This is a genomic window from Streptomyces sp. DT190, from assembly GCF_049846985.1.
GTDB lineage: Bacteria > Actinomycetota > Actinomycetes > Streptomycetales > Streptomycetaceae > Streptomyces.
In genome coordinates this window covers 1-55307 of the sequence record NZ_JBNCNM010000026.1, presented here as the reverse complement: position 1 = coordinate 55307, position 55307 = coordinate 1, and the positions used below count along the sequence as shown (strand labels likewise).

Annotated in this window: 53 protein-coding genes and 2 pseudogenes (1 of these 55 running past the window's edge); 26 read left to right on the top strand and 29 right to left on the bottom strand. The window is 74.6% G+C overall.

Annotation, left to right across the window (positions count from 1 at the left end; translation table 11 throughout):
* Positions 1-580: the end of a molybdopterin-dependent oxidoreductase gene (locus tag ACPXCS_RS33160; protein WP_425950775.1), read on the top strand. Its footprint begins 659 nt before the window's first position; the window shows 580 of its 1239 coding nt (coding positions 660-1239); its start codon lies off the left edge, out of view; its stop codon occupies positions 578-580.
* Between the two features lie 316 nt (positions 581-896).
* On the opposite strand, the gene ACPXCS_RS33155 is transcribed toward ACPXCS_RS33160, so the two are convergent.
* The 3 genes from ACPXCS_RS33155 to ACPXCS_RS33145 are packed head-to-tail and all read right to left on the bottom strand — an operon-like array spanning position 897 to position 3015.
* Complete coding sequence (locus ACPXCS_RS33155) at positions 897-1688, bottom strand: class I SAM-dependent methyltransferase (protein ID WP_425950776.1); 792 nt, start codon at positions 1686-1688, stop codon at positions 897-899.
* Positions 1685-2323, bottom strand: coding sequence for a TIGR04282 family arsenosugar biosynthesis glycosyltransferase (locus ACPXCS_RS33150; RefSeq protein WP_425950777.1), 639 nt, complete (start codon positions 2321-2323; stop codon positions 1685-1687). Before ACPXCS_RS33150 ends, ACPXCS_RS33155 begins: the two co-directional genes overlap by 4 nt.
* A complete protein-coding gene (locus ACPXCS_RS33145) occupies positions 2320-3015 on the bottom strand; it encodes a glycosyltransferase family 2 protein (protein ID WP_425950778.1) in 696 nt (231 codons plus the stop codon). Before ACPXCS_RS33145 ends, ACPXCS_RS33150 begins: the two co-directional genes overlap by 4 nt.
* Positions 3016-3137: 122 nt before the next feature.
* Between ACPXCS_RS33145 and ACPXCS_RS33140 the strand changes: the two genes are divergently transcribed.
* Together ACPXCS_RS33140 and ACPXCS_RS33135 are read left to right on the top strand one after the other, a co-directional pair.
* Positions 3138-3869, top strand: a complete 732-nt coding sequence (locus ACPXCS_RS33140; protein ID WP_425950779.1) for a response regulator transcription factor — start codon at positions 3138-3140, stop codon at positions 3867-3869.
* Entirely contained in the window at positions 3866-4978 is a 1113-nt protein-coding gene (locus ACPXCS_RS33135) for a sensor histidine kinase (protein WP_425950780.1), read from the top strand. The genes ACPXCS_RS33140 and ACPXCS_RS33135 overlap by 4 nt, the downstream gene beginning before the upstream one ends.
* Positions 4979-5001: 23 nt before the next feature.
* On the opposite strand, the gene ACPXCS_RS33130 is transcribed toward ACPXCS_RS33135, so the two are convergent.
* A complete protein-coding gene (locus tag ACPXCS_RS33130; protein WP_425950781.1) occupies positions 5002-6003 on the bottom strand; it encodes an NAD-dependent epimerase/dehydratase family protein in 1002 nt (333 codons plus the stop codon).
* Positions 6004-6232: 229 nt separating this feature from the next.
* On the opposite strand from ACPXCS_RS33130, the gene ACPXCS_RS33125 reads away from it, so the two are divergent.
* Positions 6233-6796 carry a DM13 domain-containing protein gene (locus tag ACPXCS_RS33125; RefSeq protein WP_425950839.1) on the top strand — a complete coding sequence of 188 codons (564 nt, stop codon included), beginning with the start codon at positions 6233-6235 and terminating at the stop codon, positions 6794-6796.
* A 50-nt stretch (positions 6797-6846) separates the two neighbouring features.
* Here ACPXCS_RS33125 and ACPXCS_RS33120 read toward each other — a convergent pair whose 3' ends face one another.
* The 3 genes from ACPXCS_RS33120 to ACPXCS_RS33110 all read right to left on the bottom strand — a co-directional run bounded on the left by ACPXCS_RS33120 (position 6847) and on the right by ACPXCS_RS33110 (position 9154).
* Positions 6847-7221, bottom strand: coding sequence for a fluoride efflux transporter FluC (locus ACPXCS_RS33120; RefSeq protein WP_425950782.1), 375 nt, complete (start codon positions 7219-7221; stop codon positions 6847-6849).
* Positions 7218-7748 (bottom strand): fluoride efflux transporter FluC, encoded by a 531-nt coding sequence (locus ACPXCS_RS33115; protein ID WP_425950783.1) that lies wholly within the window; start codon positions 7746-7748, stop codon positions 7218-7220. The genes ACPXCS_RS33120 and ACPXCS_RS33115 overlap by 4 nt, the downstream gene beginning before the upstream one ends.
* A gap of 392 nt (positions 7749-8140) precedes the next feature.
* The gene (locus ACPXCS_RS33110; protein ID WP_425950784.1) at positions 8141-9154 is read right to left on the bottom strand and encodes a 2-hydroxyacid dehydrogenase; all 1014 of its coding nucleotides are present in this window, start codon (positions 9152-9154) and stop codon (positions 8141-8143) included.
* A 469-nt stretch (positions 9155-9623) separates the two neighbouring features.
* Here ACPXCS_RS33110 and ACPXCS_RS33105 point away from each other — a divergent pair, with 469 nt between their 5' ends.
* Complete coding sequence (locus tag ACPXCS_RS33105; RefSeq protein WP_425950785.1) at positions 9624-10511, top strand: universal stress protein; 888 nt, start codon at positions 9624-9626, stop codon at positions 10509-10511.
* A 229-nt stretch (positions 10512-10740) separates the two neighbouring features.
* On the opposite strand, the gene ACPXCS_RS33100 is transcribed toward ACPXCS_RS33105, so the two are convergent.
* Entirely contained in the window at positions 10741-11319 is a 579-nt protein-coding gene (locus tag ACPXCS_RS33100) for a hypothetical protein (RefSeq protein ID WP_425950786.1), read from the bottom strand.
* A gap of 157 nt (positions 11320-11476) precedes the next feature.
* On the opposite strand from ACPXCS_RS33100, the gene ACPXCS_RS33095 reads away from it, so the two are divergent.
* A complete protein-coding gene (locus tag ACPXCS_RS33095) occupies positions 11477-12058 on the top strand; it encodes a TetR/AcrR family transcriptional regulator (RefSeq protein ID WP_425950787.1) in 582 nt (193 codons plus the stop codon).
* A gap of 44 nt (positions 12059-12102) precedes the next feature.
* Here ACPXCS_RS33095 and ACPXCS_RS33090 read toward each other — a convergent pair whose 3' ends face one another.
* Positions 12103-12498: an STAS domain-containing protein gene (locus ACPXCS_RS33090; protein WP_425950788.1), complete on the bottom strand. Its 396-nt coding sequence runs from the start codon at positions 12496-12498 to the stop codon at positions 12103-12105.
* 429 nt (positions 12499-12927) lie between these two features.
* Between ACPXCS_RS33090 and ACPXCS_RS33085 the strand changes: the two genes are divergently transcribed.
* The 5 genes from ACPXCS_RS33085 (at position 12928) to ACPXCS_RS33065 (ending at position 19193) form a co-directional block, all read left to right on the top strand.
* The gene (locus ACPXCS_RS33085) at positions 12928-14001 is read left to right on the top strand and encodes a zinc-dependent alcohol dehydrogenase family protein (RefSeq protein WP_425950789.1); all 1074 of its coding nucleotides are present in this window, start codon (positions 12928-12930) and stop codon (positions 13999-14001) included.
* A gap of 31 nt (positions 14002-14032) precedes the next feature.
* Entirely contained in the window at positions 14033-14707 is a 675-nt protein-coding gene (locus ACPXCS_RS33080; protein ID WP_425950790.1) for a helix-turn-helix domain-containing protein, read from the top strand.
* 102 nt (positions 14708-14809) lie between these two features.
* Positions 14810-15409: an Rv1733c family protein gene (locus ACPXCS_RS33075; RefSeq protein ID WP_425950791.1), complete on the top strand. Its 600-nt coding sequence runs from the start codon at positions 14810-14812 to the stop codon at positions 15407-15409.
* Between the two features lie 477 nt (positions 15410-15886).
* Positions 15887-16768 carry a universal stress protein gene (locus tag ACPXCS_RS33070; protein WP_425950840.1) on the top strand — a complete coding sequence of 294 codons (882 nt, stop codon included), beginning with the start codon at positions 15887-15889 and terminating at the stop codon, positions 16766-16768.
* Between the two features lie 13 nt (positions 16769-16781).
* The gene (locus tag ACPXCS_RS33065) at positions 16782-19193 is read left to right on the top strand and encodes a glycoside hydrolase family 65 protein (protein WP_425950792.1); all 2412 of its coding nucleotides are present in this window, start codon (positions 16782-16784) and stop codon (positions 19191-19193) included.
* A 10-nt stretch (positions 19194-19203) separates the two neighbouring features.
* Here ACPXCS_RS33065 and ACPXCS_RS33060 read toward each other — a convergent pair whose 3' ends face one another.
* From ACPXCS_RS33060 to ctaD, 3 genes are all read right to left on the bottom strand, one after another.
* Entirely contained in the window at positions 19204-19914 is a 711-nt protein-coding gene (locus tag ACPXCS_RS33060; RefSeq protein WP_425971090.1) for an SDR family NAD(P)-dependent oxidoreductase, read from the bottom strand.
* A 75-nt stretch (positions 19915-19989) separates the two neighbouring features.
* Positions 19990-20364 carry a hypothetical protein gene (locus ACPXCS_RS33055; RefSeq protein WP_425950794.1) on the bottom strand — a complete coding sequence of 125 codons (375 nt, stop codon included), beginning with the start codon at positions 20362-20364 and terminating at the stop codon, positions 19990-19992.
* Positions 20361-21995 carry a cytochrome c oxidase subunit I gene (gene ctaD, locus ACPXCS_RS33050; protein WP_425950795.1) on the bottom strand — a complete coding sequence of 545 codons (1635 nt, stop codon included), beginning with the start codon at positions 21993-21995 and terminating at the stop codon, positions 20361-20363. The genes ACPXCS_RS33055 and ctaD overlap by 4 nt, the downstream gene beginning before the upstream one ends.
* A gap of 322 nt (positions 21996-22317) precedes the next feature.
* Here ctaD and ACPXCS_RS33045 point away from each other — a divergent pair, with 322 nt between their 5' ends.
* Positions 22318-23412, top strand: coding sequence for a carboxylate-amine ligase (locus ACPXCS_RS33045; RefSeq protein ID WP_425950796.1), 1095 nt, complete (start codon positions 22318-22320; stop codon positions 23410-23412).
* A 21-nt stretch (positions 23413-23433) separates the two neighbouring features.
* On the opposite strand, the gene ACPXCS_RS33040 is transcribed toward ACPXCS_RS33045, so the two are convergent.
* On the bottom strand, positions 23434-23784 hold the full coding sequence (locus tag ACPXCS_RS33040; protein WP_425950841.1) for a hypothetical protein: 351 nt from the start codon (positions 23782-23784) through the stop codon (positions 23434-23436).
* 284 nt (positions 23785-24068) lie between these two features.
* Between ACPXCS_RS33040 and ACPXCS_RS33035 the strand changes: the two genes are divergently transcribed.
* Complete coding sequence (locus tag ACPXCS_RS33035; RefSeq protein WP_425950797.1) at positions 24069-25322, top strand: PP2C family protein-serine/threonine phosphatase; 1254 nt, start codon at positions 24069-24071, stop codon at positions 25320-25322.
* On the opposite strand, the gene ACPXCS_RS33030 is transcribed toward ACPXCS_RS33035, so the two are convergent.
* On the bottom strand, positions 25298-25780 hold the full coding sequence (locus ACPXCS_RS33030) for a DUF6174 domain-containing protein (protein ID WP_425950798.1): 483 nt from the start codon (positions 25778-25780) through the stop codon (positions 25298-25300). The two genes, ACPXCS_RS33035 and ACPXCS_RS33030, sit on opposite strands and share 25 nt — an antisense overlap.
* A gap of 89 nt (positions 25781-25869) precedes the next feature.
* The gene (locus ACPXCS_RS33025; RefSeq protein ID WP_425950799.1) at positions 25870-27099 is read right to left on the bottom strand and encodes an acyl-CoA dehydrogenase family protein; all 1230 of its coding nucleotides are present in this window, start codon (positions 27097-27099) and stop codon (positions 25870-25872) included.
* A 349-nt stretch (positions 27100-27448) separates the two neighbouring features.
* Here ACPXCS_RS33025 and ACPXCS_RS33020 point away from each other — a divergent pair, with 349 nt between their 5' ends.
* The 3 genes from ACPXCS_RS33020 (at position 27449) to ACPXCS_RS33010 (ending at position 31034) form a co-directional block, all read left to right on the top strand.
* Positions 27449-28549 (top strand): winged helix DNA-binding domain-containing protein, encoded by a 1101-nt coding sequence (locus ACPXCS_RS33020; protein ID WP_425950800.1) that lies wholly within the window; start codon positions 27449-27451, stop codon positions 28547-28549.
* 107 nt (positions 28550-28656) lie between these two features.
* Positions 28657-30354: a RecQ family ATP-dependent DNA helicase gene (locus ACPXCS_RS33015; RefSeq protein ID WP_425950801.1), complete on the top strand. Its 1698-nt coding sequence runs from the start codon at positions 28657-28659 to the stop codon at positions 30352-30354.
* Positions 30355-30452: 98 nt separating this feature from the next.
* On the top strand, positions 30453-31034 hold the full coding sequence (locus ACPXCS_RS33010; RefSeq protein ID WP_425950802.1) for an Rv1733c family protein: 582 nt from the start codon (positions 30453-30455) through the stop codon (positions 31032-31034).
* 589 nt (positions 31035-31623) lie between these two features.
* Here ACPXCS_RS33010 and ACPXCS_RS33005 read toward each other — a convergent pair.
* From ACPXCS_RS33005 to ACPXCS_RS32955, 11 genes and pseudogenes are all read right to left on the bottom strand, one after another.
* Positions 31624-32871, bottom strand: coding sequence for a cation:proton antiporter (locus tag ACPXCS_RS33005; protein WP_425950803.1), 1248 nt, complete (start codon positions 32869-32871; stop codon positions 31624-31626).
* Positions 32872-32877: 6 nt separating this feature from the next.
* A complete protein-coding gene (locus ACPXCS_RS33000; protein WP_425950804.1) occupies positions 32878-33363 on the bottom strand; it encodes a cation:proton antiporter regulatory subunit in 486 nt (161 codons plus the stop codon).
* 132 nt (positions 33364-33495) lie between these two features.
* Positions 33496-33945: a hypothetical protein gene (locus tag ACPXCS_RS32995; RefSeq protein WP_425950805.1), complete on the bottom strand. Its 450-nt coding sequence runs from the start codon at positions 33943-33945 to the stop codon at positions 33496-33498.
* Positions 33946-34080: 135 nt separating this feature from the next.
* Complete coding sequence (locus tag ACPXCS_RS32990; RefSeq protein WP_425950806.1) at positions 34081-35745, bottom strand: purine-cytosine permease family protein; 1665 nt, start codon at positions 35743-35745, stop codon at positions 34081-34083.
* A gap of 126 nt (positions 35746-35871) precedes the next feature.
* On the bottom strand, positions 35872-37134 hold the full coding sequence (locus ACPXCS_RS32985; RefSeq protein WP_425950807.1) for a hypothetical protein: 1263 nt from the start codon (positions 37132-37134) through the stop codon (positions 35872-35874).
* A complete protein-coding gene (locus ACPXCS_RS32980) occupies positions 37131-38411 on the bottom strand; it encodes a glycosyltransferase (RefSeq protein ID WP_425950808.1) in 1281 nt (426 codons plus the stop codon). The genes ACPXCS_RS32985 and ACPXCS_RS32980 overlap by 4 nt, the downstream gene beginning before the upstream one ends.
* A gap of 144 nt (positions 38412-38555) precedes the next feature.
* Positions 38556-39086, bottom strand: coding sequence for a cellulase (locus ACPXCS_RS32975; RefSeq protein WP_425950809.1), 531 nt, complete (start codon positions 39084-39086; stop codon positions 38556-38558).
* 11 nt (positions 39087-39097) lie between these two features.
* A complete protein-coding gene (locus ACPXCS_RS32970) occupies positions 39098-39607 on the bottom strand; it encodes a SigE family RNA polymerase sigma factor (protein ID WP_425950810.1) in 510 nt (169 codons plus the stop codon).
* 179 nt (positions 39608-39786) lie between these two features.
* On the bottom strand, positions 39787-40140 hold the full coding sequence (locus tag ACPXCS_RS32965; RefSeq protein ID WP_425950811.1) for a hypothetical protein: 354 nt from the start codon (positions 40138-40140) through the stop codon (positions 39787-39789).
* Positions 40141-40205: 65 nt separating this feature from the next.
* Positions 40206-40571, bottom strand: coding sequence for a DUF6479 family protein (locus tag ACPXCS_RS32960; protein ID WP_425950812.1), 366 nt, complete (start codon positions 40569-40571; stop codon positions 40206-40208).
* Positions 40572-40608: 37 nt separating this feature from the next.
* A pseudogene (locus ACPXCS_RS32955) lies at positions 40609-40929 on the bottom strand (ChaB family protein); the annotation flags it as partial.
* A 99-nt stretch (positions 40930-41028) separates the two neighbouring features.
* Between ACPXCS_RS32955 and ACPXCS_RS32950 the strand changes: the two are divergent.
* The 6 genes and pseudogenes from ACPXCS_RS32950 (at position 41029) to ACPXCS_RS32925 (ending at position 46792) form a co-directional block, all read left to right on the top strand.
* The gene (locus tag ACPXCS_RS32950) at positions 41029-41403 is read left to right on the top strand and encodes a ferredoxin (protein WP_094051890.1); all 375 of its coding nucleotides are present in this window, start codon (positions 41029-41031) and stop codon (positions 41401-41403) included.
* A gap of 256 nt (positions 41404-41659) precedes the next feature.
* Positions 41660-42100, top strand: coding sequence for a pyridoxamine 5'-phosphate oxidase family protein (locus tag ACPXCS_RS32945; protein ID WP_425950813.1), 441 nt, complete (start codon positions 41660-41662; stop codon positions 42098-42100).
* Positions 42101-42140: 40 nt separating this feature from the next.
* Positions 42141-42664 (top strand): annotated as a pseudogene (locus tag ACPXCS_RS32940) (oxygenase MpaB family protein); the annotation flags it as partial.
* Positions 42616-44853, top strand: coding sequence for a tetratricopeptide repeat protein (locus tag ACPXCS_RS32935; RefSeq protein ID WP_425950814.1), 2238 nt, complete (start codon positions 42616-42618; stop codon positions 44851-44853). The pseudogene ACPXCS_RS32940 and the gene ACPXCS_RS32935, both read left to right, overlap by 49 nt.
* 72 nt (positions 44854-44925) lie before the next feature.
* Positions 44926-46503: a phytoene desaturase family protein gene (locus ACPXCS_RS32930; RefSeq protein WP_425950815.1), complete on the top strand. Its 1578-nt coding sequence runs from the start codon at positions 44926-44928 to the stop codon at positions 46501-46503.
* 97 nt (positions 46504-46600) lie between these two features.
* Entirely contained in the window at positions 46601-46792 is a 192-nt protein-coding gene (locus ACPXCS_RS32925) for a DUF2795 domain-containing protein (protein ID WP_425950816.1), read from the top strand.
* 24 nt (positions 46793-46816) lie between these two features.
* Here the strand turns inward: ACPXCS_RS32925 and ACPXCS_RS32920 are convergent, their stop codons facing one another.
* Positions 46817-48601 (bottom strand): serine hydrolase, encoded by a 1785-nt coding sequence (locus ACPXCS_RS32920; protein ID WP_425950817.1) that lies wholly within the window; start codon positions 48599-48601, stop codon positions 46817-46819.
* Positions 48602-48830: 229 nt separating this feature from the next.
* On the opposite strand from ACPXCS_RS32920, the gene ACPXCS_RS32915 reads away from it, so the two are divergent.
* Entirely contained in the window at positions 48831-50333 is a 1503-nt protein-coding gene (locus tag ACPXCS_RS32915) for an acyl-CoA synthetase (RefSeq protein ID WP_425950818.1), read from the top strand.
* A gap of 31 nt (positions 50334-50364) precedes the next feature.
* Here ACPXCS_RS32915 and ACPXCS_RS32910 read toward each other — a convergent pair whose 3' ends face one another.
* Positions 50365-52536: a sulfatase gene (locus tag ACPXCS_RS32910; protein WP_425950819.1), complete on the bottom strand. Its 2172-nt coding sequence runs from the start codon at positions 52534-52536 to the stop codon at positions 50365-50367.
* Between the two features lie 95 nt (positions 52537-52631).
* Positions 52632-52871, bottom strand: coding sequence for a hypothetical protein (locus ACPXCS_RS32905; RefSeq protein ID WP_425950843.1), 240 nt, complete (start codon positions 52869-52871; stop codon positions 52632-52634).
* Between the two features lie 149 nt (positions 52872-53020).
* Between ACPXCS_RS32905 and ACPXCS_RS32900 the strand changes: the two genes are divergently transcribed.
* The 3 genes from ACPXCS_RS32900 (at position 53021) to ACPXCS_RS32890 (ending at position 55181) form a co-directional block, all read left to right on the top strand.
* Positions 53021-53263, top strand: a complete 243-nt coding sequence (locus ACPXCS_RS32900; RefSeq protein WP_425950820.1) for a DUF397 domain-containing protein — start codon at positions 53021-53023, stop codon at positions 53261-53263.
* Between the two features lie 166 nt (positions 53264-53429).
* Positions 53430-54332: a universal stress protein gene (locus tag ACPXCS_RS32895; RefSeq protein ID WP_425950821.1), complete on the top strand. Its 903-nt coding sequence runs from the start codon at positions 53430-53432 to the stop codon at positions 54330-54332.
* A 351-nt stretch (positions 54333-54683) separates the two neighbouring features.
* On the top strand, positions 54684-55181 hold the full coding sequence (locus ACPXCS_RS32890) for a hypothetical protein (RefSeq protein WP_425950822.1): 498 nt from the start codon (positions 54684-54686) through the stop codon (positions 55179-55181).
* Positions 55182-55307 lie beyond the last annotated feature (126 nt).

Genomic DNA, 55307 nt, shown 5'->3' with positions numbered 1-55307 from the left:
CGGCTCGCTGCTGCTGTTCGCGACCACCGTGGGGCAGAACTTCGGCGGGGCGCTGCGCCGCACCGCCCTCCTGGCCCCGCACGGCGGCGGCGACCCCGGCAGCGGCCCGAACGGCTTCCAGATCAACAAGACCGCCGCCCACGCCGGGATCGTCCCGGCCGAGACCGGCCCGGACACCTGGCGGCTGGTGCTGACCGGCCGCACCGGAACCGTCCGCCTCAGCCGCGCCCAGCTCGCCGAACTGCCGCAGCACAGCGCCGCGTTGCCGATCGCCTGCGTGGAGGGCTGGTCCACCCCCGACCAGGGGTGGCGCGGGGTGCGGCTGCGCGACCTCGCGGCGCTCGTCGGCCACGACGACCCGACGGACCTGTTCGTCGAGTCGCTCCAGCGGCACGGCGCCTTCCGCAAGGCCGCCCTGCGCGCCAACCAGGTGTCCGACCCGCGTTCCCTGCTCGCCCTGTCCGTCAACGGCGAGGAGCTGTCCCCCGACCACGGCCACCCGGCCCGGATCATCGTCCCCGCGGCGCCCGGCGTGCTGAACACCAAGTGGGTGGCCCGGATGACCTTCGGAGACCTCTGATGCGCCGGCCCCGGATCCCCCTCGGAAGCCCGTTCCAGCTCCTGCTGCTCGTCTGCTCGTTCGCCCTCGCCGCCTACGCGGGCGTGCGCCTGCTGGCCGGCGACTGGTTCGGCGTCGCGCTGTGGGTGGTGGGCGCGGCCCTGCTGCACGACCTCGTGCTGCTGCCGCTGTACGCGGTGGCCGACCGAGCCGTCGTACGCGCTCTCGACGCGGTCGGCCACCGGGACCTGACGCTGTACGCGCGCGTCCCGGCGGCCCTGTCCGGCCTGCTGCTCCTGGTGTGGTTCCCGCTGATCAGCGGCATGGTCGAGGAACGCTACCGGTCCGCCACCGCTCTGCCCGCCGACGTGTTCCTCGGCCGCTGGCTGCTGATCACCGCGGTCCTCTTCGGCGGCTCGGCGCTGCTCGTGGCGCCGCGGCTGCGCAGGGCCGCGAACCGCCGTCCGCCGGCCGTCCACTGACCGGCCCGCTCCCAGCCCCGGGCGTGCCGCAGCAGGGCGCGGGTGCCGAGCCGCGCCCAGGGGAAGGGGGCGCCGGCGGTGGCCCGGGCGTCGGTGATGCGGACGCGCACGCGTTCGTCGACGTCGGCCGGGGCGGTCTCCGCGATCAGCAGGCCGCCCGGGCGCAGCAACCGGGCGACCCGCGCCAGCAGCGTGTGCGGATCGCCGCCGATGCCGAGGTTGCCGTCCATGAGCAGCACGGTGTCCCAGCGGCCCTCTCCGGGCAGCGGCTCGAAGACCGACCGCCGCAGCGCCCGGCCACCGAGCCGCACGGTGTGCTCGACGGCGGCCTCGCTGACGTCGATGCCCAGCACGGGCCTGCCCCGCGCGGCGAGTTCCGCCACCAGCCGCCCGGGTCCGCACCCCACGTCCAGCACCGTCCCCTCGCAGCGGTCCAGGACGTCCCGGTCGACCGCGTCGGCGCGGGCGCACCAGCGTTCCACCTCAAGCGGCAGCAGCCAGCCGTCGGCGCGCCGCAGGAACAGCGGGCCGTGACCGGCGCGCAGGGCCGCGTCGTAGGGGTCGGCTCCCGCCCACGGGGAGACGGGAACCGCGGGGGTGATCCCCGGGAGCCGGCCCGGCGCGGACGCGCCGGGCTGGGCGCTCATCGGGCGGCGCCCGGACCGGCGGCGGGCGGCGCGGCCACGCAGCCGGCCAGCCGCGCCGCGAAACGGCCGCCGGGCACGAGGGCCGCGACCGCGTGCGCGTCGGCCGCCGTGTCGACGTCCCGCAGACGCGGCAGATCGCGCACCCGCAGGCCGGCTTCGACCAGCCGCCGCCGCTGCACGGCCCCCGTCACGGCCGTGGACATGGGCACGCCCCGCAGCAGACCGGGGTCGGGCTCGGCCAGACCGAGGGCCCAGAAGCCGCCGTCCTCCGCCGGGCCGAACCAGGCGTCGACGCCGCCGAAGTCCACGGTGAGCAGCTCCGGCGTCACCTGCGGGGTGTCCATGCCGACGAGCAGGGCCGGGCCGGTGCAGCGCGCGAAGGCGTCCGCCAGCCGTTCGTCGAGACCGCCCGCGCACTGCGGGACGACGTCGAACCCGGGCGGCAGCCAGTCACCCGGCCGGCCGTCGAGGACGAGCAGCCGCCGCACGGCGGGAGCGGCGGCCACGGCGCGCAGGGTGTCCGCCAGGGCGGCCTCGGCCAGCTCGGCCGCCTGCCGCGGCGTGAACGGCGGGGTGAGCCGGGTCTTGACGCGGCCCGGGCGCGGTTCCTTGGCGATGACGAGCAGGGTGGTCAACGGACGGTTCCCCCTTCCCGCGCGGGCGGCTCCGCCAGCACGCGGCTCATGTCCCGGACGGCCTGCCACGTCCCGCGCCAGGTGCCCGTCACCTTGGAGGCGCCGGTGCGCGGCAGGTACGGCACGTCGTGCTCGGCGATCCGCCAGCCGGCGTCGGCCGCGCGGACGACCATCTGGAGCGGATAGCCGCTGCGCCGGTCGGTGAGACCGAGGGCGAGCAGCGGCTCGCGCCGGGCGGCCCGCAGCGGACCGAGGTCGTGCAGGCGCAGCCCGGTACGGCGGCGCAGCATCCGCGCGAGAGCGAGGTTCCCGGCACGGGCGTGCGCGGGCCACGCGCCACGGCTCCGCGGCCGCCGCCGCCCGAGCACCAGGTCGGCCCCGCCCTCGCGCACTTCGCGCACGAAGGGGACCAGGAGCGCCGGGTCGAGCGAGGCGTCGCAGTCGCAGAAGCACACCACCTCGGCGGTGGCGGCGGTCAGCCCCGCGTGGCAGGCGGCGCCGAAGCCGCGGCGGGGCTCGCACACGACGGTCGCGCCGAGCGCGCGGGCGACCTCCGCCGAGCCGTCGGTGGAACCGTTGTCGACGACGAGTGCGCGCCAGCCCGGCGGGATCCGGCCGAGCACCCAGGGCAGGGCCTCGGCCTCGTTCAGGCAGGGCAGCACCACGTCGACGTCCGAAGGTGTCGTCGTCACGGTCTCACCCTACGAACGCGAATCGGGCATAACGGACCATCGCTCCTTACGAAACCCGGACGTCACGGGCCGCGGGGCCCACCGGCACCCCACCGGCGGCGGCGCGGTGCCAGGCTGGAGGCATGCAACAGCCCTACGAGCCCGTGAGGGCGGACGAGGAGTCCCTGCGGATCCTCGTCGTGGACGACGACCCGACCGTCGCCGAGGTCGTCGCCGGATACCTGGACCGCGCCGGCTACGCCGTCGACCGCGCCGACGACGGCCCGACCGCCCTCAGCCGGGCCGCAGCGCACCGGCCGGACCTGGTCGTGCTCGACCTGATGCTGCCGGGCATGGACGGCCTGGAGGTGTGCCGGCGGATCCGCGGGCAGGGCTCCGTGCCGGTCATCATGCTCACCGCGCGCGGCGACGAGGACGACCGCATCCTGGGCCTGGAGGTCGGCGCCGACGACTACGTCACCAAGCCCTTCAGCCCCCGCGAACTCGTCCTGCGCGTGGAGTCGGTCCTGCGCCGCAGCAGGCCCGCCACCCCCGGGCAGCGGCTCGCGGCGGGCGGTCTGACCGTGGACCCCGGGGCCCGCCGCGCCGCCAAGAACGGCGCCGAACTCGCCCTCACCCTCAGGGAGTTCGACCTGCTGTCCTTCTTCCTGCGGCACCCGGGGCGGGCGTTCGGCCGCGAGGACCTGATGCGTGAGGTGTGGGGCTGGGACTTCGGCGACCTGTCGACCGTCACGGTCCACGTCCGCCGCCTGCGCGGCAAGGTCGAGGACGACCCCGCCCGGCCCCGCCTGATCCAGACCGTGTGGGGCGTCGGCTACCGCTTCGACCCGGCGGGCGGGGAGGACCGGCCATGAGCGACACGCTGCTGATCGCCCTGTACGCCTTCGCCGGCGCCGCCGTCACCGGGCTGGCCGGAGCGGGCGTGCTGCGCCTGATCCGGCGCCGCTCGCTGACCGCCTCGCTCGGTGTGGTCGCGGCGGTCGGGGTCGTCGCCATGCTCGCCGGCACGCTCGCCGTCGCCTGGGCGATGTTCCTCTCCCCGCACGACCTGACCGTCGTCACGACCGTGGTCGCGATGGCGGCCGTCGTCTCCCTGGCCACCGCGCTGCTGCTGGGCCGCTGGGTCGTCGCCCGCAGCCGCGCCCTGGCCGTGGCCGCCCGCTCCTTCGGCGACGGCGGCGACTTCACCGCGCCCGACGGCCCGGCCACCGCCGAACTGGAGTCGCTGAGCCGTGAACTGGCCGCCACCAGCGCCCGGCTCGCCGAGTCCCGGCGGCGGGAGCGCGCGCTGGAGACCTCGCGCCGCGAACTCGTCGCCTGGATCTCCCACGACCTGCGCACCCCGCTGGCCGGGCTGCGCGCCATGTCGGAGGCCCTGGAGGACGGCGTCGCCGCCGACCCCGACCGCTATCTGAAGCAGATGCGCACCGAGGTCGAACGCCTCAACGACATGGTCGGCGACCTCTTCGAGCTCTCCCGCATCCACGCCGGCACACTGCCCCTCAGCCCCACCCGCATGTCGCTGTACGACCTGGTCGGCGACGCGCTGGCCGGGGCCGACCCGCTCGCCCGGGAGCACGGGGTGCGGCTGGTCGGAGGCCGGATCGAACCGGTGCCGGTGGAGGTGGACGGCAAGGAGATGAGCCGCGTGCTGGGCAACCTGCTGGTCAACGCCATCCGCCGGACCCCGGCCGACGGCACGGTCGCGATCACCGCCGAGCGTTCCGCCGACGGCGTGGTGCTGTCGGTGACCGACGGCTGCGGCGGCATCCCCGAGGAGGACCTGCCGCGCGTCTTCGACACCGGCTGGCGCGGCACCCACGCCCGCACGCCCCCCGCGGGCGCCGGCCTCGGCCTGGCCATCGTCCGGGGGATCGTGGAGGCGCACCAGGGCCGGGCCACCGTGCGCAACATCCCCGGCGGCTGCCGCTTCGAGGTGGTGCTGCCCACCGCCGCTTCCTGATGCGGGCAGCACCCCACCGGTCTCTACGCCCCCCGCATCCCGGCCCGCGCGAACTCCGCCATGCCCGCCGCGAACCCGACCTCCGGCCGCCACCCGAGTTCCCGCCGCAGCCGCGAGGAGTCCGCGGTGATGTGCCGTACGTCGCCGAGCCGGAACTCGCCGGTGACGGCCGGCTCGGGCCCGCCGTGGGCGGCGGCCAGGGCCCGTGCCATCTCGCCCACGGTGTGCGGGTCGCCGCTGCCGGTGTTGTACGCCGTGAGCACGCCCGGGGCGGCCCGGGCCCGGAGCGCCACCGCGTTGGCCGCCGCCACGTCCCGGACGTGCACGAAGTCCCGCCGCTGCCGGCCGTCCTCGAAGACGCGCGGCGCCTCGCCCCGGGCGAGCGACGAGCGGAAGAAGGAGGCGACTCCGGCGTACGGGGTGTCGCGGGGCATCCTCGGCCCGTACACGTTGTGGTAGCGCAGCGACACGGCCGAACCGCCGGTGCTGCGCGCCCACGCGGCGGCCAGGTGCTCCTGGGTGAGCTTGGTCGTGGCGTACACGTTCCGGGGGTCGGCCGGGGCGTCCTCGCCGACCAGCCCGGGGGAGAGGCCCTCCCCGCACACCGGGCAGCCGGGCTCGAACCGCCCCGCCTCCAGGTCGGCGACGTCCCGCGGCCCGGGCCGTACGTCCCCGTGGCGCGGGCAGGTGTACCGCCCCTCGCCGTAGACCACCATCGACCCGGCCAGTACCAGGTGGGCGACGCCGGTCTCCGCCATGGCGGCGAGCAGCACGGCCGTTCCCAGGTCGTTGTGCGAGACGTACTCGGCCGCGTCGGCCACCCCGGCGCCGAGCCCGACCATCGCGGCCTGATGACACACGGCGTCCACCCCGGCGAGGGCCTCGCGCACGGCCCGCGGGTCCCGCACATCGGCGCCGGGGTCCTCCCGCACGTCGAACACGACCGCCTCGTCCCCCCGCTCCCGCAGGGCGTCGACCACATGGGACCCGATGAACCCGGCACCGCCGGTGACCAGTACACGCATACGGCCACGCTAGGGCGGCGCCGCCCTAGCGCCACGGGACCGCGCCCGCACGTCACGACTCCGTAAGACGGCGGCGGTCACGGCTCCGCGGGACGGCGGCGAGGACCCGGCCCCGCCGTCCCGCCGCGCGGGACCGGAGGTAAGGATTTCGTCATCCGCCGAACGGCCCGGTGCGCCCGTCCGGCCCGTTGAATGGGGCCCGATGACGGACTCTCAGGAGGTGGGCGGCATGGGACGGGTGTGGAGCACGCTGGTCAGGCCGTGGGCGATCGGGGTGCTGGCCGTGGCGGTCGCCGGGGCGGGCTTCGGCCTGTACTGGTTCCAGCCGTGGAAGCTCTGGCAGGACGAGACCGTGCAGGAGGCGCTGCCCGCCGACGCCGCCCGGCCGCCGGCGACGGCACCGCCGTCCGGAGCGTCCCCGGCCCCGGCCCCGGCCGGGCCCAAGACGCTGGCGAGCGGCGAGCTGATCAGCCACGAGCACACGACGTCCGGCACCGTGACGCTCCTGCGGCTTGCCGACGGCAGCCACGTCGTGCGCCTGACACGGCTCGACACCAGCAACGGCCCCGACCTGCGCGTGTGGCTGGCCGACGCGCCGGTGCGCGAAGGACGTGCCGGCTGGCACGTGTTCGACGACGGCGAGTACGTCAGCCTCGGCAGGCTCAAGGGCAACAAGGGCAGCCAGAACTACGCCGTGCCCGAGGGCGTCGACGTGAGCCGCTTCCGCAGCGTCAGCATCTGGTGCGACCGCTTCGACGTGTCGTTCGGGGCGGCGCCCCTCGCCCGCGCCTGACGCGGAGGCCGGGCCGGCGCAGCGGCCTCGGCGGTCCGCGCCGGCGCTTGCTACCCCAGCAGCGCCTGGGCCGCCGCGCCCCCGAGGAAGGCGGCGGCCAGTCCGGCCACGACGCTCACGACGACGTTGGCCGCGGCGTGCAGCCTCGCGCCCGTCTCGGCCAGGCGGACGGTCTCGAAGGAGAACGTGGAGTAGGTGCTCAGCGTCGCGCACAGCCCGGGCCCGACGAGGTGCTGCAGAGCGGACGGCACGGTCGTGGCGGTGGCGGCGCCGGTGAGGAAGCCGAGCACGGTACAGGCGGCGACGTTGACGGTGAGGGTCCCCCAGGGCAGCAGGCCGGTGTGCCGGGCCTGCACGGCGCGGTCGGTCAGGTAGCGCAGGGGCGCCCCGATGACGGCGCCGATCACGACCATCAGCCAGTTCACGCGCCGGTCCCCGTCCTCGCGGCCCGCGGCAGGGCGAGCCACCGGGTGACCCCCGCACCGGCCCAGACGGCGAACAGCGCGGCCGTGAGCGTGACGGCGAGATAGAGCAGCGCGGTCGCGGCGCGGTGGTCGACGAGGAGGCCGCGCGCGTCGACGGCGTAGGTGGAGAACGTGGTGTAGCCGCCGAGGACGCCCGTGCCGAGGAAGGGCCGGACGAGCGGGTGGGCCGTGGTGCGCTCGGTGATCAGCACCATCAGCACGCCCATGGCCGCGCTGCCGGTGACGTTGGTCCAGAACGTGGTCCACGGGAAGGCACCCGGCTCGGTCGGCCAGAGCAGGGTCGCCCCGTAGCGGGCGCAGGCGCCGATGGCGCCGCCGGCCATGACGACGGCGAGGATCTCGGCCTGGCGCCGCCGGGGACCGGGGGCCGTGCGCGGGGGCCAGGGGTCGACGGCCGTGTCGGGATCGACGGGCTCGGCCTGCCAGCCGGTCGGCGGCGTGGTGGGTTCGGGGCGGTCGGGATGCACGGCGTTCAGGCTCCTACCTGATCGGCTCGGACCGCGTGCGGGCACGCGGAAGGGTCAGGTAGGGACCGTTGGCGGCCGGCACGGCCGCGGTTGGGTACGGCGGGCCCCACCGCCGTACTGCCACCCGGCGCGGGGCGGCAGTGCGTCCAGACTACCGGCCGCCCCGAAACGCCCGGCGGGCGGCCTCCCCGCCGGTGCCCGGGGTCGCCGGAACAGCCGGCTCGGCCGTCTCGGCGTTGCGTACGGCCCGGCTCGCCTCCCGGGCGCGACGGCCGCACCCGCCCGGCTGTCTCGGCGTGTGTGTACGGCGCGCTCGGCTGCCTCGGCGTGTGCGTACGGCCCGCTCGGCCGTCCCCGCGTGCGCACACGTCCCGTGACCGTCGCCGTCCGGTTCACCGGCCGTCGGGGCCGACCAGGGTGTCGTCGCTCGTGCGGCCGGCGATGTGGTCCTCGACGTTGCGCGCGGTGGTCTCGGCGATCTGGCCGACCGCGTCCCGGGTGAAGTACGCCTGGTGGGAGGTGACCAGCACGTTGGGGAAGGTCATCAGCCGGGCCAGCCGTTCGTCGGTCATCACCTCCAGCGACTTGTCCAGGAAGAACACCCCGGCCTCCTCCTCGTACACGTCCAGGCCGACACCGGCGAGCCGGCCGGAGCGCAGGGTGGCCAGCAGGGCGTCCGTGTCGACCAGCCCGCCGCGGCTGGAGTTGACCAGGACGGAGTCGTCCTTCATCAGGGCCAGCATCGAGGCGTCCACCAGGTGATGCGTGTCCGTCACCAGCGGCACGTGCAGGCTCACCAGGTCGGACTCGGCGAAGAGCCGCTCGCGCGGGACGTACTCCATGCCGAGCGCCAGGCACTCGGGGTTCTCGGCGACGTCCCAGCCCAGCAGGCGCATGCCGAAGCCGTGCGCGATACGGGTGAACGCGGTGCCGATCTTGCCCGTCCCCACCACGCCCACGGTCCGGCCGTGCAGGTCGCGGCCCAGCAGCCCGTCCAGGCGGAAGTCGAACTCACGCGTGCGGTGCGCCGCCCGGACGACGCGGCGGCCCACGGCCAGGGCCAGCGCCCAGGCGAACTCGGCGACCGAGTACGGCGAGTAGGAGGACACCCGCGCGACGGTGAGGCCGAGTTCGCGGGCCGCGGCCAGGTCGATGTTGTTGTAGCCGGTGGCCCGCTGGGCGATCATCTCGACGCCCGCCTTGGACAGGCTCCGCAGCACCTCGGCGTCCAGGATGTCGTTCACGCTGCTGAGCACGATCCGGTGCCCCGCCGCCGTGGGGGCGGTGTCCCGGTCGAGGAACGGCTCCAGGCAGCGCAGCTCGTGCCGGTCGCCGAACCGCCGGTCGAAGGCCGCCCGCAGCAGGGGCCGCTCGTCGTGGAGGACTCCGTACGCGATGATCTTCACGTCATTCCGCTCCCGCCTCGGTGGCTCGTCCAGCAGCGACCCTAGGCGGGTTCCGGCGTTCCCGCCCGGGCCGGCCGGCCCCGGCCGCGAGGGCCGACCGTCCCGGGCGGCCCGGACAGCACCTGCCGCGAGCTGCGGACACGGATCGACGCGGGCGTGCGACGCCCGGGGACCGGGTGGTGAGGCGTGTGCGCTGGCGGGCCGTCGACGTCGGCGAGAGGCTGCTGGGGTGGGCCGGGACGGACTCCGGTGCCGGGACGTCCCGGTGCCGGGCCCGGGCGGTGCGGCCACGCGCGTGACCGGAGCCGGGCGTGAGGCGTCCCCGTCACCGTGCGCCCTGCCCGCACCGGCGGCCCGCCCGGAACGAGCGCCGTAGCGCCGGAGCGCCGGAGCGCCGGAGCGCCGGAGCGCCGGAGCGCCGGAGCGGCGGGGCTGCGGGCCGTGCGGCGCGCCAGGAAGGATGAGGACGATGGACCTGCCGATCGTCGTGGGCGTCGACGGCTCCGAGTCGAGCCTGCGGGCCGTGGACTGGGCGGCCGACGAGGCCGCGCTGCGCGAGGTCCCGCTGCACGTGCTGTACGCGTCCCTGTGGGAGCGCTACGAACAGGCCGTCTTCCCCACGGCTCCCGAGCGCTCCGAGCGGCTGCTCACCGACGTCCTCGTCGTGGCCGCGGCCAAACGCGCCCGCGAGCGGGTGCCCGGCGTGAAGGTCACCACCGAGGTCGTGCCGGCCGGGCCGGTGCCCGTACTGCGCCGGGCGGCGGGCAAGGCCTCGGCGCTCGTCGTCGGCAACCGCGGCCGCGGGGGCGCCGGCGAACTGCTGCTGGGGTCGGTCGGACTGGCCGTGGCCGGGCGCGCCGACGGCCCGGTGATCGTGGTGCGCGGCGACGCGGACGGGCAGGGCGGGGCCCGGCCGGTCGTCGTCGGAGTTCCGGACGAGGCGGCCGATGCGCGGGCGGTGCGTTTCGCCTTCCGGGAGGCCGCCCGGCGCCGGGTGCCGCTGGTGGCCGTGCGGGCCTGGCACCGGCCCGCTCCCGAAGCCACCGACATCCCCCTGCTCACGGGCGAGCCCACCGCCGCCTACCGGCAGCGCGCCGACCGGGAGCTGGAGGCCGGACTGCGCGGGCCGTCCGGGGAGCACCCGGGCGTCGAGGTGCACCGGCAGACCGTCGAGGGCCACGCCCGCACCGCGCTGCTCGACGCCTCGGCGGGCGCCGCTCTCCTCGTCATCGGCGCCCGCCATCCCCACGGACGCTTCGGCCTCCACATCGGCCGGGTCACCCACGGCGTCCTGCACCACGCGGCCTGCCCGGTGGCGGTGGTCCCCGAGCCGTGTGACCGCACCCGGCCTGTGTGACCGCGCCCGGCCGGTGTGACCCTACCGAGGCGGTGGGTCCATGCCGCTGCTGTGCGACCGCACCGGGCCGGTCCGTCCGTACCGGCCCGGTCCGTCCGTACCGGGCCGGTCCGTCCGTGCCGGGCCGGTGTGACCGTCCCCGTGCGGCCCCGGGCCCTCCCGCACCCGATCCGGCATCACGGCGAGCGCGGAACGCACCACCCCGGGCGGTGCGTTTCCGCGCTCGCGGTCACGCGGTGGTGCCGACCCGTCCCATGCGGAGCGCGGAGACCAGGAAGAAGACCCCGCCGAGGAAGGCGTAGCCCGCCAGGGCCCCCAGCGAGGCACCGTCCTGGCCGGCCTGCACGATGAAGGAACCTCCGGCCAGGGTGGACAGACCGCCGGAGGCGATCATCGGCCACTGCCCCCGCAGCCCGCGCCGCAGGACACCCACGACCAGCTGCACGAGCCCCGCCGTGATCGCCCAGGCGCCCCAGACGCGCAGCACGGCCGGGATGCCGGAGAGGGACGCGGCGACCAGCGCGGCGGCCGTGACGGTGCTGAGCACGATGTTGGCCTGCAGACCGCGCGAGGGCGCTCCGTTCGCCCGGGCGGACCTCAGGTCGGCGACGGCGCACCCCACGTCGAACAAGGGGTAGATCACCAGCAGGGCGGCGCTGAACGGCCCCAGGGTGTCCGCGGTGGTGAAGAGCAGGACGGCCCACACCGCGGCGAACGCGAAGCGCAGGAGGTACAGACGGCGCAGCGCCGCGGACGCGGCGGCGAGAGACGTGGATGCGGGGGCGGGAGCGAGGACGGTACGGGGCATGGCAGGACCTCTTCCTGTCGGTGTGGCTGCGCAGGGCTTCGGGAACGGCGGACCGGCTCCATGAGGGAGAACGTTCGGTCTCTTCTTGTATCCAAAGGGCTGCCCGCTCCGCTGTCAAGACCGAACGTTCTCCCTCATCCGCTGGTACCGTGGCGCCATGAGCGCGCGCACAACAGGCGGGAGCAGGTCCGAAGCCAGGTCACGGCTGCTCGACACGGCGACCCGGATCTTCTACGCCGAGGGCATTCATTCCGTCGGCGTGGACCGGATCATCGCGGAAGCCGAGGTCACGCGCGCGACCCTGTACCGGCACTTCAAGGGCAAGGACGAGCTGATCCTCGCCTACCTGGAGCGAGCCGACCAGGGCATCCGGGGACAGGTCGACGCCGTCCGGGCCCAGGGGCTGCCCGCGGCGGACACGGTCCGCGCCGTCGGCCGGTCGATCACCGAGGGCATCCGGTCGACCGGGTTCCGTGGCTGTGCCTTCCTGAACGCGGCGGCCGAGTACCCCGACCCGGCGCACCCGGTCCACCGGGCCGTGCTGGCTCACCGGCAGTGGTTCCTGGAGACCGTCACGGAGTTGCTGGCGCAGGCCGGCTGCACGCCTCCGGACGCGGCGGGCCGGCACTTCGTCATGCTGCGGGACGGCGCCATGGCGGCCGGCTGCCTGTTCGACCCCGACCTGATCTCCGAGACGTTCCTGAAGGGTGTCGAGGAGCTCCTGCGCGCGCGGTCGTGACCTCGCCCGCGGTCGCGGCCTGAGGCGGATCGGAGGCGACGCCCTCAGACGGCCTTGCCCTCGCCTGCGGTCTGCGCGCCGCCCGCGGTCTGCGCGCCGCCCGCGGTCACCGGTACGCCGGGCAGGACCTCGAAGACCCCGGTCAGGCCGGTGTGCCGGAACACGCGCCGCAGGAAGGCCCCGACGCCCACCAGGCGCAGCCGTCCGCTGCGCGCGAGCACGCGGTTCCGGGTCCGGCACAGGACGCTCAGCCCCGCGCAGTCGATGAAGGACACGGCACGCAGATCCAGCACCAGGTCGGGGCAGGGTTCGGCGGTCAGCGCGTCGAGCCGTTCCCGCAGGGCCGGCGCCGTGAGCAGGTCGATCTCGCCGTGCACCGTCACGACGCGTTCCGCGCTCCGCGCCGGCCGGGGTGCGCACCTGCCGGTGATCTCGGACATGGCCCTGAGCAAAGCGTGCCGGGCGGGGCGCGCGGTAGGGCCGATCGGCCCATGTCCGCCAGGGCCGGAAGAACCCCGTGCGGCAGGAGCGGCCCGGCCGCCGGCCGCACGAGGCCCGTCGGTCCGTGCCAGGGCCGTCCGGCCCAAGCGCGTCCCGCCGATCCGCGCGAAGCTGGAACTGCGGCAGAACCGGGCAGATCGCCCGCGCCACCGAGACGGCACCGCCGCCCAAGGCCCTGAAGGCCCCGAAGGCTCCGAAGCCACCGGGCGACCCAGCCACCGAAGTCATCGAAGCCACCGAAGTCACCGAAGCCACCGAAGCCACGCAGTCACCGAACCACCGCAGTCACTGCAGCCAGGACCGCCATGAACGCCGGAAACGGCACGAGCGGCAGGAAACGCCAGGAACGGCAGGAAGGTGGGAACGCCATGAAGGGCCACGTCTTCCACGGCCCCGGACAGTCCGCCTGGCAGGACGTCCCGGACCCGGGCATCAAGGAGGCGACCGACGCGATCGTACGGGTCGACGCGGTCACCATCTGCGGAACGGACCTGCACATCCTCAAGGGCGGTGTCCCCGAGGTGCGTCCCGGCACGGTGCTGGGCCACGAGGCGGTCGGCGAGATCGTGGACGTCGGCGATGACGTGCGCACGGTACGGCCGGGGGACCGGGTGCTGGTCTCCTGCATCACCGCCTGCGGCCGCTGCCGTTTCTGCCGCGAGGGCATGTACGGCCAGTGCCGGGGCGGCGGTGGCTGGATCCTCGGCCACCTGATCGACGGCACCCAGGCCGAGTACGTCCGCGTGCCGTACGCCGACCTCTCCCTGCACGCGCTGCCCGCCTCCCTCGACAGCAGGGACGCCGTGCTGCTGGCCGACATCTTCCCGACCGCCTACGAGGTCGGCGTGCTCAACGGGCACGTACGGCCCGGCGACACCGTCGCCGTCGTCGGGGCCGGCCCCGTCGGTCTCGCGGCCGTCGCCACGGCCCGGCTGTTCTCGCCCGAGCGGATCGTCGCCGTCGACCTGGCCGCCCCCCGGCTGGAGGCGGCCCGCCGGCTCGGCGCGGACGCGGTGGCGGACGCCCGGGAGGAACCCGAGCAGCTGATCGCGGACCTCACCGACGGGCTCGGCGCGGACGTGACCGTCGAGGCGGTCGGCGTCCCCGAGACCTTCGAGCTCTGCACGCGCATGGTGCGGCCCGGCGGGCACGTCGCCAACGTCGGCGTCCACGGCAGGCCCGCGACCCTGCACCTGGAAGACCTGTGGATCAGGAACGTCACCCTCACCACCGGCCTGGTGGACACCTACTCCACCCCCACCCTGCTCCGGATGGCGGCCGCGGGCCGGCTGCCCACCGGGCAGCTGGTCACGCACGACTTCCCCCTGGCCCGCATGGAGGAGGCGTACGACGTCTTCGCCCGGGCCGCCGACACCGGCGCGCTCAAGGTGGTGCTGGGCGAGGAGCGGCACGAGGACGTCGTCCCCTACCGGGCGGCCTGACGAGAGACACGACGAGAGAGAGGTGGCGGGCATGAACGAACGGGCCTCGTCGCATCCGGTGGGAAGCCGTACCCGGGGCGATCTCGGGCGGCGGATCACCCATCGGCGCACGGAACTCGGCCTGTCCCGCGAGGAGACGGCCACCCGCGCGGGCATGGCCCCGGCCTACCTCCAGTACCTGGAGGAGAGGCCGACGGCGGACCCCGGCGCGGGCACCCTGCTGCGGCTGGCAGGGGCACTGAGGACCACGGTGTGGCACCTGACCGGCGGCGACACCGAGCTGCCGCCCGGCCTCGGCCACGCCGCCCGGACCCCCGAGTTCACGGAGCTGACCGAGGCGGAATGCCGCTCCTTGCTCGCCACCCACGGAGTGGGGCGCCTCGCCGTACCGGCGGACACCGGGCCGCTCATCGTGCCGGTCAACTACCAGGTCGTCGAGGGCGCGATCGTCTTCCGCACCGCGCCCGGCACGACGCCCGCCGAGGCGGACGGCCACCAGGTCGCCTTCGAGGTGGACCGTATCGACGAGGCGTTCAGCGAGGGCTGGAGCGTGCTGGTGCGCGGCCCCGCGAGGGCGGTGACGGACCGGGAGGAGGCGGCCCGGCTCGACGAGCAGGCGCACACCACGCCCTGGGCGGGCGGCCCGCGCGACCTGTGGCTGCGCATCGAGCCGGTCGCCGTCACCGGGCGCCGGATCACGGTCTGAAGGACGTCCGTCCCGGCCTTTCACGGCAGGCCGAGCCCCACGGCAGGCACCGTCCGGCCGGGGCGGCGCAGACTGGAACCACGCCCGTGAGGGGGAAGCGCGATGACGCAGACGCCGGACAGGACCGCGACCCGGGTGCGGCTGTGGCGGTGGCGGAGCAACCCGCTGCGCCGGCGCAGCGACCGCGCCGAGGGCTGGATCCTGCTGGTCGGACGGCTACTCGCCGTGCTGTGCGCGGTGATCGCGGCTCTGCCGGCGGCCGGGGCCGTGGACGACACCCTCGCCGCGCAGCGCGCGCAGGCGCGGGAGGTGCCCGCCGTGCTGACCGAGCGGGCCCCGAGAACCCCGCCGGTGACGACCGACGGCTCGGGCGGCGACACGGTGTGGGCCCGGGTGCGCTGGACGGCACCGGACGGCTCTGCGCGCACCGGACGGACCGAGGTCCCACCCGACGCCGCGGCGGGAACACGGGTGACGGTGTGGACGGACGGCGCCGGCAGGCTGGTCGGGACGCCTCCCGGCCCGGCGGAGTCGCTGTTCCAGGCGGTCGGCACGGGCGTCCTCGCGGGCGCCGTCGCCGGGGCGGCCGTCTGGGGTTGCGGACGGCTCGCGCGCCTGCGGCTGGACCGGCTGCGACTGGACCGGTGGGACGCGGAGTGGGCCCGGGTCGGACCGCAGTGGACGAGACGGATCACCGGCTGAACGGGGACGCCCCACCGGGGACAGCTGGTTCGTCACCCCCGCGGAGGGCCGGGTCATGACGCGCGCGTCCTGCGCGAGCGTGGCGTTCGCGTGCACCGTGACGGCCGGGGCGCTCACCCGCTCCTGGTCCGTCATGCCGCCGGCCTCGGCCAGGTCCGCCGGGGCAGCCGCTCGGTGCGATCCGGGGCGGTGTCGCGCGAAACCGGCCCACGCCGGGCGGCGGGACGGCGTTCACAGCCGGTTCCGACGCCCCGCCGTGCCGAGCGGCGAGCGCGTGGTGCGCCCACGGCCTCCCCGTACCCCGGAGGCCGGGCCGCTGACTTCAGCCTGGGCCCGGCGCCCGCCGCACACCACGGGCCGAACGGCCCCCGTGGGGGACCGACCGCCCCTCGCGCGCCGCGGCCCGGGGGTGCGACGGTGGGAGAGGATCCGGAAACCTGGATCCGGGACCTGCCCGAGTGCGAGGCGGTGGGAACGATGACGACGGAACTGCCCTTTGTCGTGGGCGTCGACGGTTCGGACGGGAGCCTGCCGGCGGTCGACTGGGCGGTGGACGAGGCCGCCCGGCACGGTCTGCCGCTGCGGCTCGTCCACGGCTCCCTGTGGGAGCGGTACGAGGGAATCGCCCCGTCGCTCGGCCTGGCCCGCCCCTCGGGCCGGATGATGGCGGACCACATCGTCGCCTCCGCGGCGGAGCGCGCCGGGCGGCGCAACCCCGACGTGAAGGTCACCACGGACGTGCACCTCGCCGACGCGGCGGACGCCCTCCTGCACGAGGGCAACAACGCCACCGCCCTGGTCACCGGGTCGCGGGGCCGCGGCGAGCTGACGGGACTGCTGCTGGGCTCCGTCGGGCTGGCCGTCGCGGCCCGCGCGCACTGCCCGGTGATCGTGGTGCGCGGCGACCGCGCCGGCCTGGCCGGCAGCCACGAGCGGCTCCTGCTCGGCGCCGGGGACCCCGCCACCGGTGCGGAAGCGGTGCGCTTCGCCTTCCACGAGGCCGAGGCCCGCGGCTGCGTCCTGGACGCCGTACGGACCTGGCGCTGCCCCGCCCGTGAAGGGGGCGACGAGGCCGTGCTCGCCGAGGCGCCCGGGCGGGACCACGAGGAGCGGGCCCGCGCCGAACTCGACGCGCTGCTGCGCGAGGCCACCGCCGAGCACCCCGGCGTCCGGGTGCGCCGCACGACGGTCGAGGGCCCGGCGGGCAAGGTGCTCGTGCTCCGTTCGGCCGCGGCCGACCTGGTGATCGTCGGAGCCCGGCGCCGGCAGGGCCACTTCGGACTCCAGCTCGGCAGGGTGGCCCACACGCTGCTGCACCACGCCGAGTGCCCGGTGGCCGTCGTTCCGCAGCGCGTCTAGGAGGATACGGCCCGTGACGGACCGGATCTGGCAGTACGAGGGCTACCTGCCCGCCGAGGAGCGGCTGCGGGAGTCGCTGTGCACCCTGGGCAACGGCTGCTTCGCCACCCGCGGCGCGCTGCCCGAGTCCGCGGCCGACGACGTCCACTACCCGGGCACCTACGCGGCCGGCTGCTACAACCGGCTGGTCTCCGAGGTCGCCGGGCGCCGCGTCGAGAACGAGGACCTGGTCAACCTGCCCAACTGGCTGCCGCTGCGCTTCCGGCTCCCGGGCGGGCCGTGGCTCACCCCGGACACGGCGGCCGTCCTGGACCACCGCCAGACCCTCCACCTCGACGACGGCCTGCTGGAGCGCCGCACCCGGTACGCCCTCGGCGCGCACGGGGTGCTCACGGTGCGGCAGCAACGGCTGGTGCACATGGCCGATCCGCACCTCGCGGCGCTGCGCACCGAGTTCACCGCCGAGGGCCTCACCGGTGAGCTGGAGGTCGAGGCCGCGCTCGACGGCACGGTGACCAACGCGGGGGTGCCGCGCTACCGGGACCTGGACGGCCGCCACCTGACCCATGTGCACACCGGGAACGCCGGGCCGGACACGGTGTGGCTGCGCTGCCGGACCCGCACCTCGGACATCCGGATCGGCATGGCCGCCCGGCTCACCGCCGCGGAGCCCGTCGCCACGCCCGAGGAGCCCGCGCGCGCCGTGCAGCGCCTGACGCTGCCGCTGACCCCCGGCCGCACGGTCACCGTCGACAAGACCGTCGCCCTGCACACCTCGCGCGACCCGGCGATCAGCGACCCGCTGCGGGCCGCTCTGGACCGGGTGGGCGCGGCACCGGAGTTCGACCGCCTGCTCGTCTCCCACCGCATCGCCTGGGCCCAGCTGTGGCGCCGGGCCGAGATCGACGTGCCGGGGGAGCCCGGCCACATCCTGCGCCTGCACCTCTTCCACGTCCTGCAGACGCTCTCCCCGCACACCGCCGACCTGGACGTGGGCGTACCGGCCCGGGGGCTGCACGGCGAGGCCTACCGCGGCCACGTCTTCTGGGACGAGCTGTTCGTCCTGCCGTACCTCAACCTGCACTTCCCCGAGGTGTCCCGCGCCCTGCTGCGCTACCGCCACCGGCGTCTGGAGCGGGCCTGCGCGGCGGCCCGGGCCATCGGCCGGCGCGGCGCGCTGTACCCCTGGCAGAGCGGCAGCGACGGCCGCGAGGAGACCCAGCAGCTGCACCTCAACCCCCGCTCGGGCCGCTGGCTGCCCGACCACACCCATCTCCAGCACCACGTCGGCTCGGCGATCGCGTACAACGTGTGGCAGTACTGCGAGGCCGGCGGGGACGCCGAGTTCCTGCACACCAAGGGCGCCGAGATGCTGGTGCAGATCGCGCGTTTCTGGGCCGACTCGGCGACCTGGGACGCCGCCCTGGGACGGCACCGCATCCGCGGGGTCGTCGGCCCCGACGAGTACCACGAGGCCTATCCGGACGCCGAGCGCCCCGGCCTGGACGACAACGCCTACACCAACGTGATGGCGGCCTGGGTGCTCACCCGCGCCCTGGAGGTCCTGCGCACCCTGCCCGAACCCCGCCGCCGCGAACTCGTCGAGCGCATCGCCCTGGAGGCCGGCGAACCGGAGCGCTGGGAGGACGTCTCCCGCACCCTGCACGTGCCCTTCCACGACGGGGTCATCAGCCAGTTCGAGGGCTACGGCGACCTCGCGGAACTCGACTGGGAGGACTACCGCGAGCGCTACGGCGACATCCGCCGCCTGGACCGGATCCTGGAGGCCGAGGGCGACACCGTCAACCGCTACAAGGCCTCCAAGCAGGCCGACGTGCTGATGCTCGGCTACCTCTTCTCCCCGGCCGAGCTGCAGAAGCTGTTCGGGCGGCTGGGGTACGGGCTGGAGGAGGCGACCTGGCGGCGCACCGTCGACCACTACCTGGCCCGCACCAGCCACGGCTCCACCCTCAGCGGCCTGGTGCACGGCTGGGTCCTGGCCCGGTGCCGGCGGGCCGAGGCGTGGACGTTCTGCCAGGAGGCCCTGCGCGGTGACATCGCCGACCTCCAGGGCGGCACCACCGGCGAGGGCATCCACCTGGGCGCCATGGCCGGCACCCTCGACCTCGTCCAGCGCGGACTGACCGGCCTGGAGACCAGGTCCGGCGCCCTGTGGCTGGACCCGGTGCCGCTGCCGGAGCTGTCGTCGTACCGATTCTCCATCGCCTACCAGGGCCACTGGGGCATCCGCCTGCGGCTGACGAGCGGACAGCTGGAGGTCGCCGTACCACCGTCCGACCTCCCCCCGATCGACGTGGAACTCCCCGACCGGGCCATCGGCGTACAGGCGGGGGAGACGGCCCGCCTCCTGCTGACGGACGGGCACGAGGAGCAGCGCGCCGAAGGCGACGTTCCCCAGCAGTGAGGTGACGTCGTCAGAGCGCGGTGCCGGTCTCCTCGGCCAGCGTGCGCAGCAGCCGGTCCTGGAAGGCCTGGTCGTGCACCGCGGCGTGCGGCTGCCGCCGTTCGCCGTGGTACCAGTAGCCGCCGGTCGTCAGGGCCCCGGGCTCGTCGCTCACCGCCAGCCACTCCTGGGTGCGGTGACCGAGTTCGAGGTCGTCGGGCGCGCCCGGCCCGCCCATCTTCGTCGGCACCCAGCCGGGATCCACCGCGTTGCTCGGCACGCCGGGGCGCAGGCGGGCCACGGCGGCCGCGAGGGCCGTGACGAACAGCTTGCTGTCGGCGTACGAACCCGCGCTCCCGCCCCGCCAGTCCACCCCGTCCAGGACCGGACGCCCGCCGTAGTGCGAGCCGCTGCTCAGGTACACCTGCCGGCCCACCCCGCGCAGCAGCGCCGTGAGCAGGTAGGGGGCGATGACGTTCACCGGCATGACGGCCGGCCCCCGCCACACGCCGGCGTTGTGGACGACCGCGTCGAGCGGTGGCTCCTCGCCGAGCTCGGCGGCGATGCTCCGCACGGCTTCCCGGTCGGTGAAGTCGCCGACGACGAGCCGCGCCCCGCGCTCCACGAGCGCGTCGAGTTCCTGCGCGCGCTGCCGGTTCCGGGCGTGCACCACCACGTCGTGCCCGGCGCTCAGCAGCGTGCCGGCCGCCGCCCGTCCCAGCCCGTCTGCGGAACCGGTCACCAGGATCCGCCTCACGATCGCACCGTCCCTTCGACGTCCGGAGTCCCACTGTGCACCACCACCGGACGCGGCCGGTCAGCGGGTGAGCACCCCGGCCAGGGAGCTCACCCCGGCACCGCAGGCGAGGACCGCGCAGGCGGCCGCGGCGTGCCGGCGCAGCAGGACGCGCCGGAGGGTGGCGTAGCGGTCCTCGTACTCCTCGCGCAGCTGCTCGGCCCTGCGGACCGTGCCCAGCAGCAGCTGACGGGTGACGTCGAGACGCAGACGGACGTAGTGGCCGGTGAGCTCCTCGGCCTGAGCCGTGGTCAGCCACGGCAGCCGCGCCAGGAGTTCGTCGGCCTCGCGCCTGATCCGCTCGTGGTGGGCGTGCGCGAGCAGATAGCCCTCGGCCTCGGCGGCCAGCACGCCGGGCCGCTCCCCGTCCAGCGCGTCGTGGCCGCCGCGGGTCACGACCGGTCGCCCTTGTGTCCCTCGGCCTCCACCACGTCCCGCCGCCCGGTGTTCTCCGCCTGGTCCAGGCTGGCCACGTCCGGATGGCGCAGGTCGAACGCGGGGGACTCGGAGCGGATCTTGGGCAGGGTCAGGAAGTTGTGGCGCGGCGGCGGACAGGAGGTCGCCCACTCCAATGAACGCCCGTACCCCCAGGGGTCGTCGACCTCGACCCGCTCGCCCTGCTGCGCGGTGCGCCACACGTTGTACAGGAAGGGCAGCGTCGACAGGCCCAGGAGGAAGGCGCCGATCGAGGAGACGGTGTTGAGGGCCGTGAAGCCGTCGGCGGCCAGGTAGTCCGCGTAGCGGCGGGGCATGCCCTCGGCGCCCAGCCAGTGCTGCACCAGGAACGTGGTGTGGAAGCCGGCGAACAGCGTCCAGAAGTGCACTTTCTCCAGGCGCTCGTTCAGCATGGTGCCGGTCATCTTCGGCCACCAGAAGCTGAATCCGCCGAACATCGCGAAGACGATCGTGCCGAAGAGCACGTAGTGGAAGTGGGCGACCACGAAGTAGCTGTCCGTGACGTGCCAGTCCAGCGGCGGCGAGCCGAGGATGACGCCGGTCAGGCCGCCGAACAGGAAGGTGACCAGGAAGCCGGCCGCCCACAGCATGGGTGGCTCGAACGACAGCGAGCCCTTCCACATGGTGCCGATCCAGTTGAAGAACTTCACGCCCGTCGGCACGGCGATCAGGTACGTCATGAAGGCGAAGAACGGCAGCAGCACCGCCCCCGTGGCGAACATGTGGTGCGCCCACACCGTCACCGACAGACCGGCGATGGCGATGGTGGCGCCGATCAGGCCGGTGTAGCCGAAGATCGGCTTGCGGGCGAAGACGGGGATGATCTCGCTGATCACACCGAAGAACGGCAGCGCCAGGATGTAGACCTCGGGGTGGCCGAAGAACCAGAACAGGTGCTGCCACAGGACCGCACCGCCGTTCTCGGGGTTGAACACCTGGGCGCCGAAGCGCCGGTCCGCCTCCAGCACCAGCAGCGCGGCGGCCAGCACCGGGAAGGCCAGCAGCACCAGCACCGAGGTGAGCAGGACGTTCCAGGTGAAGATCGGCATCCGGAACATCGTCATGCCCGGGGCGCGCATGCAGATGATGGTGGTGATGAAGTTGACCGAGCCGAGGATGGTGCCGAAGCCGGACAGCGCCAGCCCCATGATCCACAGGTCGCCGCCGATGTGGGTGGTGCGCTCACCGCCGCTGAGCGGGGTGTACGCGGTCCAGCCGAAGTCCGCGGCGCCCTGCGGGGTGAGGAAGCTCGCGAGCACGATCACGCCGCCGAAGAGGAACAGCCAGTACGAGAGCATGTTCAGCCGCGGGAACGCCACGTCGGGGGAGCCGATCTGCAGCGGCATGACGGCGTTGGCGAAGCCCGCGAAGGTGGGCGTCGCGAACAGCAGCAGCATGATCGTGCCGTGCATCGTGAACGCCTGGTTGTACTGCTCGTTGGACAGGATCTGGATGCCCGGCCGGGCCAGCTCCGCCCGGATCGCCATCGCCAGCGCACCGGCGATCAGGAAGAACAGGAACGACGTGATCAGGTAGAGGTGCCCGATCTTCTTGTGGTCGGTGGTCGTCATCCAGGAGACGATCACCTTGCCCCGGCCGCGGCGTTCCACCGCGGGGACCGGTGCAACCGGTTCAGTATGTGTCGCCATCAGTTCCTCGATCGGCAGCGGTGTGGTGACGGGCGGACGGGGAGTCCCCCGGCGCGGAGGAACCTAGCCGTGCGGCCTCGGGCGATCACCGTGCGTCGCGGCCCGCTGAGCCGAATGACCCCTTGAATCACCCGTACGTGCGATGTCGGCCCTGTCGTGGTTTGCTCTGAGGAGGGTTGCGGCACTCGGTACCCCCACGGGTGTGACCCGCGGCCTGCGGGCCGGGCGGAACAGAGGGTGATCGATGACGACCATCGGCGTGGAAGAGGAGTATCTGCTGCTCGACCCGGTCACGGGCCTGCCGGTGCCGCATGCGGACAAGGTCCGCGCCGCCGCCGGCCTGGGACGGCTCGTGACGGACCAGGAGGTGCAGTACGAGCTGCTCCAGGCGCAGGTCGAGGTGGCCACCCCGGTGTGCGCCACGCTGGAGGAGGCCGGCGGACACCTGCTGCGCCTGCGGCACGCGGTCGGCGTGGCGGCCGAGGAGTACGGCTGCCGGATCGCGGTCTGCGGCACCCCGCCGGTACGGCACGGCCGTCCCGTGGCCGTGACGGACCAGGCCCGCTACCGGGCCATGGTCACGCAGGCGCCGCAGCTGGTGGCGGAGCAACTGGTCAACGGCACGCACGTGCACGTGGCGGTGCCGGACCGGGAGGCGGGCGTGCAGGTCCTGAACCGGCTGCGTCCCTGGTTGCCGACGCTGACGGCCATGGCGGCGAACTCACCGCTGTGGGACGGCCACGACACCGGGTTCGCCAGCTGGCGCACCGTGATCTTCAGCCGCTGGCCGATCAGCGGGATCCCGCCCTTCTTCCGTGACGCCGAGGACTACGACCGGCGCGTGGCACGTCTGCAGGAAGCGGGCCTGATCTCCGACAGCGGCCAGCTCTACTGGCAGGCCCGCCTGTCGTCCACCTACCCCACCGTCGAGATCCGCTGCCCGGACGTCCAGCTGCGGGCCGACGAGGCGGTCCTGCTGGCCGCCGTCGTCCGGTCCCTGGTGGAGACCGCCCTGGCGGAGACCGCGGACGGGGTGCCCGCCCCCGAACCCGCCCCGGAGCTGCTCCAGGCCGCCATGTGGCACGCCGCCCGGCACGGTCTGGAGGACACCCTGATCGCGCCCGACGGCACACCGCAACGCGCCGGCGACATGCTGTACGCGCTCCTGCGGTACGTCGCGCCCGTCCTGGACGCCTCCGGGGACACCCGTCAGGTGACGTCCCTGGTGCACCGGCTGCTGCAGGACGGGACCGGTGCCGACCGGCAGCGCGCCGCCCTCGCCCACGGCGGTCTGCGCGCGGTCACTGAACTGATCAGCGCCCAGAGCACGATGCCGTGACGGAACGCCCCCGGGGCCCGCTCACGCCGCGGCGGCGTACGCGGCGGCCACGGCGGTGTCGGTACGGGCGTGGATGACCAGACGGGTGCCGGCGGTGTCGGCGTTCGCCTCCAGCAGGCGGCGGGTGGGCGCGCTGCCGGTGGCGACCGACATCAGCATGCCCAGCCGGCTGCACAGACGGTGGACGCGCAGCACGACGCTGACGGCGGCGCCCTGCGCGGCCGGCTCGTCCAGGACGACCACCACGGGAGCGGGCCGGTAGGCCTCGACCAGAGCGCTGATCTGCGTCAGAAGCGTGGCGCGGCCCCCGATCCCGGGGTCTTGGTGGACCGTGATGACGAGTACTCCGTGGTCGAGCGAATGCGACAGCAACACGGCCCTCGCGCCTCCGTTTCCTCCCTTGGCGGGTCGTTCCACCATGGAAGTACCCGGAGTCGGCCCCCTGAAGCCTTTTCACAGCGACGCACCTCGGCCGACTGCCGCCGGGGGCCCGGCCCGTGCCACCCGCCGTTTCGCGGGTAGCCGGTAGTGCGGCGGAACGGAGGTGAACGGTGATGGACCGGAGCGGTGCGAGCGGGCCGAGGGGCGAGGCCGGGCTGAGAGGCGAGGGTGGGCAGAGGGACGCAGGCGGGCCGAGAGGTGAGGGCGGGCGGCGCATGCTCGCCGGGCTGCTGGAGGCCAGCCACCTCATGCCGGTCGAGCTGCTGCCGGCCAAGGTGAACGCCTGGGCCCCGGCCGCCTCCCTCCGGGAGGTGCTGATCTACCTGGCCGATCTGCGGCGCCAGACCCTGTGGCTGCTGCCGTGGGACGGGGCGGACGAGAGGCACGAGAAGGAGGTGCACGTCGAGGGCACGGTGCCCGGGCGGGCGTTCCAGCACAGCGGCGTGCTGCCCGCCGCGCACGCCGGCGGTGAGGGGTTCGAGTGGTGGGTGCCGCTGCTGGACGGCACGGAACGCATCGGCCTGCTGCGGGTGACCAGCGAGCACGACGACGCCCAGGCCCGCGCGGACATGGAGTCCCCGGCCGCACTCGTGGCGCTGATCATCGTCAGCAAGCGCAGCACCAGCGACGCGGTGGCCAAGCTGACCCGCGCGCGGCCGATGAGCGTGGCCGCCGAGATGCAGTGGAACCTCCTGCCGCCGCGCACCTACGCGGACGGGCGGGTGACCATCTCCGCGGCGCTGGAACCGGCCTACGACATCAGCGGCGACGTCTTCGAGTACGCCGTCGACGGACCCGTCGTCCATCTGACGATCTTCGACGCCATGGGCCACGACACCGCCGCCGGCCTGTCCGGAGCGCTCGCCCTCGGCGCCTGCCGCAACGCCCGCCGCCAAGGCGCCGGTCTCCTCGCCAAGGCGGAGGCCGTGGAGGCCGCCCTGGTCGAGCAGTACGGCCACCGCCGCTATGTCACCGGTGTCCTGGCGACCCTCGACACCCGCACCGGCACCCTGCGGTGGGTCAACCGCGGCCACCATCCGCCGATCCTCATCCGGGGCAACCGCTGGACCACCCGTCTGAAGTGCCGCCCGGCCCACCCCATGGGCACCGAACTCGGCCTGCCCGGCACCGTCTGCCAGGAGCAGCTCCAGCCCGGCGACCGCGTCGTGCTGTACACCGACGGCATCACCGAGGCGCGCCGCGCCGGCGACCGCGAGTTCGGCCTGGACCGCTTCACCGACTTCCTCATCCGCCACCACGCCGACGGCCTGCCCGTCCCCGAGACCCTGCGCCGTCTGATCCAGGCCGTCCTCGACTACCACGACGGGCAGCTCCAGGACGACGCCACGGTCCTGATGTGCGAGTGGATCGGCCCCCAGCTGGAGCCGGCCCGGACGGCGGCGGAGCTGACCGGTCTCGCGTCCGACGGGACCGGCGGCGCATCTCAGCCCCGGCCGGCCGGCTCGTAGGCGGTGATGTCGTAGCGGGCCTCGTCGTCGACGGCGTTGTCGTCCTCGTCCAGGACGATCCGCAGCGGATGGCCGTCCGCCGCGTACCACGCCTCGGCCGTGGCCGCGCCGCCCCGGCGCACCCGTTCCAGCTCGGCGAGGAGCTGCCCGAGGGTCGGCACCGCGTCGGGCTGGGAGGCGGCCACGCCCCGGGCCGTGTCGTCGAGCCCCACCGCACCGGCCACGGCGCCGTCGCGGACCGTTATCCGGAAGGTGCCGAGCAGGGCCCGCTCGCCTCCGCTCGACCGCAGCGTGTAGGTGTACGCGGCGGGTTCCCGCCACGCCGTCCGGCCGGAGGCCCCCGTGCCCTGCGCGTTCGCCGCCTGCCCCGTACCACCGCCGCAGGCGGCGAGCGCGCAGAGCAGTCCCGCCACCAGGGCGGTGGTCGCGGCAGGGGCGGTACGCGGTGCGGGTGTCATGGCGGCTGTTCCCTTCGACGACGGCCACTGCTGTGACGCCCGCCGCCCGGGAAACGTTCGAAGAGCCACGCGCACGTGCGGGGAGCGGCTCAGACCGGCAGGACGAACGGGGGATGGGAGCCGTTGAGGAAGTAGTCCCCGACGTCCCGCAGCCGGTGCGTCACGGGCTCGTACAGCGTGTGGGTCCGGGCGTTGCGCCAGAAGCGGTCGAAGCCCAGCCGCGCGGACGCCGAGCGGACGCCGATGATGTCGAGGGCGCGGGCGGTGGACTCCTGGACGGCCCTGGACGCGGCGGCCTCGGCCATGGCGACGAGGACGGAGATCTCCGCGTACTCCTCGTAGGAGAGGTCCTCACCGCGCGTCAGCCCGGCCTGCACCGCGTCCCGCGCCTGGCCGGCCAGGGCGGACGCCGAGCGGGTCAGCACGGTGAGTTCCCCGTAGGCGGTCAGCACCTGCGGATCCCGGGGCGAGCCGGCCGGCCAGTCCGGGTGCCAGGGGGTGCGGCCGGCCCTGCTGTACTCGCGGGCCTCGGCGAGCACCCCCTCCGCCATGCCGAGCCGGATCTGCACCGACAGCAGCCGGCCCACCGGCGAGACCAGGCCGGCCGGCGGCGCCAGGACGTCGTCGTCCGCCGCCAGGGATCCCAGGACGTCGGCCGTGGCGACCGGGACGGCGTCGAACTCCACGCTGCCGCCGGCCGCGAGCCGCTGGCCGAAGGGGTCGGCGTCCCCGTCGACCACCACACCCGGCCCGTTCGGGTCGACCACCACGGCGAACGGCTCACCGGTGTCCGCCCGCACGGCCCGCACGACGAGCCGGTCGGCTACCAGCACGCCCGCCGCGTAGCTCTGACGGCCGTTCAGCACCTTGCCGTGCGCGGTCCTGGCGAGGGTCAGCGCGGGTTCCTGGCGCGCCAGGCCACCGCCCCAGCACCACTGCTCCGCCGCGGTCCGCCGTGCCAGCCGGGCGGCGTGAGCGGGCTCGGCGAAGAATCCGGCGCTCCACGACATGAAGTAGTGACAGCCGAGCAGCTGGCCGATCGCGCCGTCGGCCGCCGCGACCTCCCGGACCACGGCGTAGGCGGTCGGCCAGTCCGCGCCACCGCCGTCGAGCCCGGCCGGTACGAGCAGCGCCAGCAGACCCGACTCGCGGAGCCGGGCCACCTCGTCGAAGGGGGGTTTGCCCGCCTGGTCCCGGGCCACCGCGTCGGTGGCCAGGTCCTCCGCCGTCTCGCGGGCCACCCGCAGCCAGTGCGCCGGACCGGGCCCGGCCGGAACGGACTCCGCGTCGGGTCCGGGCAGCACGGGGGCAGCGCCCATGGCGGGGGTCTCCTCAACTTCGGTGACACGGTGGGGGGTCGGGGCTCACCGGCGGCGCGTCCATCGGAAAGATGTGCGGGCCATGCGCATCATCCTGCGCAGTGCCGTCAGGCGCCGTCAATACTTTCCTAGTAATTCGATAGGGAACATAGGGAAAGGCGGTGCCCCGGCCGACCCGCCGCCAACCACCGCACGGCAGGCGGCCGCAGGACCGGACACGGCACCGTGGCCCGGCCGCGCGCGTCGCGGTCAGTACCTGACCGCAAGGCCTGGGACGGTGAGCACGCAGGCGGCCGCCACCGCACCCCGGTGACGGGGCGGCGCACGAAACGAAAGCACAGGTGTGTTGATGACCGTTCTCGACGCCCGGGCGCTCAACCGCGCCACCGTCGCCCGGCAGTTGCTCCTCGACCGCGCCGAGCTGCCGGTCCTCGACGCCGTCGCCCGTCTCGGCGGGCTCCAGGCGCAGGAACCGCAGGAGCCGTTCGCCGGACTCTGGTCCAGGCTGCGGGCGTTCGACCCGAGGGCCCTGTCGGACCTGCTGACCGGGCGGCGCGTGGTGCGGGCCCACCTCATGCGCCGCACCGTCCATCTCGTCACCGCCGGCGACCTCCTGGCCTGGCGGGCCCGGCACGGCGACATGCTGCGCCGCCGGGTCCTCGGGGTGTACCGCCGGGAGTTCGAGGGGGTCGACCTCGCCGCCCTCGAAGCGGCCGGCCGCGAGGTCATGGCCGACGGCGAGCCCCGCTCGATGTCCGGCCTGGCCCGGGCCGTCGCCGACCGCTGGCCGGCGGTGGCCCCGCGGCCGCTGGGCGAGATGCTGGCCGCCGGCCTCCTGCCGACGGTGCAGCTGCCGCCGCGCGGCGTGTGGCGGACCAGGGCGGGTGCCCGGTACGCGCTGGTCTCCGCGTGGCTGGGACGCGACATCGACCCGCCGGACCCGGACGCCTCCGACCCCGTGGGGCAGACGCTGCTGCGGCGCTACCTCGCCGCGTACGGCCCCGCCGCCTCGGCCGACCTGCGGGCCTGGTGCGGACTGACCGGGCTCCCGGCCGCTATCTCCGCACTGCGCGGGGAACTGGTCCGCTTCCGCGACGAACGCGGCCGGGAACTGCTCGACCTGCCCGGCGCCCCGCGCCCCGACCCGGACGTCCCCGCCCCGGTGCGCTTCCTGCCCGCGTTCGACAACGCCGTCCTCGGCTACCACGACCGCGGCCGGATCATCGACGACGCCCACCGCGGCCTGTCCGTCGCCGGGGCCCGCTTCGTCCTGGTCGACGGCCGTGTCGCCGCGACCTGGACCGTCGAGGCGGACACCCTCCTGGTCACCCCGCTGCGCCGCCTGGCACGGGCCGACCGGGCCGCCGTCACACAGGAGGGAACAGCCCTGGCGTCCTTCCTCTCCGACGGCGACAGCGACCGGGTGCGCGTCGCCGCCTGTCCCGAGTGAGGCCGGCGCCGGTCACCGGCTGATACGCGGGCGGAGCCGCGGGTACCCAGAGGGCGCCGCGGGCGCGACATCGGGACGCGACCGCACGGAACAGCGAGGAGCCCCGGATGGGACGCGAGGAGCCGCGGTCGGGCCGCGCCGGACGCCTGCGGGAGACCGCCGCCGAGGTGTTCGGCTGGGACACCCTCCTGCCGGAGCAGCTCACCGCCATGGAATGGGTGCTCGACGGCGAGGACACCCTCGTCGTCATGCCCACCGGCTCCGGCAAGTCCGCCGTGTACCAGGTGCCCGCGGCGCTGCTCGCCCGGCCGGTCGTGGTCGTGTCGCCGCTGCTGGCCCTCCAGCGCGACCAGATCGCGGGCCTGCCCGACGGCGACCGCGCGCCCGGTGCCGTCGCGGTCAACTCCGACCTGGGTGCCACCGCGACCGAGGAGGCCTGGGACGCGGTGCGCCGCGGCGACGCCCGGCTCCTGTACCTGTCGCCCGAGCAACTGGCCAAGGACGAGGTGCTGGAGCGGCTGGCCGAGATCCGCCCCGCCCTGTTCGTCGTCGACGAGGCCCAGTGCGTGTCCTCCTGGGGCCACGACTTCCGCCCCGACTACCTGCGCCTGGAGCAGGCCGTCCGGCGCGTGGGCGGCCCGCCCGTCCTGGCCCTGACCGCCACCGCCGCCGCGCCCGTGCGCCGGGAGATCGCCGAACGCCTGGGGATGCGCAGGCCGCGGCTGCTGGTGACCGGTTTCGACCGGCCGAACATCAGCCTGCGGGTGCGCCGCTTCCTGGACGAGGACGAGCGGCGCCTGGCGGTGGTCGAACGGGCCGCCGCCGAGCCCAAACCGGGCATCGTCTACGCCGGGACCCGCAAGGACAGCGAGCACTACGCCCGGGAACTGGCCGCCCTCGGCCTGTCCGCCGAGGCCTACCACGCCGGACTGCGCGCCGCCGAACGCGAGCGGGTCCACGACGCCTTCCTCTCCGGCGCGGCCGACGTCGTGGTGGCGACCTCGGCGTTCGGCATGGGCATCGACAAGGAGGACGTACGGTTCGTGCTGCACGCGTCGCTGCCGGGTTCCCTCGACGCCTACTACCAGGAGATCGGGCGCTGCGGCCGGGACGGCCGGCCGGCCCTCGCCGTGCTGCACTACCGGTCCGAGGACACCGGCATGCGGTCGTTCTTCGCGGGCCGCGCCCCCGGCCACGAGGCCCTGTCGGACGTGGCGCACGCCGTGCACGAGCACCGCGGGGACCCCGCGGACCTCGACGAACTGCGCGAGGACACCGGCCTGTCCAGGAACCGGGTCACCGCGGCCGTGAACCTGCTGGAGGAAGCCGACGCCGTCGCCACGGGCGAGGAGGGCGAGGTGCGCCCCGCCTCGGGGATGTCCCCGGAGCAGGCCGCGGAGGAGGCCGCGCGTACGGCCCGGGCCCACCGCAGGACCGAGCGCACCCGGGTCGAGATGGCCCGGGCCTACGCCGAGACCACCGGCTGCCGCAGACGCTTCCTGCTCGGCTACTTCGGCGAGGACCACCCCGGCCGGTGCGGCAACTGCGACGTGTGCGAGGAGCAGCGCGACGGCCGGGCTCCCGAGGAGCGCCCCGCCCACCCGGCCGCGGCCGCCTACCCCGTGGGCACCGAGGTACGTCACGAGCAGTGGGGTGACGGCACCGTGCTCAGCGAGGACCAGGACCGCATCACCGTCTTCTTCGGGCAGGCCGGCTACCGCACGCTGGCCCTGGAGGCGGTCGCCGGCCAGGACGACCTGCTGAGCGTGCTGCGCAGGCCCGGCGAGGACCGGTGGGCCGGCTGACCCGTCGCCGTCGGCGCCGAGCGCTGCCGGCAGGCCCGGGCGGTGGGGGCGGAGCACACTGGAAGGGTGGTGCCGGTGCTCACGAGGGGGTGTCGGCCATGAAGGCGTCCGGGCGCACGACCGTGCGGTGGTGGCGGTGGCGGCGCAACGCCCTGAAACGCCGCGTCGACGTCGTCGAGGCGTGGCTCGTGCTCGCGGGGTGGGTGTGCGCGCTGCTCGCCGGAGCGGCCGGCGGGCTGCTGGCGGCGGACGCGGTCGAACGGGCCGTCGCACGGCAGCGGGCGCAGAGCCGTCCGGTCTCCGCGGTCCTCGTCGAGGACGCTCCCGGCCCCTCTCCCGCCCGGGCGGCGAGCGATCACCGGGTGTGGGGCACGGTCCGCTGGACCGCGCCGGACGGCTCGGAACGCCGGGACGAGGCGCGTGTCCCGCCGAGGGCTCCCGCCGGAACCCTCCTGCCCGTGTGGATGGACCGCGGCGGTGACCTCACCACGGCGCCGGTGTCGCACGGAGAGGCCCGGCTGCACACCGCCCTGGGCGGCGCCCTGGCCGGTTCCTGCGCGGCCGGGACCGTGCTGGGAGCCGCCTGGCTGGCCCGGCTCCACCTCGACCGCCGCCGGATGGCCGCGTGGGACGCGGACTGGGAGCGGCTCGACACCCCGCGCGGGTGGAGGACCGGCTGAACCGGAGAGCCGCGGCGACGGGCGCCTGACCGGCGCACGTCGCCGCGCGTCCGTCCTGCGCACGTGCTCCGCAACCGTCCGGCGCACGTGCCTCGCGACCGCCCGGCGCTCCTGCTTCGCGTTCGTCCTGCGCACGTGGCGCACCTGCCGCGCGTCCGCCCGGCGGCCGGGCCGACCGAAGGCCGGGTCGGCGACGTGGCGGCTGGCTCCGGCGGTGCGGTGCGGACCTCGCGAGGATCCGAGGACGGCGAGCCCCGTGCGCTCTGCGGCGACGGGGCTCGCCGACCGGCCTGGCGGCGGAGTCCCGCGTGGTCCTCTCGCCGCGACAGCCCGGCCGCCGGGCCTGGCGGCGGATCCCGCGTGGTCCTGTCGCTACGACAGTCCGGCCGCCGGGTCCGGCGGCGGATTCCGTCGCCGTGACAGCCCGGTCGCCGGGCCCGGTGGCGGAGTCCCGCGCGGTCCTCTCGCCGTGACGACCCGGCCGCCGAAAGCCGGCCGCCGGTCCGGCGGCGCGGTGCGCGGGGAGGTGTCCGCCGCCTCGTGACGGGTGGTCGTGCCGTGCGTCCAGGAGGGCAGCCGGCGCCCGCCCTCACGCACGTCCGGCCGCGTCCCGGCCCTCGATCGTCTCGTGGCCGCCGGGCGGCACCGGTGGCGTCGGCCCGGTCGCCCCACGGCGTGAGCGGAACCCGGTCAGGCGCATCGCCAGGGGCTCGGTCCAGCGGGCGGTCAGCGGGCCGAGGAGGACCAGGATGAGGACGTAGGCCGTGGTGAGGGGGCCGAGGGAGGGCTCGATCCCGGCCGCGACGGCGAGACCGGCGATGACGATGGAGAACTCGCCCCGCGCGACGAGCGTGCCCCCGGCGCGCCAGCGGCCCCGGGGCCCGATTCCGGCCCGGCGCGCCGCCCAGTAGCCGGTGGCGATCTTCGTCGCGGTGGTGACGGCGGCCAGGGCGAGAGCGGGCAGCAGGACGGGCGGGATGCTCGCCGGGTCGGTGTGCAGGCCGAAGAAGACGAAGAACACCGCGGCGAACAGGTCCCGCAGCGGCGCCAGCAGGCTCGCCGCCCCCTCGGCCACCTCCCCGGACAGCGCGATGCCCACCAGGAACGCCCCCACCGCCGCGGACACCTGCAGTTCCTGGGCGACCCCGGCGACCACCAGGGTCACGCCGAGCACGACCAGCAGCAGCTTCTCGGGATCGTCGCTGGAGACGAAGCGGGAGACATGGCGGCCGAAACGCACCGCGAGGACGAGCACCAGCGCGGTCACCCCCAGGGCCACGGCCAGGGTGAGACCGCCCGCGGCCAGGCCCACCCCGGCCAGCAGGGCGGTGACGATGGGCAGGTACACCGCCATGGAGAGGTCCTCCAGGACCAGGATGCTCAGGACGGCCGGTGTCTCGCGGTTGCCGAGCCGCCCCAGCTCTGCCAGCACCTTGGCGATGACGCCGGAGGAGGACACCCAGGTCACACCCGCCAGCACCACCGCGGCGACCGGGCCCCAGCCGAGCAGCAGGGCCAGGGCCGCGCCCGGCAGGGCGTTGAGGACCGCGTCGAGCAGCCCGGCGGGATAGTGGGTGCGCAGGTTCGAGACGAGGTCGGTGGCCGTGTACTCCAGCCCCAGCATGAGCAGCAGCAGGATGACGCCGATCTCGGCGCCGACGGCGACGAAGTCCTCACTCGCGCCCAGCGGCAGCAGGCCGCCCTCACCGAAGGCCAGCCCCGCCAGCAGGTAGAGGGGGATGGGGGAGAAGCGGAAGCGCCCGGCGAGACGGCCGAGCAGCCCGAGCCCGAGGATGAGGCAGCCGAACTCGATCAGGAAGAGCGCGGAGTCGTGCATGGCCGCTCACTCCCGACCGAGTATCGCGGCGGCCGCCTCCACGCCCTCTCGGGTCCCGATCACGATGAGGACGTCGCCGCCGGCGAGCCGGAAGTCCGGGGCGGGGGAGGGGATCGCGTCGGCCCGGCGCAGCACCGCCACGACGGAGGCGCCGGTGTCCGTGCGGATCCGCGACTCGCCCAGCAGCCGCCCGTTCCAGTGCGAGGAGCCGGGCAGCTCGATCCGCTCGGCGACGAGACCCAGGTCGGTGGTGGACAGCAGGTTCGGTGTGTGGTGGGCGGGCATCAGCGCGTCGATGAGCGTGGCCGCCTCCTCCGCCGTGAGCCGCACGGAGAGGTCACAGGCGTCCGGGTCGTCCTCGCGGTAGGCGCTGATCGTCCGGTGCCCGTCGCGGTGGGCGATCACCGACAGGCGGCGGTGGTCCCGGGTCGTCAGGTCGTAGCGGACGCCGATGCCCGGCAACGGTGTACTGCTGAGGCGGGGCGCGCTCATGACTGTCCCCCTTCGGTCGGCGTGCGCGTACCGGTGGGCTCGTCGGCGGGGGGCCGCGTCCGACGTGGCGTCCGGATCGGGCCCGTGGGCTCATCGTAGGCGGCCGCGCGGAAGGGGTCTCGTCCGTGTGTGCTATCTGGAGTGCTGCGGGGAAGGGGAACCGGACGGGAGGGGCGTGGGCGTCGGCAGCGGTACGGTCGCGCCTTCGACCTGCCGCACGGCCGGGTCGCCCGGCCGGTCGCCGGCGCCGGTGGTCAGCTGGGACCAGGCGCCGAGGGCCAGCGCCACGGCGGCGGCGGTGGCGACGACGCGTGCCACGCGCCGGGTCCTGGCCCGGCGGTCCAGGTCCCTCCAGGCCACCCGGACCCACAGGTCCTCCGGCTGCCACAGGTCACCGACGGTGTGGGCGGGTTGGGGCTGCCGTCCGGCCGCCCGCTCCCGGGCGGAGGGTTCCCTGGGGGCGGAGGCGCGTATGGCGGACTCGCTGTCCGTGAGGAACCGCAGCCACACCTCGTCCGGGACGGAGGGGACACCGTCCGGCTCACCGGGCGTCGCCCGCCCGCCTGTTCCTCCGGTGGTCACGTCCCGTCATCCCCTCTCCGGCCCTCGGAAACCGCTCCCGCGCCGCGCAAGATCAGTATGCCGTCCGGACCGCGGGGCCGCATGAGGTGCCCGGGGACGGAGGCGGGCCGTGCGGCCCACCCGCCCCCGGGGAGATCAGGCCGTCGCCGGCAGCACGTGGTCGCCGGTCCGGTCGGTGCTCAGGCACAGCGAGCAGACGACCGCGTCGTGCGCGGGGCAGGCTGCCACGTCCGGCCGTTCGAAGTACTGCCGGCACACGTGGCACGCGTAGCCGACGGCGCTGGGGTTGCCCTCCCCGTCCAGCATCGGTTCGGCGATGCCGTCGTCGGAGCGGCGCAGGTAGTAGCGGCCCTTGGTGAGCACGGCCATCAGTGGCGTGAGGACGAAGGCGATGACGGCCGCGGCGACCGGTGAGTACGGCTGGAGCGTGTCGCCCAGCGCGTGGAAGTACAGGGCGATGGAGAGGCCCGACGCGGCGACGAAGGCCACGACTCCGACCGGGTTGACGGCGTACAGCATGCCCCGGCGGAACTCGGGGGCGTGCGGGGACAGTTTCAGCACGTACTTGTTGATCCCGATGTCGGTGGCCACGGTGACCACCCAGGCGATCGCGCAGTTCGCGTAGAAGCCCAGGATGCCGTTGAGGAAGCTGAACATGTCCGCCTCCATCAGGGCCAGCGCGAAGCCCAGGTTGACCAGGACGAACACCATCCGGCCCGGGTAGCGCCGGGTGACCCGGGTGAAGGAGTTGGTCCAGGCGAGGGAGCCGGAGTACGCGTTCGTCACATTGATCTTGATCTGGCTGATGACGACGAGCACCACGGCCAGCGGGACGACGAGCCAGGACGGCATCATCGCGTCGAACGCGCCCTTGAACTGCTGGATCGGTTCGGGCGCGGCCCCCGCACCGACCTCGGCGATGATGTACACCGCGAGGAAGACGCCGATGGCCTGCTTCAGCGCGCCCAGCACCACCCAGCCGGGCCCGGCCAGCACGACGGCGGTCCACCAGGCGCGCTTGTTCGCCTCGGTCCTGGGCGGCATGAACCGCAGGTAGTCGATCTGCTCGCCGATCTGCGCGATCAGCGACAGGCACACGCCCGCGCCCAGCAGCACGGAGGCGGTGTTCACCCCGCCGTCGCCGTCGGTGCCCGCGTAGGCCAGGAAGCGGTCGACGGTCCCGGGGTCGGTGGCGACCAGGTAGACCAGCGGGCCGACCATCAGCAGCAGCCAGATCGGCGTGGTCCACACCTGGAGCCTGCTCAGGGCGGTCATGCCGTAGACGACCAGCGGTATCACCATCAGTGTGGAGACCAGGTAGCCCAGCCACAGCGGAAGCCCGAGGCCCAGCTTCAGGCCCTGGGCCATGATCGAGCCTTCGAGGGCGAAGAAGATGAAGGTGAAGCTGGCGAAGATGACGCTGGTGAGCACCGAGCCGAAGTAGCCGAAGCCCGAGCCGCGCGTGATCAGGTCCAGGTCGATGTTGTACCGGGCGCCGTAGTAGGCGAGCGGGAAGCCGGTCACGAAGATGACGACCGCGGCGACGGCGATCGCCAGCAGCGCGTTGCCGGTGCCGTGGGCCAGTCCGATGCCGGCGCCGATGGAGAAGTCGGCCATGTAGGCGATGCCGCCGAGCGCGGTCGTCGCCACGACCATCGGGGACCAGCGCCGGTAACTGCGCGGCGCGAAGCGGAGGGTGTAGTCCTCCAGGGTCTCCTTGACGGCCTGGTCCGGGCCCCGCGCCGCCTGCTGCGCGGGTTCCGGTACGACGACGTCCGCGAGTCGTGGCTCGGTGCTCAAGACTGTCTCCCTGCTGCGGGGTGGGGGGCCGACAGGCAGGCACCGTAGGCAGCAGGCGTTACCCCCCGGTGCTCCGCGCGTGAAGGGGGTGTTTCGGGGCAGCGCGGGGGGCAGGGGCGACGGGCCTTACGGCACCCCGAGTTCGAACAGCACGTACCCCGCGTACGAGCCGGAGGCCAGTGCGGCCGTGCCGAGCACCGCGGCCAGGGACGGCCATCGCAGACGGCGCATCGCGAGCGCCAGCGGGATGAAAAGCGGGAAGAGCGGCAGCAGATAGCGCGAGACGTTGCCGAAGATCTGCTGGGTCGTCATCACCATCAGATACGACAGCACGGTGTAGACGACGAGCACGGCGGGCGGCCGCAGCCGCAGCAGCAGCACCGTCAGCACCGGCACGGTCAGCACCACGCCCACCCCGATGACGTCCTCGAAGGGCATGGCGAAGAGGTAGTCGAAGCGCCCGACGGGGATGGACGTCAGGACGTGGTGGGTGTGGACGCCCCAGTCGAACTTGTGGGCCCAGGCGCCGTCCTGGAGCCTGGAGTAGCCGTTGAGGTCGCCCATGCGGTAGTTGACCCAGGCGAGATAGCCGAACAGGCCGAGCGGGGCGATCGCCACGGCGGCCAGCGGACGGCGCACCCCGTCCCGCCGCCGGCGCAGGGACAGCACGGCCGCGAGGGCCAGCGCGGCGACCAGTGCGACGGCGGTGGGCCGGCAGAGCCCCGCCGCGAAGGTCAGCAGGCCCGCCGTCAGCCAGCGGCGGTTCATGACGGCGTGACAGGTCCAGGCGGCGAGAGCCGTGTAGAGGGACTCCGAATAACCCGACCACTCCGTGCCCGAGCCCGGCCAGACCGCCCACAGCCCGGCGGCCACCAGACCGGCCCGGTGCCCGCCCAGGCTGCTCGCCACGGCGTGGATGCCGAGCGCGGCGACGAACGAGGCCAGCACGGAGACCGTCATGCCGGCGCCGTACAGGCCGAGTCCGGTGCACTCCGACACCAGGCGCATCAGGGCCGGGTACAACGGGAAGAACGCCGCCGAGTTGCCTTCGAGGGTGATCAGGCCCTTCGCGCCCGGGACCGGTTCGAGAGCGGGGTCGTACCCGTGCGCGGCGATCTGCTGGTACCACCAGCCGTCCCAGCTGGCCAGGACGTCCCAGGGGTGTTCGCCGCCGCCGAACCGCGGGTTCTTCCCGCGGAAGTCGCCCGTGGAGTCCAGCAGGTACATGAAGACGCCGAAGCCGGCCAGCTTCAGCGCGCCGTACGCCAGCAGCACCGGCCCGAGGCGCACCACGGCCCGGCGCAGCCGTGCGCGGAACTCGTCCCGGCGGGGCGGGACTTCGGGGGACTCGGGGCCGGACGGCGCCCGGCGCAGCTCGATGGTGCTCATGCGGGTCCTGTCGTGCGGCGGGCGGGACGGCCGGGGAACACCCACGCCCGGAACAGGAGGAAGCGCAGCAGCGTCGCGGCCAGGTTGGCGGCGATCAGCGTGGCGAGCTCGACCCGGTGGCCGGCCCCCGGCGCGCCGTGGTGGAGGGCGGCCAGCGCACCACTGGTCAGGGACAGCCCGACCAGGAACGCCACGAGCCCTTTGAGGTGGTGGCGCAGCACCCCGCCGCGGCCCCGGACCCCGAAGGTCAGCCGCCGGTTGGCGGCGGTGTTGGCGACCGCGCTGATCAGCAGCGCGAGCGCGTTGGCCGGCTGCGCTCCCGTCGCCGGTCTGAACGCCGAGTACAGCAGGAGGTGGAAGAGCGTGCTGGCCGCGCCCACCGCGGCGAACCGGACCACCTGCCGGGCCAGGCCCGCGGGCACCTGCCCGGCGAGTGCGGCGTCACTGCGGTGCAGCGCGGTCAGCGGCAGCCGGCCGCGGGCCAGGGCCCGGCCCAGCCGGGCCATGCCGCGCAGATCGGCCAGCGCCGTGGACAGCAGGTGCACCCGGCTGTCGGGGTCGTCCACCCAGTCCACCGGCACCTCGTGGATCCGCAGCCCGGCGCGCTCGGCGATGACCAGCAACTCGGTGTCGAAGAACCACTCGCGGTCCTCCACCAGCGGCAGCAGCCGTTCGGCGACGTCCCGCCGCACCGCCTTGAACCCGCACTGCGCGTCGCTGAACCCCACGGCGAGCGTGGAGCGCAGCAGCCCGTTGTAGCAACGCGAGATGATCTCCCGCTTCGGTCCGCGCACCACCCGCGCGCCCCGCGCCAGCCGGGTGCCTATGGCGATGTCCGAGTGACCCGATATCAGCGGCGCGACCAGCGGCAGCAGCGCCGCGAGGTCGGTGGACAGGTCCACGTCCAGATACGCCAGCACGGGCGCCCGGGAGCGCGACCAGGCGGCGTGCAGCGCACGGCCGCGGCCCTTCTCGGCCAGCCGCAGCCATCGGGTGCCGGGCAGTTCGGCGGCCAGCCGCGCGGCGATCTGCGGCGTCCGGTCGGTGCTGGCGTTGTCGGCGACGGTGATCCGGAACGTGTACGGGAAGGTCTCGGCGAGGTGCGCGTGCAGGCGCCGCACGCACGGCTCCAGGTCGTCCTCCTCGTTGTACACGGGGACCACCACGTCGAGGACCGGGTCCGGGTGGTGCGCGGCCAGGGGCGCGCGGCGCGGCAGCGCGGCCGGAGCGCTCGGTGTCGGGCGGTCCGTCAGCGGCGACCGCCGTACGGTGCTCATGGCTGTCTCACGGTCTCTTTCTGGCACGGGGCAGGGGAGGTCGGACGCCGGCCGGGCATGCCGAAGGCGCCCGTGGCAGTGGTACGGGGACGGGTTGGCCGGCGGCCCGGGTCGCCCTGACGGCGGCGCGGGCCGCTCAGGCGGCTACTCGGTGGAGGCCGACGCGGAAGGCTCCTCCGACTCCGGGACGGACGGCGGCACCGTCGTGGGCGTGGGGGAGGACGAGGGCGTCGGCGGCGCGGTGGTGCTCCGCCGCGTGGAGGGTGTGGCATCGGGCGTGGGGCCGCTCGGCGGGCTCGTCGCGCTCGTGGTCGCGGAGGGTGCCACCGTGCCGCCGGTGGGCGCGGGCGCCGTCGACTCCGGCCGCGTCGGGGTGGGACTCGGCTCCGGCGCGTCGGTGGTGGGGGTGGTGTCGACGGAGGAGGGCGCGCTCGTCGACGGCTGCGGTCCGTGGTCGGCGGGGGGCTGGGCGCGGGTGAGCATGCCGGGCAGCAGGGCGAGCCCGACACTGATCCCCGCCACCGCCACGGCCGAGCCGCCGGCCTTCCAGAGCATCCGGGCCCGGCGCCGGGCCCGGATGCCCGCGTGCAGCCGCTGCCGGTGCGCGGCCTCGAAGGGGGTGTGCTGCTGGGTGTCGCGCATCAGGCGCGACAGGTCCCGCTCGAAGTCGTCCATCGCTTCTCCCTTCACCCCACGGGCCTGACGGCGTCGGACAGGAGCCGGCGGAGCCGGGCGACTCCGCGTGAGGCGTGGGACCGTGCCGTGCCCACCGGGCAGCCCAGCGCCTGGGCGACCTGGGCCTCGGGCAGGTCCTCGTAGTAGCGCAGCACCACCGCGGCCCGCTGCTTGGGCGACAGCAGCGCCAGGGCCGCCTCCAGCCGCGAGCGTTCCGCGACGGCGGACGACAGGTCGCCCGGGCCCGCCCGGTCGGGCAGCTGCTCCACCGGCCGCTCGCCCCACCAGCGGCGCCGCGCGGAGCGGGCCGCCAGCCGCACGAGCACGGTGCGCACATAGGCCTCCGGGGCCTGCTCGGCCACCTTCGGCCAGGCGAACCACAGCTTGACCAGGGCCTCCTGCACCAGATCCTCGGCCCGCTGCCGGTCGCCCCCCGTGAGCAGCCGCGCGACATGGAGCAGCGCCGACCAACGGGCGGCCGCGAACTCGTCGAAGCCGTCCGCCCCCCGAACCTGCTCCATCCTCACCGTCCTGCGTCTCAGTGGCCTCCTACACCTCTCGAAAGACGCTGGACCCCCCACCACGCTGCACCCTAAATGTGTGATCCACCTCACTCCCATCTGGACCGGGCACGGCAAAGGGCCCGTGCACAGGCACGGGCCCTTTCGCGGCGGGCTTCCCGGGGGTGGCCACGGCCTCCCTAGGTGCGGTCGGCCTTCGGCTTGGCCGGCTGGTCCGGCGTGCCGTGCGGCGGAGCGCTGTGCGGCTGGGGCGACGTCGCGGGCGACACACGCGAGCCTCCCCGGCTGCCGTGGCCGGACTCCGGACGCAGGGCGTGCGGGTCGCCGGACGTCGGCTCGGCGCCCGCGCGCAACTGGTCCAGCCGGGCGCCGAGCAGCTCGGTCACCGGCAGCCGGTCGGCGTGCGACCGCTCGTACGCCAGCAGTTCCTCGACCTCGTCCGCGGACAGCGACCGCACACGGCTTTCCAGGCCGCCGATCGGCAGATGGTCGTAGTCCGGCAGCGGCAGGGTGTTGCGGGCGGGATCGGCCATGGTTCTCACTTCCCTGTGTACGACGTGATGTACGACCGGGGGCGGTGCGGGTGGTCGCGGGTGGCTCAGCGGGCGCCCGGACCGCCGCTGCCGAACCCGCCGCTGCCGCCCTCGTTCCAGCGCGGGCGCTCCTGCGAGGCGCTCGTCCGGTCGCTCTGCCGGCCGTTGGTCTTCAGCTCGTGCGGCGTCAGACGGTGATCGCTTCTCGGCATCTCGTCGGGTTCCCGGCGCTCCAGCGTCTCGCGGACCGGCCCGTCGGCGGGCATCCGCGGCTGTTCCTCCGGTCGCGGCGTGGGCGGTTCCTTGCGCTTGGTGCGAAAGCCGAGGACGAAGGCCCCCAGCAGCAGGGCCACGACCACCACGCCCGCCACACCCAGCCCGATGCCGAGGGCGCCTCGGCCCGCGGCCAGCTCCATCCATGCGGTATTCATGGCACGCGAGTACCCCTGGACCTCGTCGTGAACCGGCTCACCTCGATCGCGACGAACCGGACGGGGTCCGGGCCGAGCGGGTCCGGGAGCGGTTCTCCTTGCGGACCGCGTCCAGCAGCTCCGCCTTCGACATCCGTGAACGCCCCTCGACGCCCGGCCGCCGCGCGAGGTCGTAGAGGCGCGCCTTCGAGGCCCGCTCGTCGACGCCCTCGCCGCTGCGCCCGCCCTGCCGCCCGGGGCGGGCCGACCGCGGGTCCGAGGGCCCCTTGCGGCCCCCCTCCTTGCGCTCCCAGTGGTCGCCGACCTTCTCGTACGTGTGCTTCAGCGCGCCGAACGCCGTGCGGTGCGCGCGCTCGCCCCGGGCGGGCCGGGTGCCCGGCGCGCCGGGCCGGAAAACCGGCCGGAACCCGTGCCGGGACCGGGTTTGACCGGTATCGACCGGGGCTACCCGCGCGGTGTGACTTCGACGACATCCCAGCAGGAGCTGTTCCGGTTCCTGGAGGACCGTTTCGCCTGTGCCCAGGCGTGCACCGAGTGCGCCCGGGCGTGCGCGTTGCGCGCGAGCCTCGTGGATCCCGACGGCACCGAGAACCAGGAACTCGTACGGCGCAAGGGCATCATGTGCGCGGAGGTCTGCGACGCGACCTGCCGTGTGCTGTCCGAGCAGAACCAGGTGGACGAGAACAGCATCCGCGTCCAGGTGGAGTGGTGCCGGACCGTCTGCCTGGAGGCCGCGCACGTCTTCGACCGGCAACCGGGGGCGGAGGACTCGGCGGCGGCCTGCCGCGCCTGCGCGCGGGCCTGCACGGACTTCCTCGCGACACTGAACTGACGACCTCGACCGCACGCGGACCGCTTCGACCGCGCGCCGGCGCACTGACCGCAGCGGGAGATCATCTCGTGGCTCAGGCTCGGGCTCGGGCTCGGGCTGGGGATGCCGCGGGTGGGGCGCTGAGCCGGTGATCCCGCAGTGGCGACGGGGTCCTTCGTCACCGGTCCATGGGCCGATGGGCCCTGTCCCGGTCCTGCCGCCCGCCGCAGGATGAGATCACGAGCACGGCGGCACCGGGTGAAGGACGAGACGGCAGATGGACGCCAACGACGGATTTCGTGAGCTGGGCCGGCAGGAGTGCCTGCGGCTCATGGCCGAGGTGCCCGTGGGACGGATCGTGTTCACCCGACGGGCCCTGCCCGCGGTGCGGCCCGTCAACTTCACGCTGGACGAGGACGGTTCGGTCCTGCTGCGCACCTCGGTGACGTCGGAGCTGGTGGGCGCCATCGCCGGGGCGGTGGTCGCCTTCGAGGCCGACGCGTTCGACACGCGCACCCAGGCCGGCTGGAGTGTGGTGATCACCGGCACCGCCACCCTGGTCACCGACCCGGCCGAGCACACACGGCTGCTGCGGGAGGGCCCGCGGTCCTGGGCCCCCGCCCCGCACGAGGTCTTCGTCCGCGTCGCACCGGAACTCGTCACCGGCCGCGAACTCACCGGCGGACGCACCCTCTACGGAGTGGAAGTCTCCTCCTGATCCCGGGGCCCCGGACGCCGGAACCGGAGCACCGGCGCAGCGCGCACGCCTGGCCGGCCTCGGCCCCGGTGCCGTGTACCCGCGGACCGGGCCGCGCCGGCGGAGTACATGGAGAAGGTGCGCCCCGAACCGGCCGCCGGGTCCGCGGCACGCGAGGCGGACGACTTCCTGCTCCGCCCTCCGACGCACCCGCTCCTCGTACCGGCGCGCGCACCGCTGTGGCGGCGCGTGGCACATCTGGCGTACGCCGCTCTGCCGCCGTACGCCCACGAGCCGTACGGCGGAGCGGCCCCCCGGCCCGCCACCGTCACCCGGCTGCTGCGCCTCACGGGCCTCCTGCTGCGCCGCTTTCCCGCACGTGTGCGGTGGCAACTCCCTCCCGGACGCATCCCGCGCGCCGTGGCGCGGCCCGGCCCCGACGCCCGTCCGGCCCCGTACAAACTGGGACGGCGGGCCGCCATACTGGGTGGGCCGAGGGGGCGGGCGGACAGCTACCGGGGGGAGCGTCGCGCGAGATGGGGGACAGCAGGCTCATCCATGGCCGTTACCGGCTGCTCGACCTGATCGGGCGCGGGGGCATGGGCGAGGTGTGGCGGGCCCGGGACGAGTCCCTGGGCCGGCACGTCGCCGTCAAGTGCCTCAAGCCACTGGGCCCGAACCACGATCACGCCTTCACCCGCGTCCTGCGGGAGCGGTTCCGCCGCGAGGCCCGGGTCGCCGCCGCGCTGCAGCACCGCGGCATCACCGTCGTGCACGACTTCGGCGAGTCCGACGGCGTCCTCCACCTCGTCATGGAGCTGCTCGACGGCCGCAACCTCAGCCAGCTCCTGGAGGACAACAAGCAGCACCCGCTGCCGGTCGCCGACGTCGTGGAGATCGCCGAGCAGGTCGCCGCCGCGCTCGCCTACTGCCACGAACAGGCCATCGTGCACCGGGACCTGAAGCCCGCCAACATCGTGCGGCTCGGCGACGGCACGGTGAAGATCTGCGACTTCGGCATCGCCCGCCTCGGCCACGACATCGGCTTCACCTCCCGGCTGACCGGCACCGGCGTCGCCATGGGCACCCCGCACTACATGTCCCCGGAGCAGATCAGCGGCACCGAGGTCGACCAGCGCAGCGACCTCTACTCCTTCGGCTGCGTCCTGTACGAGATCGCCACCGGCGTCCCGCCGTTCGACCTCGGCGACGCCTGGGCGATCCTGGTCGGCCACCGCGACACCCCGCCCCGGCCGCCGCGCGAGCACCGGCCCGAACTGCCCGGGTACCTGGAGCGGGTCATCCTCGACCTGCTCGCCAAGGAACCGGCGCAGCGGCCCGGCGACGCCCGCGAGCTGGCGCGCAGAATCAGCGCCCACCGGGCCGCGCCGGTGTACGTGCCGGCCTTCGTGGCGCCCCGGTCCGCCCCCGACGCGCTGACCGGCGCGGCCCGGCTGCCCTCCTGGACCCACGGCATGACCACCGGCCGCAAGGCGGCCGGCACCTCGCTGCGCACCGCGCCGGCGGACCCGGCGGCCGGGCTGTCCGGCGAGTGGATCGCGCGGCCCGCCTCCGGCCCGGTCGGCGAACCCGTCGCCGAGGAGCGCCCGACCCCGTCCCCGGAGGTCCTCACCGCCCTCGCCGGCCGGCACAACGCCGGCCTGAGCCTCGGCCGGCTCGGCCGCTGGACGGACGCCGGGGAGGTGCACCGGGCGGTCGCCGCCGAACGCGAGCACCTCCTCGGGCCCGACCACCCCGACACCCTCGCCAGCCGCTACGAGGTCGCCTTCACTCTCAGCCGCACCGGCCGCGCCCCGGACGCCCTGCGTGAGTACAAGCACGTCACCGAGGCCAGGATCCGCACGCTCGGCGCCGACCACCCCGACACCCTCGCCGCCCGCCAGGAGATGGCCTACGTGCTCGGGCAGCTGGGCCGTCCCTTCGACGCCCACCGGGTCTACACCTCGGTCCTCGCCGCACGTGAGCGCACCATGGGGCCCGACCATCCCGACACGCTGCGCTGCCGGCACAACCTCGCCTTCAACCTCAGCCGCCTGGGCCGTCTGGAGGACTCTCACCGGATGGCCCGCGAGGTGGCCGCCGCCCGCGCCCGGGTGCTCGGCCCGGACCACCCCGACACCCTGGTCACCCGTTACGAAGTGGCGTACGCGCTCGGTCAGTTGGGCCGCTGGACGGAGGCCCTGGAGACCTACCGCGAGGTCGCCGAGGCCCGCGGCCGGGCCCTCGGACCCGACCACCCCGACACGCTCGCCGCCCGCCACGAGACCGGCATCAGCCTGGGCCGCCTCGGCCGCAGCGCGGAGGCCCTCGACCTCTACACCGCCCTGGCCGAGGACCGCGGCCGGGTCCAGGGCCCCACCCACCCGGAGACGTTGCGCGCCCGGCACGGGCGGTGCGTCAACCTCGGGCGGCTCGGACGCTGGGAGGAGGCCCTCGACGAGTCCCGCGAGGTGAGCGAGATCCGGGAACGGGTCCTCGGCCCCGATCACCCGGACACCCTGGTCAGCCGCCGCGAGGTGGCCGTGGGCCTGGGCTGGCTGGGCCGTTGGACCGACGCCCTCACCGAGTACCGGCGGGTGGCCGCCGCCCGCGCCCGCGTCCTCGGCGCCGACCACCCCGACACCCTCGCCAGCCGCAACGACGAGGCGCACTGCCTCCAGCGGCTGGGCCACGCCACCGAGGCCGCCGAGCTGTACCGCACGGTGGCCGCCCTGCGCGCACAGCGCACGTCCGCCGGCCGCCGGACCTCCTGAGCCCACCGCGGAGCCCCGGGCCCGGCCGGGTGAGCTCTGGCCGACCCCGATCGCCCCGTGTTACGAAGAACCATGACCGCACCCCTGGGATCCCGCGCACACCGGACGTACGACGCCGTCATCGTCGGCGGTGGACACAACGGCCTGGTCGCCGCCGCCTACCTGGCCCGGGCCGGCCGGTCGGTGCTGGTGCTGGAGCGGCTGGACCACACCGGCGGCGCGGCGGTGTCCACCCGGCCCTTCGCCGGTGTCGACGCCCGGCTGTCGCGCTACTCCTACCTGGTCAGCCTGCTGCCCAGGAAGATCGTCCGGGACCTCGGCCTGGACTTCCGGGTGCGCACCCGCACCGTCTCCTCCTACACCCCGACCGAACGCGACGGCCGGCCCACCGGTCTCCTCGTCGGCGGCGGCGAACGGCGGACCGGACAGGCCTTCGCCCGGCTCACCGGCTCCGAGAACGAGTACCGGGCCTGGCGGGAGTTCTACGGCATGACCGGCCGCGCGGCGCAGCGGATCTTCCCGACCCTCACCGAGCCGCTGCCCACGCGCGAGGAGCTGCGCGGCCGCCTCGACGACGACGAGGCCTGGCGGATGCTGTTCGAGGAGCCGATCGGCGTCGCCGTCGAGGACCGCTTCGCCGACGACCTGGTGCGCGGCGTCGTCCTCACGGACGCGCTCATCGGCACCTTCGCCGACGCCCACGACCCGTCCCTGAAGCAGAACCGCTGCTTCCTCTACCACGTGATCGGCGGCGGCACCGGGGACTGGGACGTGCCGGTCGGCGGCATGGGCGCCCTCACGGACGCGCTCGCCGACGCCGCCCGCGCGGCCGGGGCCGTCCTCGCCACCGGCCACGAGGCCGTGCGCGTCGCCACCGACGGCCGCACCGCCGAGGTCACCTACCGCACGGCCGACGGCGAGGGCACGGTCGCCGCCCGGCACGTCCTGGTGAACGCCTCGCCGCGGGCCCTGGCCGATCTCACGGGCGACACCCCGCCCGCCCCCGCCGAGGGCGCCCAGCTCAAGGTCAACATGCTGCTCACGAGGCTGCCCCGGCTCCGCGACGGCTCCGTCGACCCGCGTGAGGCCTTCGCCGGCACCTTCCACATCGCCGAGGGCTACGAGCAGCTGGCCACCGCCCACGCCCAGGCCGCGGCGGGCCGGCCGCCCGCCGCGCCGCCCTCCGAGATCTACTGCCATTCGCTCACCGACCCCACGATCCTCGGCCCCGAACTGGCGGAGCGGGGCTACCAGACGCTCACCCTGTTCGGCCTGCACACCCCGGCCCGCCTGTTCGCGCGGGACAACGACGCCGTGCGCGAGGACCTGCTGAAGTCGACGCTCGCCCAGCTCGACGCCCACCTGGCCGAACCCCTCGCCGACTGCCTGGCCACCGACGCGGACGGCCGCCCCTGCATCGAGGCGAAGACCCCGCTGGACCTGGAGCGCGACCTGGGCCTGCCCGGCGGCAACATCTTCCACCGGGAGCTGAGCTGGCCGTACGCCCAGGACGGCACCGGCCGCTGGGGTGTGGAGACCCGGCACGCGAACGTCCTGCTGTGCGGGGCGGGCGCGGTGCGCGGGGGCGGCGTGAGCGGGGTGCCGGGGCACAACGCGGCGATGGCGGTACTGGAAAGCGGGAACGGCTGAATCGCACGCCGATCGCGGGGCACTCCGACAGGACGAAGGAGATCCGTACCAGCCGGCCGCCCCGCGCGGACGGTCGTACCACCCCCGGGAGGCCCTCATGGCAGAGCTCAGCCCGACCGATCTGCAGAAGGCCCTCAAGGGCGCGGACTACCCCACGGACAAGCAGCACCTGGTGGAGCGTGCCCGCAGCAACCACGCCGACGAGAAGGTCGTCAGCACCCTCGACGGCCTGAAGGAGAACCGTTTCGACGGCCCGAACGAGGTGCAGAAGGCCGTCTTCAACCAGTGACCCGCAGTCCGTGAACCGACGGTCTCAGTCGGCCGACGGCGTCCATCCCACCGCTTCGATCCGCGACGCGTCCGCCGGGCGCGCCTCGTCGAACAGGACGCCGTCGGCCGTCGCCACGCGCAGCCCGTCGACGTAGCAGCCGCGGCCCGCGTACAGCCGGTCCGTGGCGTACCGCCAGCGCAGTGTGAGGGACCGGGCGGCGGGGACGTCGGCGGTGAGCCGGTGCCAGATGCGGCCGGACCAGCCGGTGACCGAGCCCGACGCGTGGACCGCGGGGTCCGCGCCGCTGCGCGACGTCGTGAAGGGCACCGGCTGCCACGTCGCGGCGCCGTCGGTGGCGGCCTCCAGCACCAGGACGTCGGCCTTCGGCTCGGTGTCCCACCACAGTGCGCAGGTCAGTCGCGCGTCGCCGGAGGAGGTGTCGAGCGCGGGGAGGGTGAGCGTCGCCGTCGAGGCGACCGCCATGCCCGAGAACCAGGCCGTACGGCCGCGCGCGGGACGGACCGGCACGGCCCGTGCCAGGTGGTTCGCGGCGGCCACCCGGGGCGCCGAGCCGGAACGCCAGCTCCGCACCGGGTGCACGGAGTTGCCGAGCACGACGAGGAACGAGTCGGTCGTCGGATCGAGCACCAGCGAGGTGCCCGTGAAGCCGGTGTGCCCAGCGCTGCGCGGCGTGGCCATCGCGCCCATGTACCAGTGCTGGTAGAGCTCGAACCCCAGGCCGTGCTCGTCCCCCGGGAAGGCCGTGTTGAAGTCGGTGAACATCAGCTCCACCGACTCCGGCGCCAGGATCCGGGCCCGGCCGTAGACACCGCCGTTGAGCAGCGTGCGAGCGAGGACCGCGAGGTCCCACGCGTCGGAGAACACACCGGCGTGGCCCGCGACCCCGCCCAGGGCGAAGGCGTTCTCGTCGTGCACCTCGCCCCACACCAGGCCCCGGTCCAGGCCGGACCACGGCGGACGGGCGTCCTCCGTCGCCGCGATGCGTGGACGCCAGGAGGCGGGTGGGTTGTAGCGGGTGCGGCGCAGGCCGAGCGGACCGGTGATCTCGTCCCGCAGCAGGGCGTCCAGGGCGCGGCCGGTGATCCGTTCCAGCACGAGCTGGAGCGAGATGAGGTTCAGGTCCGAGTAGAGGTAGGCCGTGCCCGGCGCGCTGACGGGCTTCTCGTCCCAGATGCGTTGGAGCTTCTCCTCGTACGTCGGCGCGGTGTACAGCGGGATCCAGGCACGGAACCCGGAGGTGTGGGTGAGCAGTTGACGGACGGTGATGTCCTGTTTGCCGGCGCGAGCGAAGTCCGGCAGGTACGAGGCGACCGTCGCCTCCAGGTCCAGCGCGCCCCGCTCGATCTGCTGCACGGCGAGGAGCGAGGTGAACAGCTTCGACACCGACGCCAGGTCGAAGACGGTGTCCTCGGCCATCGGGATCTGCTCGTCGGGCGGGAACTCCACGCCGCTGTCCGTCGTCTCGTCGTAGGCCCGGTAGCGCACCGCCGTGCCGATGGGCCGGTGCAGCGCGACGGTGCCGCCGCGTCCGGCGAGGAGGACGGCGCCCGCGTACCAGGGGTGCGTGGGGGAGGGCCGGAGGAACGTCTCGGCGTCGGTGACCAGGCGGCGCAGGTGGGAGGCGAGCAGTCCGGCGCGTGCGGCGGAGCCGTGCCGCAGGGTGGGCCGCCGGCCCGGAGCCGCCGCCGGGGCGGCTCCGGCCGGCCCGGCCGGCAGCGGGGCGAGGGCGAGCGCACCGCCCAGGGCCAGTCCCGTCCGCCCGAGTTGACGCCGGGTCAGTTCGCCGTTCGCCGGTCTGTCGGTCACCGCACACCCCTTCGCCTCAGCCGTCTCGCGCGTCCCTCGGAGTATGTCCGCCGCACACCGCCACGAACCGGCCGGGACGCACCCCGGTGTCACATCTGACGGAACATCAGGAGACGACGGAGCATCAGAGCGACGGGTGCGCGCGCCGTACCGGGAGGGGCTGAGCCGCCGGGTGTGAGACGCCGGGGTGCCTTGACCCGCCACGGCGGTGGGCCGAGGATCATGTGTCATGACGACGCCCGGACACGGCAGCACGGTCGACGGAGTCCTGCGGCGCAGCGCCCGGCGCACCCCGGCGCGCGTCGCGGTCGAGTACGCCGACCGCACCTGGACCTACGACGAACTCGACTCCGCCGTCTCCCGGGCGGCGAGCGTCCTCCTGGGCGAGGGACTGTCGCCCGGGGACCGCGTCGGCGCCTACGGCCACAACTCCGACGCCTACCTGATCGCCTTCCTGGCCTGCGCCCGGGCTGGCCTGGTCCACGTCCCGGTCAACCAGAACCTCACCGGCGACGACCTCGCCTACCTCGTCGGCCAGTCGGGCAGCTCCCTGGTCCTCGCCGACCCGGACCTGGCCGGCCGGCTCCCCGGCGGCGTACGCACCCTGCCCCTGCGCGACGCCGGCGGCTCACTGCTCGCCCGGCTGGACGGGGCACCCGCGTACGACGGGCCCGAGCCGCGCACCGAGGACCTCGCGCAGCTGCTGTACACGTCCGGGACGACCGCCCTGCCCAAGGGCGCGATGATGACGCACCGGGCCCTGGTGCACGAGTACCTGAGCGCGATCACCGCCCTCGACCTCAGCGCCGGCGACCGCCCCGCGCACGCGCTGCCCCTGTACCACTCGGCGCAGATGCACGTCTTCCTGCTGCCCTACCTCGCCGTCGGCGCGACCAACATCATCCTGGACGCCCCCGACGGCGACCGGCTCCTCGACCTCGTCGAAGCGGGCCGCGTCGACAGCCTGTTCGCCCCGCCCACCGTCTGGATCGCCCTGTCCCAGCGCCCCGACTTCGCCACCCGCGACCTCGGCGGCCTGCGCAAGGCCTACTACGGGGCGTCGATCATGCCGGTCCCGGTCCTCGAACGGCTGCGGGAGCGCCTGCCGGGACTCGCCTTCTACAACTGCTTCGGCCAGAGCGAGATCGGCCCCCTGGCCACGGTCCTCGCACCCGACGAGCACAAGGGCCGCATGGACTCCTGCGGCCGGCCCGTGCTGTTCGTCGACGCCCGGGTGGTCGACGAGGAGGGCAGGGACGTCCCCGACGGCACCCCGGGCGAGATCGTCTACCGCTCCCCGCAACTGTGCGAGGGCTACTGGGACAAGCCCGAGGAGACCGCCGCCGCCTTCCGCGACGGCTGGTTCCGCTCCGGCGACCTCGCGGTGCGCGACGCGCACGGCTACTACACGATCGTCGACCGCGTGAAGGACGTCATCAACTCCGGCGGCGTCGTCATCGCCTCCCGCCAGGTCGAGGACGCCCTGTACACCCACCCCGCCGTCGCCGAGGCGGCCGTCGTGGGCCTGCCCGACGAGCGCTGGATCGAGGCCGTGACGGCGATCGTCGTCCCGCGCTCGGACGTCACGGAGGCGGAGCTGATCGAGCATGTCCGCGAGCGGCTGACCCCCTTCAAGGCCCCGAAGCGCGTGCTGTTCGTGGACGAACTCCCACGCAACGCCAGCGGCAAGATCCTCAAGCGCCGGCTCAGGGACACGTTCGGGAAGGACTAGCCCGGCCGGAGATCCCGGTTGTGCCGGACCGTCAGGGCCGCGGGCCGTACGCCGTCATGAAACGGTCGCGGAACTTGTCCATGCCCCAACGCGGGGCGTTCGCGGCCGGCTTGAGGCCGTCCGTCCAGCCCCAGTCGGCCACCCGGTCCAGGACCTTCTCGTCCTTGGCGACGATGCTGATCGGCACGTCCTTGCCGGTGTCCCCGGCCGTGACGGTCGGCACCGGCTGGTGGTCGCCGAGGAAGACCAGCACCGTGTCCTCGTCGCCGTAGCGCTCCATCCACTCGGTGAGGCTGCGGATCGAGTACTCGATGGCCTTGCGGTACTCGGCGCGCACCTTCTCCGGGTCCTTCCACACCTCCGCCGGGTCGGTGCCCTCCTCCTTGATGCGGTGGAACACCGAGCCGTCGCCGAGGTCCTCCCAGTCGATCATGCGGGCGATGGGCGACCACGGGTTGTGGCTGGAGGCCAGGATGATCTCCGCCATGATCGGCTCACGGTCCTTCCTGCCGTGCTCCAGGCGCTGGAAGGCCTCCATGCTGAACTGGTCGGGCACGGGCGTCCAGCTGAAGTACGGCCCGTGGTACCCGAGATGCTCGGAGTCGTAGATGTGGTCCAGGCCGAAGAACCGGCCCTCCGGCCAGGCCCGCCGCACGCCCGGCACGATGCCGACGGTCCGCCAGGCACCCGTCCTGCCGAAGTACTTGGTCAGCGTCATGCGGTCGCTCGTGGTCAGACTGCGGTACCGCTGCTGGTTCTTGATCCACAGTCCGGACAGGAACGTGGAGTGGGCGAGCCAGCTGCCCGCGCCCGTCACCGGCGACTGCAGCCAGCCGCTGCGCGACGCGAACCCGGCCGCCTCCAGCCTTCCGGTGCTCTCCTTGAGCACGGCGTCGGTCTGCGCCGCCATCGCCGGGTCGTCGATCGCGACCCGGCCGTAACTCTCGACGAAGGTGAACAGCACGTCCTTGCCGCGCAGTCCGGTCAGCAACCGGTCGGGCGGCGTCTTCGCGAACGCGTCCACGGCGGCCTGCTTCTCGAAGACGCGGGCGTCCTCCAGTCCCGCGCGGACCTGCTCCACCCGGTTGCCGATGAACTCGGCGTTGCCCTTGGTGGCGATCGGCACGGTGCCGAGCTGCACGCCCAGCGTCATGCAGGTGATCCACGCGGTGCCGAGGATCAGCGTCGTACGGGCGGCGACGGGACGGTGCCGCACCATGAGGTTCGTCAGCCGCACCACCGCGAGCGTCGTCAGCACGAGCACGGCGACGAACAGGACGATCACACCGATCACGGCCAGCACCTGGCCGGTACGGCCGAAGGTCTCCCGGAGGAAGTCGGTGGCGTGCCCGATGAGGATCCAGTCCAGGACCAGGTCGAAGGGCCGGGCCAGCACCTGGTAGAAGCCCATGTCGACGAACTTCAGGATCGTGACCAGCCCGAGGAACGCGCCCGTCACGACCGCCGTGATCCGCCGGGGCCGTGCCGGCAGCGCGAGCAGCAGGCCCGCGAGCAGCACCCCTTCGGCCGGGATCCGCAGGAACGAGGCGAACTCGATCCGTTCGACCCGGTTGGGCACGAGCAGCGCGAACACCACGAGCGCCCCGGCCAGCACGGTGATCCCCACGGAGACGCCCCGCGCGGCCCGCGGGTAACGGCGCCGCCGGCCGAACCAGCCCGGCGCGCCCGCGCCGTCCGCTGTGGCGCTCCGCGGCGCATCGGCCTCCCGCCGTGCGGCGGCGCCCGTCCCGTCCGCCGCGGCGGACCGCGACTCGCCCTCCTCGTGTCCGGTGACGTCCCCGGCCGAACCGGTGTCCGTCCCGCGGACCGTGCCGCGCTCGCCGCCGGCCCCGTCCTCCGGCTCCGCCGCCCCCGTCCCGTCCTCCGGCTCCGCCGCCCCGGCCCCGCCCCCGCGGCGTGCCTCCGCCCCGGAGACGCCGCCTCCGGCCGTCGCACCCGCGTCTTCGCCCGGGGCGAGCCCGCCGGGATCCGCGTCCCCGTCCCTCACCTGCGCACCCTCGCCCGCGTCCGTGTCGTCGTCCCGGCCGGGGGACGCCGGAACCCCGTCGCGGTCGACGGTGGCCGAGCCGTCGTTCGCCCGGGGTTCCCCGCCCGGCCCGGCCGCCCCCGTGCCGTCGTCCGGTTCCGCCCCGCCGCCCTCGGTCCTGTCCGGCTGCTGGTGCGGGCGAGTGAAGAGCGACACCCGGTGGTCCTTCCGTGCGGTTGTGCGATGGCATGGCAAACAGAGCCCAAGGGCCGAGCCTGCCACCACCAGTACGTCCGTACGTCACCTCGGGTTCAATTCCCGGGCCGGGAAGTCACCCGTCCGCAGCCGTCGCGACCTCCCGCGCCCACCGGAGGTCCGCCTTGCCGCTCGGCGACCGCCGCACCGCGGTACACCTTCTCGCCACCGGTGTTGATGCAGGGCGAGCCCCGGCCCAGGACGGTGACCACGCCGTCCTCGTCGACGGTGCCCACGTCGCCGAGCAGCACCCACCACTCCGCTTCGCCGAGGCGGCCCTCCAGGGGCGCGGACACGCCTGCGGCGGGGGATCGCAGTGCTTCGCCATGTGGCTCGTGGGAGCACGGCCGCCGGACTCGTGAAAGGTCCCGCTCACGTGCCCTGTCGGCCGTGGGGCACGATCGCTAGGCTGGCCGCGGACGACGCAATCGGGAGGAGCACGGACGTGGCCGAGACCACCACCCAGCAGCGACCGCTCATGGGCTGGGACAAGCCGGATCTGGACCTCAGCAAGGCACAGTGGCAGTCCAGCAGCCGTGGCCTGGGGGATGTGCAGATCGCCTTCGTTGAGGGCTTCATCGCCATGCGGAACAGCCGCCGCCCCGAGAGCCCTTCCCTGATCTTCACGCCCGCCGAGTGGGGCGCGTTCGTCTCGGGAGCGCGCGAAGGCGAGTTCGACCTCACCTGACGGCAGGGAGCGCACCACCCGGGGCGGCCGTCCTGCCGACGGCCGATCCGGGGGTGTCCGTCCGCCTTTTCCGGACACGCGACCCGAGGCAGCCTCCTTCGGCCGGCCCCTGCGTCAGGCTGGCACCGGGGAGGGGACGGTCGTCACCCGGAAGTGAGGAACCCCCATGAGCACCCTGCCGGTCGTCGCGGCGGTCGACGGTTCGGACGACAGTCTGCGCGCCCTGGAGTGGGCCGTCGACGCGGCCCGGCGGCGCTCGGCACCGCTGCGCGTGGCGCACGTGCGCCAGTACCCCCACTGGGCCCAGCCCGAGCTCCTCGCCGCAGGGCCCTCCGACCCGCGAGAGGACCCCGTCCTCGACCGCGTCCGCCGCCACCTGCGGGGTCGCTCCGGCCTGCCGGACACGGAGTACGTCGGCCTGGAGGGCGCGACCGGCGTGGTCCTTCCCGAACTGGGCTCCACCGCCGGGCTGCTGGTGCTCGGCTCCCGGGGCCGCGGCGGCTTCGCGAGCCTGCTGCTCGGCTCGACCAGCCTGGCCGCCGCCCGCGACGCCGAGTGCCCCGTCGTCGTGGTGCCCCCGCCCGGCCGCGCGGTCCACGGCGCGCCACCGGCCGGGCCCGCCCCGCGCGTGGTCGTCGGGCTGAAGGTCGACGGGCCCGACGAGGCCACCCTGGAGTTCGCCTTCGCCGAGGCCGCCCGGCGCGGGGCCCGTCTCCAGGCGGTCGCCGCCTACCCCTGGCCCGCGCAGCCCTGGATGCTGCCCGGCGAGATGCCCCCGCCGGTCGTCGACCAGGATGTCGTCCGGGACGAGGCCCGGGTCCTCGCCGAGGGCTTCCTCGCCCCCCACCGCGAGCGGCACCCCGGCGTCGGCGTCGACCTCCTCCCGGCCGCGGGTGACGCGGCCGGGCACCTCGTCGCGGCCTCCCGGGACGCCGACCTCGTCGTCGTGGGCCGCCACCGGCGGCACCTGCTGGCACCCGCCCGCATGATGGGCTCGGTCACCCAGGCCGTGCTGCTGCACGCCGCGAGCCCCGTCGCGGTGATCCCTCCGGCACCCCCGGAGGACTGACCCGGGGGAGGGACGCCCCCGCCCAGTACCGGCAGCATGCGGGAACCGCCCAGCTGGGACGCCCGGCTCGCCCTCGCCCGCACGCTGCGCACGACGGTGACTGCGGTGTCGCCGCTGGCACGCACCGCGCGGCGTGCGCTGCTTCCTCAAGGACCATCCCCACCACCAGTGGTGCAGCCGTCCCGCGGCACCGCGCCCAGGTGGCCCGCCACCACCGACGGCACGGCGCGACGGTCCGGCGCCCCGAGCAGCACCGGCACGTTCCGGCGACCTGATCCGGACGACGGCCCCGGTCCCGCCGACGCGTCGCCCGCCCGACACTTCGCAGGCCCGGGCACGTACCATGGCGGCATGTCGTTCCTCCGCCGCCGCAGCGCCACTCCCGCCGGGCCCGACTTCGACGTACTGGCCATGGACCCGGGCGACTGGCCCGGCAATCTCGGTGCGGGTCTGCTGCCCGCGCCCGACGGCACGTGCCAGGGCGTCTTCCTGCGCTACGACCTGTTCGGCGGCCGCGGCCCCGCCATGATCATCGGCAATCTGCCGGAGGGCTCCCCGGCCCGTGAGGTCGCCGAGGGCGAGGTCCCCTTCGAGGTGGCCCAGCTCCTCCTGGCGCTGGAGAACGACGAGGAGGTCACCGTCGTCGGCACCGAGGACGTGCCGGTGATGCAGGGCGACAACCTCCTGATCGTGCGCCGGGTCAAGCTCTCCGAGAGCCGGATCTCCTGCGTGCAGTTCGACCGCAGCGACAACGTCCTGGTGACCATCGCCGCCTGGGACCGCCCCATCACGGACGACCTCTACGCCCTCCTCAAGCCGCTGCCGGCGGAGCTGTTCCAGCAGGGCTGACCCGACGCGGCGGCACGCCCGCACACACCAAGCGGCCGCTGTGCGCCCGGCCGGGGGCACCCCCGCCCCGTGGTGCCCCGCACCGCGTGCCCACCCCCGCGCGCACCGCCCCCCGGGCCCACAGGC

Excerpts from the sequence above, each read along its gene's own strand:
- ACPXCS_RS33005 (WP_425950803.1), bottom strand. The coding sequence starts at position 32,871 with ATGCACGACTCCGCGCTCTTCCTGATCGAGTTCGGCTGCCTCATCCTC.
- ACPXCS_RS32935 (WP_425950814.1), top strand. The coding sequence starts at position 42,616 with ATGGGGGACAGCAGGCTCATCCATGGCCGTTACCGGCTGCTCGACCTG.
- ACPXCS_RS33020 (WP_425950800.1), top strand. The coding sequence starts at position 27,449 with ATGACCGTTCTCGACGCCCGGGCGCTCAACCGCGCCACCGTCGCCCGG.
- ACPXCS_RS32895 (WP_425950821.1), top strand. The coding sequence starts at position 53,430 with ATGAGCACCCTGCCGGTCGTCGCGGCGGTCGACGGTTCGGACGACAGT.
- ACPXCS_RS32960 (WP_425950812.1), bottom strand. The coding sequence starts at position 40,571 with ATGAATACCGCATGGATGGAGCTGGCCGCGGGCCGAGGCGCCCTCGGC.
- ACPXCS_RS33090 (WP_425950788.1), bottom strand. The coding sequence starts at position 12,498 with ATGTCCGAGATCACCGGCAGGTGCGCACCCCGGCCGGCGCGGAGCGCG.
- ACPXCS_RS33045 (WP_425950796.1), top strand. The coding sequence starts at position 22,318 with ATGACGACCATCGGCGTGGAAGAGGAGTATCTGCTGCTCGACCCGGTC.
- ACPXCS_RS33105 (WP_425950785.1), top strand. The coding sequence starts at position 9,624 with ATGGACCTGCCGATCGTCGTGGGCGTCGACGGCTCCGAGTCGAGCCTG.
- ACPXCS_RS33025 (WP_425950799.1), bottom strand. The coding sequence starts at position 27,099 with ATGGGCGCTGCCCCCGTGCTGCCCGGACCCGACGCGGAGTCCGTTCCG.
- ACPXCS_RS32930 (WP_425950815.1), top strand. The coding sequence starts at position 44,926 with ATGACCGCACCCCTGGGATCCCGCGCACACCGGACGTACGACGCCGTC.
- ACPXCS_RS33080 (WP_425950790.1), top strand. The coding sequence starts at position 14,033 with ATGAACGAACGGGCCTCGTCGCATCCGGTGGGAAGCCGTACCCGGGGC.
- ACPXCS_RS32970 (WP_425950810.1), bottom strand. The coding sequence starts at position 39,607 with ATGGAGCAGGTTCGGGGGGCGGACGGCTTCGACGAGTTCGCGGCCGCC.
- ACPXCS_RS33035 (WP_425950797.1), top strand. The coding sequence starts at position 24,069 with ATGCTCGCCGGGCTGCTGGAGGCCAGCCACCTCATGCCGGTCGAGCTG.
- ACPXCS_RS33015 (WP_425950801.1), top strand. The coding sequence starts at position 28,657 with ATGGGACGCGAGGAGCCGCGGTCGGGCCGCGCCGGACGCCTGCGGGAG.
- ACPXCS_RS33130 (WP_425950781.1), bottom strand. The coding sequence starts at position 6,003 with ATGCGTGTACTGGTCACCGGCGGTGCCGGGTTCATCGGGTCCCATGTG.
- ACPXCS_RS33000 (WP_425950804.1), bottom strand. The coding sequence starts at position 33,363 with ATGAGCGCGCCCCGCCTCAGCAGTACACCGTTGCCGGGCATCGGCGTC.
- ACPXCS_RS32975 (WP_425950809.1), bottom strand. The coding sequence starts at position 39,086 with ATGGACGACTTCGAGCGGGACCTGTCGCGCCTGATGCGCGACACCCAG.
- ACPXCS_RS32980 (WP_425950808.1), bottom strand. The coding sequence starts at position 38,411 with ATGAGCACCGTACGGCGGTCGCCGCTGACGGACCGCCCGACACCGAGC.
- ACPXCS_RS33085 (WP_425950789.1), top strand. The coding sequence starts at position 12,928 with ATGAAGGGCCACGTCTTCCACGGCCCCGGACAGTCCGCCTGGCAGGAC.
- ACPXCS_RS33095 (WP_425950787.1), top strand. The coding sequence starts at position 11,477 with ATGAGCGCGCGCACAACAGGCGGGAGCAGGTCCGAAGCCAGGTCACGG.
- ACPXCS_RS32925 (WP_425950816.1), top strand. The coding sequence starts at position 46,601 with ATGGCAGAGCTCAGCCCGACCGATCTGCAGAAGGCCCTCAAGGGCGCG.
- ACPXCS_RS32965 (WP_425950811.1), bottom strand. The coding sequence starts at position 40,140 with ATGGCCGATCCCGCCCGCAACACCCTGCCGCTGCCGGACTACGACCAT.
- ACPXCS_RS33100 (WP_425950786.1), bottom strand. The coding sequence starts at position 11,319 with ATGCCCCGTACCGTCCTCGCTCCCGCCCCCGCATCCACGTCTCTCGCC.
- ctaD (WP_425950795.1), bottom strand. The coding sequence starts at position 21,995 with ATGACGACCACCGACCACAAGAAGATCGGGCACCTCTACCTGATCACG.
- ACPXCS_RS33070 (WP_425950840.1), top strand. The coding sequence starts at position 15,887 with ATGACGACGGAACTGCCCTTTGTCGTGGGCGTCGACGGTTCGGACGGG.
- ACPXCS_RS33155 (WP_425950776.1), bottom strand. The coding sequence starts at position 1,688 with ATGAGCGCCCAGCCCGGCGCGTCCGCGCCGGGCCGGCTCCCGGGGATC.
- ACPXCS_RS32890 (WP_425950822.1), top strand. The coding sequence starts at position 54,684 with ATGTCGTTCCTCCGCCGCCGCAGCGCCACTCCCGCCGGGCCCGACTTC.
- ACPXCS_RS33030 (WP_425950798.1), bottom strand. The coding sequence starts at position 25,780 with ATGACACCCGCACCGCGTACCGCCCCTGCCGCGACCACCGCCCTGGTG.
- ACPXCS_RS32915 (WP_425950818.1), top strand. The coding sequence starts at position 48,831 with ATGACGACGCCCGGACACGGCAGCACGGTCGACGGAGTCCTGCGGCGC.
- ACPXCS_RS33010 (WP_425950802.1), top strand. The coding sequence starts at position 30,453 with ATGAAGGCGTCCGGGCGCACGACCGTGCGGTGGTGGCGGTGGCGGCGC.
- ACPXCS_RS33075 (WP_425950791.1), top strand. The coding sequence starts at position 14,810 with ATGACGCAGACGCCGGACAGGACCGCGACCCGGGTGCGGCTGTGGCGG.
- ACPXCS_RS33125 (WP_425950839.1), top strand. The coding sequence starts at position 6,233 with ATGGGACGGGTGTGGAGCACGCTGGTCAGGCCGTGGGCGATCGGGGTG.
- ACPXCS_RS32985 (WP_425950807.1), bottom strand. The coding sequence starts at position 37,134 with ATGAGCACCATCGAGCTGCGCCGGGCGCCGTCCGGCCCCGAGTCCCCC.
- ACPXCS_RS33135 (WP_425950780.1), top strand. The coding sequence starts at position 3,866 with ATGAGCGACACGCTGCTGATCGCCCTGTACGCCTTCGCCGGCGCCGCC.
- ACPXCS_RS33140 (WP_425950779.1), top strand. The coding sequence starts at position 3,138 with ATGCAACAGCCCTACGAGCCCGTGAGGGCGGACGAGGAGTCCCTGCGG.
- ACPXCS_RS32945 (WP_425950813.1), top strand. The coding sequence starts at position 41,660 with ATGGACGCCAACGACGGATTTCGTGAGCTGGGCCGGCAGGAGTGCCTG.